Here is a 57671-nt window from a genome sequence, read left to right on the forward strand (position 1 = left end):
TCAGATTCTTACCAACAGACTCGATGATCGCGGGCACCTTCGTTAACCCGTCGAAGCTCTGCAGCTTACGCATCATTTCATGAAGAACTTCACTTTGTCTGCGGTTTCTGTCGAAGTCGCTCGAACCTTTCGTCGGGTTCTTCGTGTTGGATTTCCGGTAACGAACAAAATCCAGCGCATCCTCGCCATTCAAGGTCTGGAAGCCCTTTTTTAAATTAATATTCGTATTATCCGCCGTATCAATATAACGCATGTCCATGTCGACATTGACATCGACACCGCCAAGCGCATCCACCACATCACTGAAGCCCTTGAAATTAATCATCGCGACATAGTCGATCGGGATATCCAGATATTTACTGACCATTTCTTTGATCTCGTCATTGGCTGCGTCTTTGTTCTTCGAACGGAAAGTAGCATAGTAACTATTGATCTTATGGGATTTATACCCTCGAAGCTCTACCTTTGTATCCCGAGGAATCGAGACGACTGTCGCGCTCTTCCTCTCTGGATTTAGCGTCGCAACCATAAAGACATCCGTATTGAGACCACCAGATTCCTCACGTGTATCCACCCCAAGGAGCAAGATCGATACCGGCTTCACTTTGGCGGAATCTTCCGGAGGAAGAGGCTTCTCATCGACCACCGTCGAAATATTATCCAATTCCTTATCCGCTTTGTGGACGACATAACCAACATATGTACAAGCCGCTAGAATGCCGACGATTAGCAGAATTCCCAACATCTTAAAGACTTTCCGCACGGGACTCTTGGGCTTCTTCGGCTTCTGAGCGCTACGTTTCCGTTTTGGACCCTCCCTCGGCGGGAGGCCAGTAGCTGGACTCATTTGCAACAACACCTTTTCAAATGCTAAATCAGTAATTATTCGTTGTATTTCGGGTTCGAGTTTATGTCATGAAGCAACTGTTCAGCGTTTTCGCGTGGAACCATTTGTTTCTTCGCTTTTCCATCGATTACATACTTGATATGTACCATCGTATCGTCAACCATGACGATATCAAATTCAGTCATCCCATGATCCTCTTGAAGAATCGTGGCGAAGAACTGAACCGTATCTACTGCTGCGCGATCATCTGGTCTTGCATCTGCAACCATTCGAATTTGAAGCCAATTAAACAAGGCATCCTGCAGCTTCATTCCTTATTCCCCTTTCAACCTTTGACTATAGCCTACTTGCCATCCGCAGAGGGTTGTCCAGCGCTTTTACGCTTCTGGCGCGCTTCGACAAAATATCGAATGCGCACCATTAGCATCAAGGCGACAGCCACCGTTAGACAAGGAATAATGGGTAATTTATCAATTTGAAACACGAGCAGCACAAACGCTCCAACTGCGATCACCAAATAGATCACAACGTCTTTGAGGATCGGCAATTTACGAACACGAAACACTTTATTAAAGATATACACCAAGAAACAATATATGATTAGAAACGATATAATCGGATGCGCAGCAAACCAGTCATGAAACATGCTGTTCACTCCTCTTTCTTGATTAGATGTAACTTCGATTCATGCTGCCCGTGTGAATTTCAAATCCACGCTCACACTTAGACGTTAGCTTCTGCCGTTTTACGGTGTTTCTCCGCACGTTCACGCTCGTTCTTGTTCAGAATTTTCTTGCGGAGACGAATGGATTTCGGCGTAATTTCGCAATACTCATCGTCATTCAAGTACTCTAATGCTTGCTCAAGCGTATATAAACGAGGTGTTTTCATTTTGACGGTATCATCTTTACCTGCTGAACGAATGTTGTTCAATTGTTTTTCTTTACAGATATTCACGATAATATCGTTATCCCGTGTGTGTTCACCCACGATCATACCTTCATATACTTCTGAACCCGGCTGCAGGAATAGAATCCCACGATCCTCGATCGAAAGAATACCATACAATGTCGACGTACCGTTCTCACTGGATACCAACACGCCTTGGTGACGTCCGCCAACTTGACCTGTAACAAGCGGTCCATAGCTATCGAATGCATGGTTCATAATGCCGTAACCGCGTGTTAGTGTTAGGAAGTTCGTACGATATCCGATCAATCCACGAGCTGGGATGAGGAACTCAAGGCGTACTTGGCCATTGCCATGGTTAATCATGTTGACCATTTCCGCTTTACGTGATCCAAGGCTCTCCATAACGGAACCCATGCTCTCCTCTGGAATATCAATCAACAAACGTTCGATTGGCTCCATTTTCACACCGTTTTCAACACGGATGATTACTTCAGGTTTGGATACTTGAAGCTCGAAACCTTCACGACGCATATTTTCAATTAGAATCCCAAGGTGAAGCTCACCACGACCCGATACGATGAATGCATCTGGACTGTCTGTCTCATCGACACGCAAACTTACGTCTGTCTCAAGTTCTTTGAATAGACGCTCACGAAGCTTACGGGATGTTACCCATTTCCCTTCACGACCAGCGAATGGACTGTTATTTACGATAAATGTCATTTGAAGTGTTGGCTCATCGATTTTGAGGACTGGCAATGCTTCAGGGTTCGTAGGATCTGCAATGGTCTCACCAATGTTGATTTCCTTGATACCAGCAATCGCGATAATGTCGCCCGCTCCCGCTTCTTCAACTTCAATACGCTTTAAGCCTTGGAAGCCGAACAATTTCTCGATACGCGCTTGCTTCATCTGACCTTCACGTGTCATAACAGCGACCGATTGACCTTGACGAATCGTTCCACGGTTCACGCGACCAATCGCAATACGACCCAAATATTCGTTGTAATCCATTAATGTTACGAGGAACTGAAGTGGTAATGTTACATCTTCAGTTGGAGAAGGAATGTGGCTTGTAATCGTATCATAGAGCGCAAGCATGTTCTCATCTTGTTGCTCTGGATCCAAGCTGGATGTACCGTTCAATGCTGATGCATAAACGACAGGGAAGTCCAACTGATCATCATTTGCACCTAGCTCGATAAAGAGCTCCAATACTTCGTCAATAACTTCTGCAGGACGAGCATTAGGACGGTCAATTTTGTTCACGACAACGATCGGTGTTAATTGGCTCTCAAGCGCTTTACGAAGTACAAACTTCGTCTGAGGCATACATCCTTCGAATGCATCGACAACGAGCAATACACCATCGACCATTTTCATGATCCGTTCAACTTCACCACCGAAGTCCGCATGGCCTGGTGTATCCATAATGTTAATTAAGAACTCTTTATACGTAATGGCTGTATTCTTCGCCAAAATCGTAATTCCGCGTTCACGTTCAATATCACCGGAGTCCATCGCGCGCTCTGTTACTTGTTCATTTTCACGGAATGTTCCGGATTGCTGTAGCAACTTATCGACAAGTGTCGTTTTCCCGTGGTCAACGTGTGCGATAATTGCGATATTACGAATGTTTTCTCTTGAATGCATAAGAAATGTTCAAATCCTTTCAATATCTTAAATTTAATTGTAAATCCAAAGGGTATGCTTTACACAAAATAAGCGCCAGGCAAGATGCCGACGCTTGACATATCCCTTTAATTATACGGAATTGTATTAAAAATGCAAACTGAATTTTGCGTTATGCAAGGATTACCATTTGCTTTTCCGTTTCCAGAAGACAAGTACAAGCCCAACGACAATAAGACCAATAGCTATGAAATAAATCCCAATCGTCCACAGCAACGTCGCTGCCAAGAAGACGACGGTAATGATCGTTAAGATCAAGGAGGCGATATAAGCGCCATGCGGTCGGTCCTGACTAAACACATAATATTCATACAAGCCTACAGCGACGCCAAAAATAAAGAATGGCCATAGATATTGAAGCGATTCCCAACCTGCCAGGTTGCAGATGAGAAATATTAGACCATACGTCGTAAGTATTCCAGCGGGTATGAGTATTCCTGCAGGCAGCACTCTCGAGAAGTATAGGAACTGCAATAGAATGCCGGGTATCAATATAAATAACGGCCAGAACACTTCACCGATAAAGTTAAATACACCCAGTTTGCCCAGCAAGATTACGATACCTACAAATAAGATACCGATCCCTAGTCCCTGCTGTTTATTCGTCATCCCCTTACCCCCAGTCAATATCTTCATTTGGACAAGACAAAAAGCGACAGATTCTACCTTTAGTTTATCTGAACTTCTTCAAAAAAACCACCGCCACAAAAAAAAAATTCTGCAGGCACTTCCTGCAGAATGAAAAATTAATGCGAGTAGGATTGTCTACGTTTGAATGCAAGCCCAATGGAAATTACAATAAAAGCAAGCAGCACGGGAACTATCGTATATAGAGCAGGTACCCAGTCATGAAATAGCCATTCTTGCATTTTCGGGTCTTCCATGAGCATTTGGCCTGCCGTGAATCCTAGGATGCCAGAACCGAGGTAGATCAGTACCGGATATCGATGAAGTAAGTTCATGATCATCGTACTGCCCCAGACGATAATCGGAATACTCAGTGCAATCCCGACAATAATAAGAGGAAAATCTCCTTTAGCTACAGCTGCAATCGCAAGCACATTATCTAAACTCATGACGAAGTCAGCGATGAGAATCGTCTGGACCGCCAGCCACAAGCTCGAAGCAGACTTTACGCGTCCCAAAGTCTCTTCATCGATAAGCAGCTTGACGGCAATATAGAGCAGTAGACATGCACCGATCGCCTGAATTAAGGGAATATCAAGTAGGAACATAGCTGCAACGGTCAGTATGCAACGAAGAATCACCGCGCCGAAAGCCCCCCACCACACCGCTTGTCTACGCTGTGACACGGGCAGGTTCTTACTCGCCATGGCAATCACAACCGCATTATCACCGCTCAGAACCATGTTAATAATCAATATTTCGAGAAGTAAAAATATATTTTCCAACAGCTCACCCCCTTTTACACTTGTATGTAGGAGATAGTCAAGCTATGCTTAAATATGGACCCTTAATAGGACTTGAATTTCAATACCATAAATTCTATCCAACAAAAAGTGCCAGAAGGGTAGACAGAGGAGTGATAGACGTGGAATTATTTAGCTTAGATTTTTTTATCGCACTAGCCAACATCGTATTCGTAGACTTGCTCCTCGCAGGTGATAATGCGATCGTCATCGGAATGGCCGCACGCAACCTCGATGTAAAACAGCAAAAGAAAGCGATTGTTCTCGGAACTTTAGGCGCCGTGCTGATCCGAATATTCGCTACAATTATAGTCGTGAAGCTGCTGCAAATCCCTTGGTTATTGCTGGTTGGAGGACTCTTGCTGCTATGGATCTCCGTCAAACTATTAGCCGATCATACGGAAGAAGAAAATATCAAGCCCGGAACCTCACTCATGGCAGCGGTGTGGACAATCATCGTCGCCGATGCCGCGATGGGTCTTGATAATGTGATCGCCGTAGCTGGAGCAGCTCAAGGGCATACGTTGCTCGTCGCAATTGGTCTCTTCATCAGTGTACCGATTGTTGTATGGGGAAGCACCGTATTCATTCGATTAATCGACCGATTCCCATGGATCATCTACTTCGGTTCGGCTGTGCTCGCATATAATGCCGCGAAGATGATTACGGAGGAGAAAAAGATACATCCTTTCTTTGAAGAATCTCCTGGTCTCAAGTGGACTTTCATTTTGATTATAGTTGCTGTCGTTCTTCTCGTCGGCAGATTGCTCAAGAACGCCCAACACCGACGTGAACAGCAAAATGCATAACACGCAATGAATCAAAACACAAAGGGCATCCCATCGGGATGCCCTTTTGATATTCACATAACATTTCTAAAACCAACTATCCTCAATCAGCTTCGTTGTCGGCTCGTTACTACCTTTAAAGTCCGCAGTCACTGTTTCTTTCTCCGCACTGCTCTCCTCATCGATATCATCACGAAGAACGATCGTCTCCGTATTTTTAACCGCTTCATCGATGAGCGCATCGAGACCTTCAATATGCGCTTCGATCTGCTCAACAATTCGCAAATTCGGATTTGTAGCTGGTGATTTCGGCACGAACAAGGTACAACAATCCTCAAATGGCAGGATAGACAGATCATACGTTCCGATTTTTACAGAAATATCGATGATCTCATTCTTATCCATCATCACGAGCGGTCTGAGCAGCGGAATATCCGTCGCCTTGCCAATGACATTCATACTGCCTAGCGTCTGACTTGCCACTTGTCCCAGACTATCGCCGGTCACGAGTGCCATCGCGCGATGCTGCTCCGCAAGTTTCGTCGCAATCCGAAGCATCGAACGCCGCATCAATGTAATGATGAGGTTGTCATGACCTACCTGTGTGAACCGCGTCTGAATTTCTGTGAAAGGTACCATATGCACTTTGATCTTGCCCGCGAATCCAGCGAGAACCTTCGCCAGATCAAGCACTTTCTGTTGTGCTCGCTCACTCGTGAACGGATAGCTGTGGAAATGCACACATTCAATTTCAAGCCCTCTGCGAAGTGCCGACCACCCTGCGACTGGACTGTCGATCCCTCCGGATAACAAAAGCATCGCTTTTCCGTTTGACCCTAGTGGGAACCCACCGACTGCCTGAACCACTTCATGATAAATATACGTACCATCTTGACGAATCTCAATCCGCAGATCCACAACAGGCTGATTTACATTTACTTTCAATGCCGGGAACGTACGCAAAACCGGTGTTCCGATTAGATGATTCATTTCCTGAGATCCATGCGGGAATCCTTTCCACACGCGTCGAGCACTGACCTTAAATGGAATAATCGCATCTTCTCCGTAGCGTTCCATCACTTCATGCATGAACTCGAGTGCAATTGCTTGAATATGCTCTAGCTCAGATTCGGCCCGCTTCACAAGACAAATCGAATTGATGCCAAAGACATTCTGCAGACGCGGCACCACTTGATCGGAGTCTACACCGTGCAGTTCAACATAGATGCGCCCGTATTCTTTACGTACCTCAACTTCTGGGAACGCCGCCACTAGACGACGCACATGGCTCAATGCTGTATTTTCAAATCTCGTCCTATTCTTGCCTTTCAGCGTAACTTCGCCGAAACGAAGAATTAACATATCGTATTTCATGAAACGTATTATCCCCTCTCAAGCGGCTTCAACTTCGTCACAATGATACGGAGCGCCGCTTCTAATGTTGCAATATCCTGTTCACTTTGTTCCGCGGCTAGACTGATTCGGATCCCACCTGCAGCACGCGCTTCATTGCACCCCATCGCTAGGAGTACTCGACTTGGCTTCAAATCCTTCGAAGAACAAGCCGATTGGGTGGACGCCATAATGTCTGATTCTTCAAGCATATGGATAATCACTTCCGGCTTCATGCCCGGATAGGAGAAATGCACAATATGTGGTGCTGCGCGTTCTGTATCTCTCCCTGAGTTCAACACCAGCTCAGGAATCGAATCAACGACCTGAATCAGCTGATTTCTTAATTGCAGCATTTTCTCTACGGCTTCAGGTTGACGTTCGATCGTCATCCGAATGGCCTTTGCCATGGCTACGATACCAGGCACGTTCAAGGTGCCTGGTCGCAAGCCCCGCTCTTGTTCGCCACCTGCATATAAGGATTGGAGCTGCACGCCTTCTCGGCAATATAACAAGCCAACACCTTTAGGCCCTCTTACTTTGTGTGCAGAAATACTGTAGAGGTCTACGCCCCATTCCTTCAACTGAACAGGAAGTTTGCCAAGTCCTTGAACCCCATCCACATGGAAAATGATTCGAGGATAATCGCTTAATAATTTTCCAATCTCGGCGATGGGTTGAATGCTGCCCATCTCATTATTTACATGCATGATACTCACGAGAATGGTCTGTTCGGTGATGGCTGCCTGTAAATCTTCAAGGCGAATGCATCCCGATGCATCAACCGGTAAATACGTAACGTCGAACCCTTGACGCTGCATGAGTCGACAGCATTCATAGACAGAGGAATGCTCGATGCCCGTTGTAATAATATGATTTCCGCGGCTCTTCTTCTTGAGCGCTGCACCCTGAATTGCGATATTGTTGCTCTCGGTCGCTCCAGATGTGAATAGGATTTCATTCGGACTTACTTTTAATGCCGCTGCAATGACTTCACGGGATCTCGTTACGAGCTTCTCCGCTGCAAGTCCAGCTTGATGAATTGAAGATGGATTGCTATATTGCATTCGCATCACTTCACTTAACGTTTGAACGACCTCATCATAGGGTGGTGTTGAAGCACAATGATCAAAGTATAGCATGAATGTTCTTCCTCTCTTGCGGGCACATAAACCATCCCAATGTGATATACAAAGAAAAGGATCAAAGAATGAAGCTCTGCCTCATTTTGATCCGTCATTGAATCCTTATCCTGTTATAGAGCTAGCCTCACACCGTAACAGCACGGAGTGCGTTATCTATTTTATGCAAATAGTTCTGTGTTTCCTTCGGCAGCAAATGAAGCTTCGCCATCAAATCTTCCTCGGTCTGAATACCAAGTCGTGCTAGACGATTCGGCCCACCATTGTAAGCTGCAAGCGCTAGCTTCTCTTGTCCATCAAATCGACGCAGTTGATAACTGAGATACCGTGTACCTCCATCAATGTTTTGCGCAGGATCAAATGAATTGCTAACCCCAAGACCACGAGCTGTTGCATCCATTAATTGCATGAGCCCCTTCGCTCCAGCGGAAGACACCGTATCTGGATTAAAAGAAGACTCAACCTTAATAACCGCCTTAATCAAGGCTTCACTAATGCCATACTTCTGGCTGGCCTGATGGACAAGATCATCATATTCCGTTGTGATCGTAGGCTGGTGCGATTTCCAATCACTCATTCCGCTCATTCCATCCGCAGAAATCGATGATGCCTGATCCCATGACGGACTTAAATTAGCTAATGTGTTCAAACTCAGGTTCGAAGTCGAGGAAGTCGCGGGAATACCCTCAGAATTCATCAACAGCTGCTCCAGCATTGCACCGAAGTCATTACTTGAACCCTGCGGTACCGTAGTACTCTCTAATGCCGTACCTGTCAAATCAATATTGTTCATCACTTGCATCTGAATCATTTGCTTCATCAAGCGCGGATCGATTTGCATCATTTCTCCCCATTCTTATTGATATGAGTTCAATAAAGACAACTTTGTTATTATTGTACACTTTTTCGATGGCTAGAACCACTATTTTTCGACATAAAATAACCCACAACGTGGAGATTTGACCTTCAAGCACAACTAAGTACATTGCGGGGGACCCCAGACATAAAAATGATATGCTCATAAAAAAACAACGAGGCGATTGATTAAGTCGCCTCGTTGCTCTTATTACCGTATAAAGAATGCAAATACAAAAAATGCAACCCCACCAAGAATCATCGACCAACTACCTAAGCCACGCTGACCTTGCTGATAAGCATAAAAGCCAAGGATACCAGCCGTTGGTCCCATAATGACAGGCCAGAAAAATAATGAAGCGATCGCAAACACAAGAGCAATCCAGCCCAAGCTCACCCCTGCGCCTGCATCTGCATCTTCACGAGCAGTACGGCCCATATCATCCTTCTCGACCCAAGCGCCTGGTGCAACTTCCGCACTGTATTCTTCCCTGTCTTCTACGCTTCCGCGATGTTCTTCCTTCACATGGTGAGATCCGTTACGTTTCTTCTTCACTTGGATCCACCCTCTTTGTGCTTGAACGTGTGGCAGCATGTGACGGAAGAGGTAGGCGCTTTCTCAGGCGCTTTCGAACCGAAGTCCGCAGCGAATTCGGCATCATATTGAGCTTGTGCATTCGCATCAATGTCAATGATGATGGATTGTGCATGACATTTGTTCCCTGCAGCCCAGTAACTGCAGTTCGCAACACTACAATTTACAATTGGTTTGGTTGTTGTCATCATTTATCACCCCAATTACAAGTTACCCTGCATTGCGGTGCACTAAACAAGTAAATATTAGAGGTCTTTCAAAAAATCGACTGAACGATTTTAGACGTTCACATTAAACTTTCTGGTTCTGCATCCGACGTTGTGTCAAATAATCACTCTCATAATAAGTAAGGTCTTCGCGTAACTCCTCGTACACCTTGCTAAGCTCCAAAATAATCTCCCGAGCCAATCGAATAGGCTTCTTGCTGAATCGAATAGCATCTTGTCCTGTATAAGCATACCGTCCGTCTTCCGAATAACATTCATTCTTCGGATAATAAAAGCTATTCACGCAGCGATGATAAACGTCATATAAAGCTTTCTCGCCAAAATCGACATCAAATGTCGCACGTCTAAGCGCTACACCGAGCGCTTCATAAGATACTTCGGAGAATACAAGCAAATGCCGCATGTCAGACAAATATCCTTGGTAGAATTCGGTCATTTCTTGGTCTTCTTCCGCTAATTTCGCAAGTGAATACTCATTCAAGAAGCTCTCCATCTGCTTAATCACAAGCTTTAATTTATCTCTTGTTGATTCACAAAGTTGCTTCACATTGGCTGCTGACATATATGGCTCCCCCTTAGCAAATGTTCCAACTAAATCCTACCATAAATCATTTCGAAACGGTACTCTTTTCCTGTCGAATAAAATGACCTCCAGAGTCTCAATCTAAGACGAGAGTTTATTATTCAGGACAACGGAGGGATTACTTATGCGGCGAGGCCTTATCGCCTTCTTATTCGTGATCGGAATCGGGGTGCTACTATACCCCATCATAACATCTAATAACTCGACACCCAAAGGGCCGCAGCCGACTCCACAAGCTGCACCAGCTGCACCTCGAGCTACTGCCCTGCAAGAGAAGAACATAAAGCAGATGGTAGTACAAAATGACGTACAGTTAACCGAAAAGATGTGCAAAATCGATTGCAACCATCATCTTCATCAAATGCTTCAAGACCTGGAACAAGCCTCACCCGCACAAATAAAATCCTATGCTGCGAAATTGCAGAAAGACCATCAGCATATGGCTTACCTCGTCTGGGTGAACAACGAAGAGCATCGTGAGTATGGACAATTGTCAGAAACTCTGCAACCGGAAGCTAAGGCTCAACTGGAACAGGAAATCCAGAAGGCCAAACAAAAAGTCAAGCAGCGTGAATCTTATGAAGCGTCGCCAACCCTGAAAGGGGGGCATAAATACCTCGTTCTCGGTGTTCCTTCCAAAACCAATGAGAGCCACGGTATTGTCGCTGCCATCAATCAAGAAATATTAAACACAGTTAATAAGCATCAGCGCCGTAATCTTCGTCTGATCCCTTATCCGCATGATCAAAAGTACCGGGTGAAGACAGTCGATACGGATGATGGGAAAAGAAAACGGGTCACCCAAGGCGAGCAAAACGGCGATACGAGCCACTACTATACGAATGAGATCGTCGTTCGCTTCAGACACCAGCCAACAGAAAAGCAGCTGGCGCAAATGAAAAAAGATATCCATAGCAGCTATGTTCGGCAGGCAGGCTACGCATTCATTTTCCGCTCCAAGTATATGTCTGCGGAGGAATTAGAGAATTACTTCAAGAAATGGGATCCCGTTTATATCGAGCCGCATTTCCTCTACATGACCAATGATGTCGCTGTAACACCAACAAACGGAGGCGAAGAGCAGCCGAATGATTCGCTCTACAAAGAGTACCAATGGAACTTGCCTATCATTGATACGAACAAGGGCTGGGGGTTATCAAAGGGTAATAACCAAGTTATTGTCGCAGTGGTGGATACAGGGGTAGATATTAACCATCCTGACCTGAAAGGCCAACTGCTCAAAGGCTATAACGCCATTGATCCTGGCTCTGACCCTATGGATGATGTTGGTCATGGCACTCATGTTGCCGGGATTATCGCCGCCAAAGTCAATAACCGTGAAGGGATCGCCGGTATGTCTTGGTATAACAAGATTCTGCCGGTCAAAGTACTCGATAATTCTGGTGCTGGAACAACCTATTCTGTAGCGCAAGGCATCATTTGGGCAACCGATCATGGAGCAAAAGTCATTAACCTCAGCCTTGGCAACTATGCTCAAGCCAATTTCTTGCATGATGCAATTAAATATGCTTATGACAAAGATGTCGTCGTCATCGCCGCTACAGGGAATGATAATACAGATCAACCTGGTTATCCAGCTGCTTATCCCGAGGTTTTCGCCGTCTCTGCGACGAATAAATCGAAGCATCGCGCTTCCTTCTCGAATTATGGTGATTATGTCGATGTCGTTGCTCCAGGTGAAAATATTGCGAGTACATTCCCGAATAACCAGTATGCAGCGCTTTCCGGTACATCAATGGCCTGCCCGCATGTCTCGGCACTCGCAGCGCTCATTCGTTCTGCGAACCCGACGCTTAAAAATACAGAAGTCATGGATCTGATGCGGAAGAGCGTTATCGATCTGGGACCTGCTGGTAAAGATATTGATTTTGGTTATGGTCAAATTGATGTGGTCAAAGCATTACAAGCCGCTGATCAACAAAGCCATACACTCAATTTCTTCCCTTATTCCGTCAAAAAATCAATGGATTCGGCGGAGGCAAAATATATTCATAAATAAAGCCGTAAATGAAATAAAACCCGCAAAACACGATAGCCGTGTCTTGCGGGTTTTATTTAGCGTGGAAAGCTCGCCATAAGCCGGGTTCTGTACTCACCGTGGTACAACGGGAGCTACCCTCCCACTTGTGAGTGACAATCATCTATCTAGACCGTACATTACTGCACGGTTCCAGCGACCAACCCAGACGCGCCTCGGGCTAAGGCTGCAGCCTCGAAAGCTGCCAGCGTCTCATTAGGTCTTGCTCCAGATGGGGTTTACCAGGAACGAAGTCACCAGCGTTCCTCGTGGTCTCTTACACCACGGTTCCACCCTTGCCTGATCCGCTTGCGCGGCCATCGGCGGTCCATTTCTGTGGCACTATCCTTCAACTCGCGTTGACTGGACGTTATCCAGCATCCTGCCCTATGGAGCCCGGACTTTCCTCTCGTGAATAAATCACCAGCGATTGTCTGTCAAACTTTCCGACAACATACGTTAGTATACTCGCATTTCCGTCAAAGCACAACCTCAAACTCCTTACAATCCTTGCTTATTATGGAACGCGTGGCAATCTTCGTTTATACGAACTGAAATGGCTCTGTATTCAGCTCTGATGCGAATACGCGCGTCGCATATTTATTCTCATCCATTTTCTTCTGTAGCATAGCAGCCACAGCAGGCTTGACAATTTTCTCGACGTTATGGCCAGGATCAATAATCGCAATTCCTGCAGCAATTGCATCATGCGCCGTGTGATAATCGATATCGCCTGTTACGAGTACATCAGCACCGCGGAACAGCGCATGCTTCACATAACGGGAACCCGAACCGCCTAAGACAGCAACCTTCTTAATTTCTCGATTGAGATCGCCCACCACACGTACTTGCGGAACATCGAAACGCTCTTTCACCCGAGCCACTAATGCATCAAGTGTTATAGCTTGATCCAGCTTCCCTACGCGACCTAACCCAAAGCTGCGACCTTTCAGATCCATCCGATAGAGATCGTAAGCGACTTCTTCATATGGATGCGCCTTAAGCATCGCTTGAATCACTTTACGCTGAATACTTTGCGGTACAATCGTCTCAATCCGCATCTCAGGTACTCGCTCCATTACACCTTCACTACCGATATAGGGATTCGTACCTGCGAGCGGTACGAATGTGCCTGTCCCTTGGCTATTGAAGCTGCAATGGCTGTAATTCCCGATATGACCGGCCCCTGCATCCAGTACTGCACGAAGCACTTTTTCATAGTCCGTCTCTGGCACGAACACAACAAGTTTGAACAACTGATCATTATGAATTTCCTCTAGACAAGTGCAATGCTGGAGCTCCAACGCATCTGCCATCAAGTCATTCACGCCGCCTTCCGCGGTATCCAAATTCGTATGTGCAATATACACCGCAATGTCGTGTTTGATGAGCTTCTCATACAGCTTGCCAATCGGTGAATCCGTAGTCAGCTGCGCAATGGGACGATAGATAATGGCATGATGTGCAATAATCAAATCTACCCCTTTAGCAATCGCCTCATCTACCACTTCCTCCGTAACATCCAGCGCGACGAGAATGTTACGGATTTCCTTGTTCAAGGTACCGAGTTGAAGACCAATTTTATCGCCTTCCACCGCATAATGCTTAGGTGCGAATTGCTCCATATATTGAATTACGGTCTGTCCTTTTGCATACATTGCAGTACCTCCTCAATCTGCTTCACAAGCGCTCCAAAGGCCTGTTCCTTCTCTTTTGCTTCCGGTGCCTGCGATTGCTGCATGGTCTGAATGATCCGCTCGAATTTGTTCTTCTCCGATGACCATTTGCTTGCGAATGCGTCGTTCCGCTGCGCCAGCAAGTATGGGCCCATCCAAATCAATTGTTCCCGAGATACAGCAATACCGAATGACTCCAACGGATTATTCGTATAGAGGGCCTCATTCTCTTCCTCCGCCTCTTCATGACGAATCGCTACAAGGACTTCATAGAATTTGCCGTCCTCTTCAAGGAGATGTTCGTCGATTAACAACCAATTTTCTTGCAAGAGCCATGATCGTACGGTATCTTCACCAACATTCGGTTGAAGTACAAGCCGCTGAACGCCTTGCAGTTTGGAAGGATCCGCTGATAAGATTTTTACGATCAGGCTGCCGCCCATTCCAGCGATTGTAATGACATCGACCTCGCCTGGCTGGATTACCGCAAGACCATCTCCACCCCGCACATCAATGAATGCTTCCAACTTCTCTTCACGCACTTGTTTCCTTGCAGCTTCCAGTGGACCATCATTCACTTCGCCAGCAATCGCATGTACCGCTTGTCCATTCTGGACCAAATAGCAAGGCAGCAATGCATGATCCGAACCGATATCCGCAACACGTGATCCTTTGGGTACTTGTCTTGCTATCATCGTTAATCGTTCTGATAATTTAATAAGTTTCGTCATCTTATACAACCCACACAATCCATTTTTTTCGTAATGTGAACAACAGTGCTGCTCCAACCAAAATTTTGACGAATAACGCAAACTGAGTTAATCCTAATAACGCTTGATCATATAGCATCTGGTGCAATTCTGGAACGAACCACAATAATGCGCCAACCAGGAAAAGAACCGCTGATCCCGCCTTGTTCTTATGGTGTACGTACCAACTTAACCAGAGCATCACGCCTGAAATTGGGAGCCAGAATAGCTCCATTTCATACCAGGTTGGGTCCGGCATTGAGCGTGTAAGGAATGCACCATAAATCAATAAAAGTCCTGCCCATCCGCAAAAATGAAGCAGAGGAACCCGCAAAAATATTCCAATCAACAGCCAGGTTATACTGCAGCCAATGACAAGCGACACAACACTTAATTCAGTATCCAACTGGTGCCAGCGGAGCAATAGCATCCCCACCGTAATCATTGTAATGCTTCCGATTCCTATCAACATAAGCCCAATTGTCTGATTCTTACGCTTAATCTTCGCTCCAATTCCATAACAACAGGTGATAAAAAGGATCCCCGTGAAAATTTGCATTGCCGGATGAAATCCTTTAAAATGAAGTACAACAAAACAAATCAAGGAAAAAATAGCAATTCCAAGCAAACATTGTTTCCAGCTCCATTGCAGAACGCGTTCGGCTCGGAACCAGGAGGACTTCGAAACACTTCCATTTGATTGCTCATCGGGATGATCTTGATATAGATTCAATAGAAAATCGCAATATTGGTCAGGCAATAATCGGCTTTCACGCCAATGATGAATTTCACGTACAATGATTTTGCGTTTATCCAGTTTTTCTGCTGTCATGGCTCTTTAACCTCTCCCTTATGTGAGAACCGCAGTCGATTGGAGATCCATAATTGCTTCCTTTTTAACAAAAAGACCTACTGCAAACCGCAGAAGGTCCGAACAATGCGCTTTATTCAAGAAAATCTTTAAGACGTTTACTGCGGCTTGGATGACGCAGTTTACGGAGTGCCTTCGCTTCAATCTGACGAATCCGCTCACGTGTTACGCCGAATACTTTACCAACCTCTTCTAACGTTCTTGTCCGACCGTCATCTAATCCGAAACGTAAACGTAGAACGTTCTCCTCACGCTCGGTTAACGTATCAAGAACATCTTCCAATTGTTCCTTAAGCAATTCATAAGCTGCAGCATCTGCCGGAGCTAATGCCTCTTGGTCCTCAATGAAATCACCTAAATGTGAATCATCTTCTTCTCCGATTGGTGTCTCGAGTGAGACAGGCTCTTGAGCAATCTTCATAATCTCACGAACTTTATCGGTACTGAGTTCCATCTCAGCTGCAATTTCTTCTGGTGTCGGTTCACGTCCTAACTCTTGGAGTAATTGACGGGAAACCCGAATCAATTTGTTAATGGTCTCAACCATATGGACAGGAATACGAATCGTTCTGGCTTGGTCTGCAATCGCACGTGTAATCGCTTGACGAATCCACCAAGTTGCATACGTACTGAACTTAAATCCTTTGCCATGGTCGAACTTCTCAACGGCTTTAATTAGACCCATATTGCCCTCTTGAATCAAATCTAGGAACAACATGCCGCGGCCCACATAACGCTTCGCAATACTTACAACGAGACGTAAGTTCGCTTCAGCCAATCTCCGCTTCGCCTCTTCGTCACCATTCTCAATTCGAATCGCGAGTTCAACTTCATCGTCTGCGGATAAGAGTGGTACACGACCTATCTCTTTCAAGTACATCCGAACAGGATCGTTGATCTTAATACCCGGTGGGAGTGTTAAATCATCATCGAAATTAAATTCATCATGTTCTTGATCACGTTCCCGATCATCGGATCCTCGCATGCTCATATCTTCGTCGTTCTCATTGTTAACCTCAATACCATGGTCAGCAAGCTGCTCGAAAAATTCATCCATTTGCTCCGGATCTTGGTCAAACGGTGAGAGCTTCTCCATAATATCTTTGTAACTAAGGGTGGATCTCTTCTTACCAATTTCAATGAGTTGTTCTTTCACTTGGTCTAATGTCAATTCTGTTTCTAGTTCAGTATGTTGATCATTCGCCATAATTCGACTCCCTCCTCCCTAGAAACTGCGTTGGTGCATCATTTCAGGTCTCTCTCTAGGGTTATAATCTCAATTCCAAGCTGTGCAGCACGCGAAGAATCACCAGCACGCACCGCCTCTAACACTTCTTCCTTCTTCCGTTTAATTTCAAGCTGCTTGGGTACCTTATGAATTTCCCGAATATAATCATCAAGCACTTGAGTATTAAAGTCCATCGGGACTTCCATCATGGAGATCGATATTGCAATCTTCTCCAATCGGTCATCTGACAAAGAAGCAATAAAGCGGCTAATGTCTGGTTCTTTACCTTGCGCATAGTATGCATATAGATAAGCAGCAAGCGCTGCATGATCCTCTACGTTAAATTCATATCCGAGACGTTCTTCTACATAACGAGTCACATCCAAATCCTGCAGCATCATTGCGAGCATTGTACGCTCTGCATTATGGTAAGCTGGCAGTAAGTTTGGTGGTTCTGTTACTCGTTTTTCATTCATAACATTATTCCACCAATTGTCGTTATTATCCCCAACTGGTTTCTTTTTTTGCAAGGCAATTCGAAATTCATTACATTCCTGCTTGAGTGTCTCATAATCAAAGATTGGAAACTGTATTGCAAGATCTTTCAAATACACTTCACGTTCCGTCGGCGATTGCAACTCCGCGATCAATTTGGTCGCTTCACGCACATACCGCTGTTTTCCACCGTCTTCTAGCAGTATATGGCTTTTTTTCAGATATATAAGCTTAAATTTCGTTGGAGCAACAGCTGATTCAATAATTTGTTGACGGAACCGTTCTTTCCCATGTGTTTTTATGTATTCATCAGGATCCATTCGATCAGGAAGAATACCGACTGATACGCGAAAATCCGCTTGTTCGAGCATCGGAATGGCTTTCATTGCCGCTGCTTGTCCAGCATCATCGCCGTCATAACAGATGACGATTTCTTCCGCCTGCGTCTTCAACTGATTTAAATGTTCGGTTGTTAATGCCGTCCCCATGGTAGCTATTCCGTTCGTTACGCCAGCATCCCAGGATTGAATAACATCCGCATATCCTTCGAATAGCACAATTTGATTCTGTTTGCGGATCGAAGATTTCGCTTGATTCAAATTGTACAACACACGGCTTTTGTTAAAAAGCATTGTTTCTGGTGAATTCAAATATTTAGGCTGACCATCATTCATGATCCTTCCAGCGAAAGCAATTACCTTGCCATTGCGGTCCCAAATCGGAAACATGATGCGGTCTCGGAACCGGTCCACATACCCGGAGCCATCGGATCGAAGCGACAATAGGCCGCCCTTCTCCATCTCCGAGAGGTCAAATTCTCTCTTCGTCAGGAATTGAGACAATGTATCCCAACGATTCGGAGCGTAGCCAATTTGAAATTGATCAATCAGTTTATCCGTAAATCCACGGCCTCGCAGATACTCCATTGCGGGCTGACCATGATCCGAATTCTTAAGCAGAAAATGATATAACATTGCAGTCAAATCATGGGCCTTGAGCAAATCGTCGCGACGCTGATTGCGCGGAAAGTGTTCCATCTGCGCGTTCCATTGAACGGGAATATTCGCATCTTCAGCGAGCATTCGAACTGCTTCAGGAAATGAATATCCTTCAATTTCCATGATGAACTTGATTGCATTCCCACCCTTACCGCAACCATAACAATGGAAAATCTGTTTCTCCGGTGTAACGGTAAATGACGGGGTTTTCTCGGAATGAAAAGGACAGAGTCCTTTCATATACTTCCCTTGCTTCGATAGATGAACATATTTGCCGACGGTATCGACGATATCATGATGCCGCAGCACCGTCTCAATAACGTCCTCCGGAATGTTGCCATTACCGGTACTCATCACAACCACCTTCATCCGTACGTAGTATTTATTCGCTATTCCTACAAATTCTCCTGCAAGTTCTTTAAAACTTTTGTCAGTTTGTGTTGAAAAGTTTGTCGATCCTCATCTGTAAAAGGTTTGGGACCTTTGCTATGCTTGCCGCTTCGACGTTGTTTGGCTTGCGTATGCCTGCGGTCTAGCAGGAAATCAATCGTCTCATCCGTATATTGCTGACCGCGTGTTGACAGAACGATCGCTCGTTTGGCAAGACCGATGGTCGCCAGACCAAAATCCTGTGTAACGAGAATATCCTGCGCTTGAATCCGATTGGCAATATAGAGATCAACAGATTGATCGGATCGATCCACTTGCACAATTTCAACACCTTCTGAAGGCTGTAGTCGATGATCAAATGAGGCAACCATCAAGACGGGAACCGAGAATTGTCTGGATGCTTGAATAATTTCCTGCTTCACAGGGCATGCATCTGCATCCACTACGATTCGATACGATGTCATTACGATGTAAGACCACCCGATTCATTTTGAATAATATGAAGAAAGAGAACTTATATTCTCCTCCCCCATATTATATACGATAGAGAATTAAAAAATCCTGCTCGCTCGCTTAACTTAACTTTAAGCCCACACAATTTTGGAGAAATCTGCAAACAATTTCAGATCTTCCGCAATGGCATGGAGCTGTGCCAATCGATTCGCACGAACATCAGCATCCTCAGCCATCACCATTACTTTATCGAAATAAGCTGTAATGGCATCCTGCAATCCGCTAAGTTGTTCAAGTGCAGCCGCCATATCTCCAGCTTGCAACGCTTCATGATATTTGGCATGAACCGCTTGATGTTGATTGAACAAGTCATGCTCAACCGATTCTACAAATTTAGATGCATTAATCTCGATAGAGTCTGCCTTGGACGCCAAATTGGATACGCGATTGAAGGATTCAATCGTTACTTTAAAGTCAGATTGCTCCGATACGACCTTCATCAATTGCGTTCCACGCGCAACAACAGATACGAGATGATCGAATCCACTTGCCATGACCGCGTCTACGACATCGTAACGTACTTTGTCTGTGAACACATTCTTCACGCGAAGCGCAAAGAAATCACATAGATCTATACGTATTTCATCACGGTTTCGTTTCAACAATTGTGCAGAACCATGAATATCCATCGCCATGTCGAATAATTCCGTAAGATTGATCGGCAGCTTGTGATCAAGAATGATCTGTACAATACCTGCAGCTTGACGACGGAGTGCGTATGGGTCCGCTGATCCTGTAGGAATAATACCAATGGAGAAGCAGCCAACGATCGTATCCATTTTATCCGCGATACTCACGATAGCCCCAATTAGTGAAGCCGGAGAATGATCTCCCGAGAAACGTGGTTGATAATGTTCGTTAATGGCAGCTGCAACTTGTACAGGCTCTCCCGCTTTACGTGCATAATCTTCACCCATTACGCCTTGCAGTTCAGGGAATTCATAGACCATTTGCGTCACAAGATCGAACTTGCAAATATCTGCTGTGCGGCTAACAAGCTTCGAAGTATCCGCATCTGCTTGCATACGTGCAGCAAGTTTATCCGAAATCGCACGAATCCGACGAACCTTATCACCAACAGTACCTAGTTCCTCATGGAATACGATGGTTTCCAATTTCGCAAGTGCATCTGCAATCGGGAAGTTCTGATCTTCATCATAGAAGAATTTCGCGTCAGACAGTCGTGCACGCAATACCTTCTCATTCCCTTTTGCTACCGTATCAATCGCATGGCGATTCCCGTTACGAACAGTAACAAAGAACGGCAGCAATTGTCCGGATGCATCAAGCACTGGGAAATAACGTTGATGTTCACGCATCGATGTAATTAGCACCTCTTGCGGAATTTCCAGGAAGGAAGGATCGAACGTACCGAACAAGACATTCGGATATTCAACGAGGAACAAGACTTCCTCTAGCAGATCTTCCTTGATCGCAATCTTCCATTGCTTCTCGTCAGCGAGTGCATTGATTTGAGCCAAGATTAATTGCTCGCGTTCTTCAAGATCTGCAACGACGAACTGCTCACGCAATTTCGCTACATATTCCGTTGGTTCCGACACGACCGTTTCTTGACCTAAGAAGCGATGTCCTCGCGTTACATTGCTCGCAGTAACACCACAAATCTCTAACGGGATAATGTCTGTTCCGAACAATGCAACCATCCAACGAATTGGACGAACGAATTTAAAATCATAAGCGCCCCAGCGCATATTTTTCGGGAAGTTCATGGATGAAATGCAGTGCATGAGCCCTTCCGATAGAACCGAAGCCGTCTCTACACCCGCGCTGCTTTTATTTGCATAAATATATTCAACGCCGCTAAGCTCTTTGAAGTAAAATTGCTCAGGATCAACGCCTTGACTGCGCGCAAACCCTAATGCCGCTTTACTCCAATTGCCGCTATCGTCCAGTGCAATTTTACGCGAAGGGCCTTTCACTTCTTCGTTAATGTCCTGTTGTTTCTCAGCCACTTGATGGATGAGTACCGCAATACGTCTTGGTGTCGCATAAGCCTCAACTTCACCGAATTCGATCCGAGCTTCACTTAGCCATTTCATGACACGATCTTTCAATTGATCCATACTACTCCGAAGGAAACGAGCCGGAACTTCTTCCATACCGATTTCGAGTAATAAATCTCTAGTCATTCTACACATCTCCTTTCTTAAGCATTGGGAAGCCTAGCTTCTCACGCTCTGCCAGATACGTCGCAGCAATTTGACGAGATAGGTTACGAACACGTGTAATGTAGCCGGTACGTTCCGTTACGCTGATCGCCCCACGCGCATCAAGTAAGTTGAATGTATGGGAACATTTCAATACATAATCATAAGCCGGGAACACGAGATTCTGATCCATCGTCTTACGCGCTTCTTCCTCATAGGTATTGAACAATTGGAACAGCATTGGAACATCGGAAGTCTCGAAAGTATATTTGGAATGCTCGTATTCAGGCTGCAAGAATACATCTCCATATGTAATCCCGTCAACCCATTCCAATTCGAACACATTCTCTTTCGCTTGAATATAAGACGCAAGACGTTCTAGACCATACGTAATCTCAACGGCAACCGGATTCGTCTCGATACCGCCAACTTGTTGGAAGTATGTGAATTGGGTTACTTCCATCCCATCGAGCCATACTTCCCAGCCCAATCCCCAAGCGCCAAGACCTGGATGCTCCCAATTATCTTCGACGAACCGAATGTCATGTTCAAGTGGATCTACACCAAGACGTTTCAAGCTCTCAAGATATAGCTCTTGAATATTGTCCGGTGAAGGCTTCATAATGACCTGGAATTGATGATGCTGATAGAGACGGTTCGGGTTCTCTCCATAACGTCCGTCTGCTGGACGGCGAGAAGGTTCAACATAAGCAACGTTCCACGGTTCAGGACCAATGCTGCGCAAGAATGTCATTGGATTCAGCGTTCCGGCACCTTTCTCTACATCGTAAGGCTGAACTACGACACATTTTTGTTCGGCCCAGAAATTTTGCAGGGTCAGAATAATCTGTTGAAAATTCATTTTCCATACTCCTTTTCTTCTCTTTAATGGTTTCTGTACAACAAAAAACTCTCATCTCTATGCCTGTTGTACAGACATAGGGACGAGAGTATATTTTCCCGCGGTTCCACCCTACTTGATCAAGAAACTTGATCCGCTTTTCCTAACATGTGGTTTCGCTCGGAGTGCCCTTCATTCGCATCATTGGACCGGGCTCCCACCACCCCCGACTCGCTTAACTCAACCTTAACGAACTACTCTTTCCGACCACTTATACTTAAAAATACATAACTTGATTTATTATAGCGCTAAATATTGTATTTGTCCATCTGATCCAGAAAGTTCTGTGATTTGAGATGAAGTCCCATATGAATATCCATAAACGTGCGCATACATTGCTTCATCTGTGCCTTCGTCTCGGGCTTGACCGCAATATTGCCGAGCCTCCGCATATCCATCCGATCGAATAATCGAAGCAATTTAAGGGTACCTTCCGATATTATGATCGCTGCGGGGTCACGATTCTTGCAATGAATACATAATGTTCCCCCTAGCCGACTACTGAATAGCATGGGAGCATCATCACGCCCACACGAGACACAAGTCTGGAGCTCGGGATGGTACCCTGCTGCCTGCAGCATCTTCATCTCGAATAAGTGCGTCGTAATTTGCGGATCTTTGCCTTGTTCAAGCGCAGTTAGACAAGCGTTCAATTGTTCGAATAAAAATGCTCCGATTTCCCCTGCCTCGAGCCCACGGTCCAGCAATTCGGCGACGTACGACGCATATGCAGTCAAATGAAGCTGCTCACGCAGAACATGGTGAGATTCTAGAATCTCACCTTGATTCAAAGTCCCGAGCTGCCCGGTCTTAAAATACACGAATTCCCCGTAAGTGAACAACTGCGTTATTGCGGCATGCCGGCTTTTCACTTTCTTCGCACCGCGCACAAGAATGCCGACTTTGCCATTTGTCTTCGTACAGAGTGTGATGATTTTGTTCCCCTCACCGTAGTCCATGCTGCGGATGACAATGCCCTCCACCCTGTATAGCATGTAATAGCCCCCATGATCGCTCAATTCACCACCTAGAGGAGCACGTTATTCAACGACTTCATCTAGATTGATTTCTTCTAATTCCTCTTGTTCTGCTTCGATGTGTTGATTATTTACTTGGTTATACAGCAAATACGCATCGACATCCCCCGTCATTGCAAAATACTTCCACGAAAAATCTCGCATTCGTATTCATCCTTTCTGTTCGGAAGTGACTATGCTCTCCTTCATAGGATGTACGAAACACGGGGAACTATCCTGCAAAAAGACGGGAGATATGACTCCTAATCTTGGAATATTATCGATTCATTATGCGTCGTGACGGAAGCCCAGATCCTTCAGGATTCGCTCCTGATTCCGCCAGTCTTTTTTCACTTTAACCCATAATTCCAAGAAAATCCGTGATCCAAGCAAATTCTCAATGTCTTTACGCGCTTGTTTGCCAACTTCTTTGAGGAGCGCCCCTTGCTTCCCGATGACAATCCCCTTCTGCGAATCGCGCTCAACGTAAATAACTGCCATAATATTCACCACACCATTTTCCTGCACCTTCATATCCTCAATGGCTACAGCGATGGAATGTGGAATTTCTTCGCGTGTCAAATGCAGAATCTTCTCGCGAATCAATTCTGCGCAGACGAATTGCTCCGGGTGATCTGTGATTTGATCATCTGGGTAATACTGCGGCCCTTCCGGCAAATATTTTGTTACCTGTTCAAGTAATGTATTCACGTTATTCCCGTTCTTCGCAGAGATCGGCACGATTTCTGCAAATGGATATAAATCCTTATAAGCAACAATAATCGGCAGCAGCGCTTCCGGTTGGACTTGGTCGATTTTATTCATCACAAGGAATACCGGTGTCTTAATGCGCTTCAGTTGCTCGATAATATAGCGGTCCCCACCACCAAGACCTTCTGCAACATCAACCAAGAACAGAACGGCTTCAACTTCATTCAGCGTGTTCAACGCAACGGTGTTCATATAGTCGCCAAGCTTGGATTGACGTTTGTGAATACCCGGTGTATCCAAGAAGACGATTTGATTATCGCTCGATGTATAGACCCCGTGAATTTTGTTCCGAGTTGTCTGAGGTTTATCGGACATAATCGCAATTTTCTGTCCAATCACTTGGTTCATTAAGGTTGATTTACCAACGTTCGGCCGTCCGATAATCGCGACGAAACCGGATTTAAATTGTTTTGACTTTTGCATGGATGTACTCCAATCCGTATTTTAAATTATGAATGATCTAAGCTTCGTGAATCGAACGCTCCCGGTAATAAATCGCCTACGGTCGTCTGCGTCCAATCCCCTTTAATATTCCCCATAAATACGGGCATCTCACGACCGCACAGTTCTACTAATACTTGGCGGCATACACCGCATGGCGTAATCGGAGTGTCCGTATCGCCAATCACTGCAATCGCTTGAAAGCTGCCAGGCTGATGCCCATCCGCAATCGCTCTGAACAGAGCTGTCCGTTCCGCACAGTTCGTAGGTCCGTAAGCTGCATTTTCTACATTACAGCCTAGATGTATTTTCCCTTGACTATCGAGCAGTGCGGCCCCCACTTGAAACTTCGAATAGGGTGCATAGGCTTGCAATCGCGCGAAAGCCGCTTGTTCCAATAATTTTGACCCATCTACATGCATCATTTATCGCTCCTTAGAATAGTGTCTGAATCCAATTCATTACTGGAGAATAGAAGATGATAATCCCTATAATGACGGCAAAAACCGCAGTGACAAGTACAGCACCTGCGGCTATGTCTTTGGCGGCTTTGGCAAGCGGATGGATTTCTTCAGTCGCTAGATCGACCGCATACTCAATCGCCGTATTTATAAGCTCTGCCCCAATCACGAGGGTAATCGTAATTAGCAGCACTAACCACTCCATCTTCGAGATGGAGAATAGGAACCCCGCCGCGATAACGAATACGGAAGCCGTCAAATGAAATGGCATATGACGTTCCGTACGAACCGCACGCATAATACCTGACAACGCCGCAACGAACGGATGGACCGCATACCGCCGCTTCTTCATTATCTCGTCAGACCCGCTTGGCGAAGTACGGCTTCCTGCTTACTCATCATTTCTTGCTCGCTTGCCTCATCTTGGTGATCGTAGCCAAGCAAGTGCAGGAATCCATGTACGAACAGAAATCCTAGCTCTCGTTCTAAAGAATGCCCATACTCTTCACTCTGCGCACGAGCACGTGTCACAGAAATAATAATATCGCCGAATGTATCTGTAATGGCTGACATCAAATCCTCTGAATCCACTTCATAGATGATATCCAGCTCTTCATCCTTTTCTTCATGCATGGCAAAGGAAAGCACATCTGTTGGTCGATCAATCCCGCGATAGTCACGGTTCAATTGATGAATCTGCTCGTCGTCTACAAAGGTTAATTCCACTTCCCCCTCTGTAACGCCTTCCATTTCAGCAGCAAGCTGTAATAACTGATTCAATTGCTCAATCAATGATTCGGGGATTTGCAGCTCTTCTTGTTCATTATTCCACTCTAAATGCAAACTCATGAACGACACCTCTATGATTTTGTTTTGGCTTTTACATCTTCTAGGTATTCGATCCGGGAATGGAATATGCCCATCACCGTCTCTTTCAAAGAGTGCGCCACAGTGTCCAACTCTTTCATCGTTAGATCACACTCGTTGTATTGCTGATCATCCAGACGGTCTTTGACGATTTTGGAGATCAGGGTCTCAATTTGATCAACCGTTGGATTACGCAAGGAACGTACCGCGGCTTCAACACAATCGGAAATCCCAACAATAGCAGATTCCTTCGACTGCGCTTTGGGCCCAGGATAACGGAAATCATCCTCCGTAAAATCCGGTTCTTTCCCTTGTTCTTCGGCTTGCTTTAACGCTTTATAATAGAAAAACTTCAGGAACGTCGTTCCATGATGCTGTTCCGCAATATCACGGATCGGCTTTGGAATTTTATAATCCTTGAGCATTTCGACACCGTCGCGCGGATGCGCAGTAATAATCGATTTACTAAGCTTCGGATCAATGGAATCATGCGGATTCTCAATATTCGTCTGATTCTCAATGAAATAGCTTGGACGCTTCGTCTTCCCGATATCATGATAGAAAGATCCTACACGACACAGCAATCCATTCGCACCAATCGATTCCGCCGCTGCCTCCGATAAGTTACCCACCATTACACTGTGATGATACGTACCTGGTGTCTCTGTCAATAGTTTGCGCAGTAATGGATGGTTCGGATTCGACAATTCCACAAGCTTCAGTGCCGATAGAATACCAAAAGTCACTTCGAAGAATGGCATTAATCCAATAACCAGCACGGCCGTGAGCAACCCGCTCGCAAAAGCGAATCCAATCGCATAGAGCACATCTTTTTGCGCAAAAGAATCACCGTTCAACATTGTCAACATCGCAACGGTCAACGCGCCGAACAGACAGATCATGATCCCTGCCTTTAAGATCGTCGATCGTTGGCTTGCACGATGAATCGCGAATACAGAGGCAAAAGATACAACAGCAGTAACGAAACCGAACTGGAAGTCAAAGATTTGGCCTTGTCCTACATTAAAAATAACGCTCGACATGACGCTAAAGATAAACGCGCATATAAAGGCAAGCGATAAATCAAGCAGCAATGTCACTAGCATGACGCCCATCGCTACCGGTGCGATAAAACCGATATAAGGTACTTCTTTGGTCTGCGCAAGACTTACAATTTGCATCGCAATAATATTTAAGAAGAAGATCAGGACGAGCATGAGCAGCTGTGCATTATGGAATTTGAAATTACCGCCGCCAGATTGTCTGATGAACATGAAGAGAACGAGCGACAGCAATATCGAGAGAATTAGCACACCGAATTGCGGCCAGTAATTCACTTCATTTTTAAGCAATTCCAACTCGTCCAGCAGCTGATACGTCTCTTGGGTAATTATTTCCCCTTTATGAACAACGATATCTCCCTGCTTGATAAAAATAGTCTGTGTATTCTCACGAGCTTGAACCTTCGCGTCTCTCGTCTTATCTTCATCGAAAAATTTGTTCGGAGTCAGCGAGAATCTTGCAAGCTCTTGCACCACTTCACGTTGCGCACGCTTGTTCAGGGAGCTCGTGTTCACGAGCTCGGCAACTTTAGCACGAACCGTCTCCGCATCCGTAATCTGATCATTCATCAATTTGGCTACAATGTCTCTCGCCACAGGTTTGATCTGAGCAATATCATCCGCCGTTAATCTCGCGACTTTGATATACGTTTCTTCAGGAATGCGGTATTCTTGCTCACTTACTTTCGATCGCATCTCTTCCAGCAGCTTGCTCGTGAAGTTCGAGCGGTTATTGTTCATGAACTCTGTTATATACTGATGATGAATATCCGGAATCGCTGTGCGGTAAATCCCAACCTTCTCGGTGAACGAAATTGCATCATCTTGATTCAAATTCTCGATCCGATTGATCATCTGCTCCGTAATATCTTGATTGCGCAGCGGAATAATCGTAAAGATCGGTTGTACCCGCTCCGCGGCTTGCTCTTGCGCCTTAAGTGTCGCTTTGTTGTTCGCGACCTGAGCCGGTGCGAGAATTTGCTTATCACTTGGCAAACCAACCTGTATGTTATATTTCTCCGGTACCAAGTGTGAAGCCAAGCTGAAATAAAAAAGAAGCGTTAAAAACAAAAACAGAAGAAAGCGTACGCCGACGCTGTACTTCCATCCTGTCATTTTATATTGAAATGTAGTCCCCAATACAGAGGATAGCTTTTTTTGGAACATAGAGACAGTCCTCTCTATTCATGTTTTTCGGAATCCTTCTGATATGCGACGATAATTTTCTGTACTAAGGAATGACGAACAACATCTTGCTCCGCAAAATGTACAAATCCGATTTCTTCGATATCCCGAAGTATTGTAGCCGCTTCGATGAGTCCCGATTTTTTGCCCCGCGGCAAATCAATTTGTGTGACATCACCCGTGATTACCATCTTCGAGCCAAACCCGAGCCGCGTCAAGAACATTTTCATCTGTTCTGGCGTCGTGTTCTGAGCCTCGTCCAAAATAATAAAAGAATCATCCAATGTCCGTCCACGCATATAGGCGAGCGGTGCAATTTCAATCAATCCGCGTTCCAGTGCCTTCGCCGTCTGTTCAGGTCCCATGACATCGTACAACGCATCATAGAGCGGACGCAAGTAAGGATCTACCTTCTCTTGCAAGTCACCCGGCAGAAACCCTAAATTCTCGCCTGCTTCGACCGCCGGACGCGTAAGCACGATACGTTTAACGGATCCTTCCTTAAGGGCAGCAACCGCGAGCACGACAGCGAGATAAGTCTTCCCTGTACCTGCAGGACCAACGCCGAAGACTACATCTCTCTTCTTAATGGTCGTCACATAATGCTTCTGTCCGATCGTCTTCACGCGAATTGGCTTCCCGCGGAATGTCGTCATGATCTCACCTTTGTACAAATCAAGCAATTGATCGGCACGCATATCCTTCGCAAGATCACAGGCATAGAGCACGTCACGATCCGTTAAGATATAGCCATTACGAACCAGTTGCAACAAGACCTGAAAAAGCTGCTCTAAGGAATCCACCTCGCGGCGTCCCCCACTGATGACAATTTCTGCTTCACGAGAACCAATTTGAGCATCAATCTGCCCTTCAATAATTTTCAAGAATTTATCCTGCGGACCAAATAACGACAGCCCTTCAGAAGGATTATGTAACGGTATTTTCACGGTGTATAAGTGTTGTTCAGGCAATAATCCCAGTCTCCTTATTGATGGATAATCGGTAATTCCTCCGCAATCCACTGCTCCACTTCAAAATGTATGTTCAAATAAACTTTACCATTCTTGACCTCTTGATGCAAAATATTTTCGTCTCGGATTTTTGCGTCTGGCCCATTTTTGACAAGTGCGTCAGATTTTGCATGTTCCATGGCGATTTTTCTGGCCTCATCTTCCGTAATGTGGCGTTCGATATAATGAACCTCCATCAATTTCTCCGTCATCCACCCAACAGGCAGTTTATAGGGACCGATTTGAGCATCGCTACGTTCTGTGATTGTCTCGTATTTATCATAAGGAACTTTTCCATATCCGCTTACTTGCAGGGCCCGATTCCCCGTAATGATATAATTCCGTTCTTCAAATGCCCCTGTATACGTACGTTCCTTCTGCAGCAGAGGTACAGAGACTTGATATTCATGCCAGACGAGTCCTTTGACCTTGCCTTTCGCGACAACGGCTTGCGGATTCTGATCCGACCCAATAATACCTGATATAAGAATAGACCCTTTTTTGACTCGTGAGTTTTTCCGCACTTTCGCTCGGCCTTGTTCTGTGAAGATCTCCGTAACGACCGCATCTGCCTTCGCAACCAAATGCCTTGGATTCATGAGCTGCTTCGCTTCCGGCTTGGTGGATTCAGCCACATTGATCGTAATATTCGCACCGCGTTTCTCCACACCAACCCAAGAGACACCTGGGAGCCGATGCGTGAGCTGCCTAGAGAGCTCTTCTTGACTTTTCAACCGGAAAGACCATTGGAACACATAAATCCCTTCAGCACGAGCTGCTTTGAGGATGTCATCTTCTGCAATATTCATATTCCCTTGAACATCAACTTTCCAGACTAGTGAAGATAACAAGTACAATCCGACGAAAAATAGAAAAAAGCCTGTAATAAACGCTTTACGTCGACCCATTTTCTGCAATGCAAAAGGCAGACCATACCGCGCTTCCACATGGACACGACAGCTTGTCTGCCGTAAAAGTGGACGAATGCGAAAAAAATCTGCAAGCATTATCTTCATGCGCATACCCTGTCCTGCCATATAACGCATGTCCCAAATCTCGACATTCTTACCCGCAGCGAGATTGACGAACTGCTCGCACCGCTCACCGCGAATCATAATTTTGACGTATCCCCGAATAAATGAAGTAGGTCCGTTCAATTAGATCCCTCCGTTCGCATATATTGAATCTTCGATATTTTCCCTTCAACGATCACTTCATCAGGCCAGATCGCTCGGATCACAAGGTCACTTCCTGTCAATTCAAGCTCTCCGATGCTAATCGATAGGTTCAGTCGTTCATTCGAAAAATGAAGCACACCACGATGATTTTCAATATGCACCTGAGCATTCCCAATCATCGTCACCCGAGGCAGGTCAAACAAGACGTCTTGTGGTAGATCCAATAATTCGGCGGTCATCTTTCGAATTTTGCGAGCAAAACGACGCATCCTTGGTGTGCCCCCCTTGCGTTTATTGCATTGTGATGCAGCTCCATAATTCACAAGCCATCCATGAATATGATGTACTTTACAAAATATGCAAGGGGCGAGGCATTTATGAGGGAAGCGCAAAAAACCGTTCTCTGTGAGAACGGTTGGGCTTGGAAGCGCGAAGCCAGATAAAATACGGGTGGGTTGAGGGGTATCACTTTCCGGCCGATTCTTGTCCGCCATTTCCTTTGATTAGACTGGTGGTTGCAAATGGCTCCCAAAGATCGGACGCATGCTCCTCCAAATGATACCCCTCTTCCCTGTTTATTTTATCTGGCTGGGCTTACATGCAGCACTCAACCGCCCTCAAGGAGAACGGTTTGGTGTTTAGGAAGAGGGTAGGAGTATAGCCAGATAAAATACGGTGGGTTGAGGGGTATCACTTTCCGGCCGATTCTTGTCCGCCATTTCCTTTGATTAGACTGGTGGTGCAAATGGCTTCCAAAGATCGGTCGCAAGCTCCTCCAAGTGATACCCCTCTTCCCTGTTTATTTTATCTGGCAACCAAATAAAATACACCCCACCGCTCAATGAGAACGATGGGGTGTATAAGTGACGGCACATTACTACCGTCTACCATATGGGCGTTTGGCACGCGGAGGGCCTAAAATTTCGGCCCACACGAGGCCTTTAACTAGTTCCTCACGAGATACACTTGGCTCGATTGCATCAGCCTTGTGAAGGGCATAGGAGGGCTCTGAAACATACTGCATCGGAGCCCTCTCAGTCCGAACCATTTGATTGGGTCTCGCAGGCTCGACCTGCACCGCTACGGGAGCACTAAACGGAGAGACAGATGGATGCGCCATAGGGGCAGGCGTATGGGTCTCAACCTCTTCGTAGATATGACGCGATGGCTCATCACGCCGCTCAGCCTCACTCGTCTGTGACGGCGCATCCGGGTTGCCGAATGGTTTATCTCCGCCGAAGGAAGGCATCCGGTTCTTCCCCGATTTAGCATTCGAGATGATCTTGCCCACAATACCAATCAGAATGACCGCAAGGATTGGAGAATGCACGAAAAATTGAACGATCTTCTCAATCATTTCGGATATATTCATAGGCTATTTTCCGTCTTTCATGTCGCCCGTGCCCGGCTCACCGGATTTTCCGATTGTTCCGCGCATTTGCGTATCGGCTTCGATATTTTTCAAGTTCATGTAATCCATTACGCCTAAATGTCCGGTGCGAAGGGCATCAGCAAGTGCAAGCGGCACCTGGGACTCGGATTCCACAACGCGTGCTCTCATCTCAACGACAAGCGCCTTCATCTCTTGCTCCTGCGCAACCGCCATCGCACGACGTTCTTCCGCCTTCGCTTGTGCAATGCGTTTATCCGCTTCAGCTTGCTCCGTCTGCAAGTGCGCACCGATGTTCTTGCCTACATCAACGTCCGCAATATCAATGGACAAGATTTCGAATGCTGTACCAGCATCCAGACCTTTACCCAATACGGTACGGGAGATCATATCCGGATTCTCAAGAACGTCCTTATGTGATCCACTAGAACCTACGGTAGTAACAATACCTTCACCAACACGAGCAATGATCGTCTCTTCACCCGCACCACCGACAAGGCGATCAAGGTTCGTACGAACCGTAACTCGAGCTTTTACTTTCACTTCAATACCGTCTTTCGCCACGGCTGCAACGGTCGGCGTCTCAATAACGCGAGGGTTAACGCTCATTTGCACAGCTTGCAATACATCACGACCAGCCAAGTCAATCGCAGCTGCACGCTCGAACTCTAGTGGAATATTCGCACGTTGCGCTGCAATTAGCGCGTTAACGACACGATCAACATTACCCCCAGCTAGATAGTGACTTTCCAATTGATTAATGTTAAGTCCAAGACCCGCTTTCGTTGCCTTAATTAACGGATTTACGATTCGGCTCGGAGTAACCCGGCGCAACCGCATCGCGACGAGTGTAATGATCCCGACGCGCACACCTGATGCGAGTGCCGAAATCCACAACATAATCGGGAAGAAACTTAAGAACACAGAGAGTACAATAATAACAACAACAGCAATTAACAAGAAACTAACCAATGTCGGATCCATTTAAAGCGTTACCTCCAGAAAAAAATTTATTTGTCTAACTCACGAACAATGATTCGTGTACCATCGATTCGTGTAACAACCACTTTACGATTCGCATCTATAAAGCTACCGTCCGTGACAACATCCACTCGTTCTTCCCCAATCTGGACCGCGCCAGACGGACGAAGAGGCGTTAGACTTACACCCTCACGATGCAGCAAATCCGATTTGGACGTCGAAGAGACGTAACCTTCCTCGGTCGTTAATCGATCTTTCAATATGAACCGATTCCAAATCCCTCGATGCTTGAAGATTCTTGCTACAATAATGACAACGATCACGGCTGCAACAAATGCAATACCAAGCGATACGAGTGCACTGGATGTGTCGAATGCAGCCATCACGACGCTTGCAATCAGTGAACCTGAACCCAGTATACCCAATATTCCAAAGCTTGGTACGAATAACTCTAGAACAAGCAAAATGATCCCTAATACGAACAAGACAAGCGACTCTTGTTCCGCAAATCCAGCCACATAGTTACCGAAGAAATAGAGACCAAAACCAAGAAGCCCCACGATCCCAGGAATACCAAAGCCAGGAACGATAAGCTCGATAGCCACCCCTGCGATCCCAAGGAATAACAGCAGCGTAGAGACGACAGGACTTGTGATCCATCCAGCCAACTTCTCCATCCACGACTGCTCCACTTGAACAAGCTGATAATCCGATATGCCAGCGAATTGAACCGCTTCATCCATTGATTTTACAATACGGTCCGCATAACCAACCGCGAGTGCATCTTGCGCAGATAACGAGATAATCTCACCTTGTTTTTTCACACGTGAAATGGCCTTCATCTCAACAACAATATTCTTATCAACCATCCCCGCGGCAATATCTGCATTTCGCTTATTCGCTTGAGCAGCTGCAACCATCACACTAGACCACGCTGCCGTATACTTCGGGTTATCAACCGATCTGCCTAATGAATCGACAATTGACGCAGCGCCAATCATACTGCCGTCAGCCATTACAATCTGGTCTGCACAGAGCGAAATGTAACTTCCAGCTGAAGCCGCTTCACCCTTTACATAAGCAAGCGTCGGGATTTTCGATTCCAATATCAACTTTCCAATCTCCATCGCATTCCCTAGAATACCACCTGGTGTATTGACCTCCAGGACGATGAGAGAAGCTTGCGCTTCTTCCGCCTTTTCAAAAGATCGTTCCAAAAACCGCTGCAGTCCCGACTCAATCTCATGTGCAACAGGTATAACATAGACGAGCTTTTTACCTGCTGCCGCTGCTTGAGCTTTGTCTGGGATCCCCCCCAACACTGCGCCCGAAATGCCCGCAATCAACATCACTGTAAGTAATCCAAAAGATATAAAACGTTTCCAAAAATGACGCAATACGTTTCCTCCTTTCTCTGTCAAATATCGTCAAAGTGCGATACTAGTAATACGTCCATGAAAATTTTTCGTTTCAAGAAAATAAATACCAACCCTAAAACCCGCATGGTATCAGGGATTTTGCTCATATAAAAAAGACTGCCGACAACATTGTTGCCGGCAGTCTAAAACATTCCATATTCATGGAGTGTTTATCTTTATTGCAGAAACTGTGAAACCGCTTGGTTCACTATTTTACCGTCAGCGCGCCCTTTTACCTTAGGCATTAGAGCACTCATCACCTTACCCATATCGGCTTTAGAAGAAGCACCGGTTTCCTGGATGGTCTGCTGTACAATCACTTTAATTTCTTCTTCAGTAAGCTGGACAGGAAGGTACTGACCAATTATTTCTATTTCTGCTTTTAAGTTGACGGCGAGGTCATCACGACCTGCCTTAATAAATTCTTGGAGGGAATCTTTTCGCTGTTTGATTTCACGACTTAGAATTTCAAGCACTTCATCGTCATTCAAAGTTCTTTTCAAATCTATTTCAAGATTCTTAATCGCCGAGCGAACCATTCGAATGGTGGAGAGTTTGAACTTGTCTTGACTTTTCATCGCTTGTTTCATATCTTCGTTCAATCGTTCGCTTAAATTCATTGGTAGTTAGATCCTCCTAAAACTTTCTCTTACGAGCAGCCTCGGACTTTTTCTTGCGCTTAACACTTGGCTTTTCATAGTGCTTACGTTTCTTCACTTCAGCCAATACACCATCCTTAGCAATGGAGCGCTTAAAGCGACGAAGTGCAGCATCAATTGTTTCGTTTTTGCGAACTTTAGTTTCAGACACCAGTTTTCCCTCCCTCCGACCAGACCGTCCAAGACGGATAACACGGTTCATCAAATTTCATTATATGTGAAAAGGAAATATGGTGTCAACTATGACTCCATTTCCTTTTTCTACTGAGCCCAAAAATTAATCTCTTGTCCCTACAAGGGCGCCTAATTTCTCTCCCCCGAGCAGATGGTAATGAATATGGAAGACCACTTGGCCGCTGTCTGGACCACAATTGTTAATCAAGCGGTATCCGGATTCTGCGATTCCTAAATCTTTGGCGATCTGTTGTGCCGTCTGATGAATTTCACCGATCAATGGAAGATCTTCCGTTGCCACATCATTCATCGTCGCAATATGTTTTTTCGGAATGATTAACACGTGCTGAGCAGCTGAGGGCTGTATATCGTAAAACGCAACAATGCTGTCGTTCTCGAAAACTTTCTTCGAAGGAATCGTTCCCTCAACAATTTTACAAAAAATGCAATCCATCTAGGCTACCCCCATGCATAGTATCAGTTCAGTAAATTTTATAATACCATCATACAGAAAAAATGGCCCAGAGTCCAATACACATGAAAAAAAAGAGCACATGTTAGAGATATACGCCGAGAATCTGGCTGACGATTCAAGGTTGCTTCCTTCCGTGGTAAGGATCAGCGTATATTTCTAACAAGTGCTCATCAAGATGTCGGTTAATTGTATTATAACAGCGGGGTCGATTATACTCTGTGAAGTGTATCACAGAGTATAACAGTTTTCTCTATATCGATTCTAAGGCAATGACGGAACCTTCGCCAGACTGCTGAGCCGGTGTAATGACCAGTTTTCTTGGAAGTCTCGCTCTTAGCTCTGGGACATGACTGATTATCCCTACTGTCAAGCGATCCATATGAAGCTTCTCCAATGCCGTAATAACTGTATCCAACAACTCCGGATCAAGCGTACCAAAGCCTTCGTCCAAGAAGAAGAATTGTAATGGATACTTCCCTTGCAGTTGAATCTGTGCCGATAACGCGAGCGCCAGGGCGAGTGATGTCAAGAACGTCTCTCCCCCCGATAGTGTCGAGACAGGGCGCCGAACGCCCCCGTTCGCATCATCGCGAATGACGAATCCCCCAGTGGAGTCCACTTCTAATGCGTATCGCTGCTTGGTCAAGAAACGTAACCGCTCAGATGCGGATCGGCTTACTTGCATCAACTGCTCTTCCGCAATAAATTCGACGAAGGCATTCCCGCGGAATACCGTCTGCAACTGCGACAAGCGTTCGAACAACTCCTGTTTGGCGCCTCGCTGCTGTTCTAATACAGTCCAACGTTCTGCTTTGCGCGTCAGTTCTTCGAGATCACGTTCTGCTTTGGCCTTCGCCCGAACCGCCTCTTCATCCTGTGCAAGCTGCTGCTGTAAGGATTGATTCGATTGCTCCCAAGCCTCTTCCGTCACCCGCTCACCTTGCAGCATTTCTTCCAGTCGTTGAATCTGGGATGCAAGTCTATGCTGAAGCTGTCGATGTGCAGTAATCGTCTCCTGATGACTCACGATCTGATCCGACGTCAGTATAGCTTGTCGAACATCCTCTGCCATCGCGAAAATTGATTCCGACCTTTGCTCGTCCCAAATCCGTTCCGCCTGTGCTGCGCGTTCTTCGGCAGACAATGCAGACTGCTTCGCATGTAAGGCTTCCTCCGATAAGGCATTGAGCAGATCAAGCACATGATCTCTGGCTGATTTCGCGGATTGTGTGTCTACACGAAGCGTAGACAACTTGGCTTCTGCCTCTTGAATCAATGCTTCAACCGTCCGATCTCCTGCATCAAGACCAAGAAGCTGAAGAAGTCTGGCCTCTTTTTCGTGGAATAGATGCATCTTTCCTTCAAGTTGAGCGGCAATCAGGACTGCGTCTTTTTCAAGAACTGTAAGCTCCTGACCTCTCTCTAATAGCTGCGCATTCATCTCTTCGATAAAAGGAACACTGCGTTCGAGTCGACCTTGAATATCTTGCAGCTGTTCATCCTTGTTCTTCAGCTCTAGCAGGATGTCGTCCATGGATTCCCGGACAATAGAAGCCGGAATATGAGTCTTCCACTGTTCTAGCAACACTGCCCGCTCATGCGTAATGGATTGAACCATCCGCTGCTGGCTTTGATGGAGCTGCTCCAACGCTTGACGATCCGCCCGAAGTTGTGAGGACTGCCGCTGAAGATCTGCAATACGAGCGCGATGCTTCTTCCCCTGTTGTTCTAATTGTTCTACCTCTGAGCGATGCCTACTCTGATCTATACGAAGGCCTGCAATAGCTGCCTGAATTTCCTCCCATGTTGTAAACGAGAACGGCGAAGCTGCAATTGCTACGGAATGATCTTGATGTTCCTGCACGGCCACAGCCGCTTCTTGCTGCCACGGAATATCAACACCCTCGATTTCAAGGGTTGTCGGAAGGGCAATCAATCTGGACATGAGCTGTAAATTTATCGCTTTTAACTCATGTAGTTCTAAGACGTATGGCTCTATCGCAGTGATCTGTTCTTGAATATCTGAAGGATTACTGTCTCGTAATTCCTTACCCATCACACCTTGCGAATGATGCGGGTGCGTCGTTGAACCACAAACCGGACAAGGCTCACCTTGGACCAATTGTTCCGCCAGTTTTGCGGACAATCTCTCGATTTCCTGCTCCCGCTCGACACGCCGCACTCGTGCGATCTCATCTGCCAGAGCGTTTTGAAGTGCTGTGTGCTTCTCCTCTTCGCGACGCAAGTACCCGTTAAGTGAATGAATTCGGTCCATCGTCTGAAGATTCTCAGAATAAATCTCCCGCTCTAAGGCTTCATGGGCTTGATAAGCAAGATCGGCTTGCTTCATTCGCTCAGAAATGGTACCAAGCTCCGATGCCGCACCCTGTAATTGACGTTCTAGCGCTTCGATCGATTGATGAAGACGATCCGCTCTTTGGACTTGTTCACGCCATTCTGGGCGTGTTTCATTTGCTTTCTGCGCTTCATTGAGCTCTGCTTGACGTTTGAGCGCCTTTTCCCTCTGTTGACTTAATTTGGCGATCTGTTCAATTACTACTGCCTGTTGTTCTACACTTTGCGTGCTTCGCTTCGTGAGCTCCGTTGTCTCGAGGTTCAACTGCTTGCATTCTTGCTCGAGCGAGCGTGCTTGTTCCAAATGATCGAGGCGAAGCAGCAGCTTTGGCTCCAAATCAGATAGCTTCTGTTGTTTTTCATCAAATACAGCAGCAGCTCGTTCGGCAGCTTCACGTGCACTTTGCTCCTTGTGAGTAACCGTCGCTAATACAGCCTTACGTTCCGTCAATTGAAGAGCTGACTGCTCATATTCATTTAGAAAAGGAAGCAACCGTCTAGCCGCGTCCACACGTGTCAACACCTGCTCCAACCCGGCGATTTGTTGCTCCTGTGTTGTCAATTCAGCTTGCTTCAGCAATAGCCCCGATAATTCTATGCCCTGATCTCGCGTTGCCTTCATACGTTCCACCACAGCCTCAAGGGCTTTACGTTTCGCACGTTGTTCCTCTGCAAATGTTCTTGCACTCTCGAGCGTCTCCGAGGCTTGTCTTACCGTGTCTTCGGAGGCATCACCCAGCCCCTGCTGCTCTGCTGCGACTTCTTTGAGACGTACATCGGTCTCCTTCAGTCGACGACTTAACTGAATCATCAACTCGTCGCCGTATTTCTCCAAATGGAACAGACGTTGAAGCATCTGCCGACGTTCGCTCCCCTTTAGCGAGAGGAACTCGGCGAATTTCCCTTGCGGAAGTACAACGGCTCGTGTGAAATCGGTGATCGTAAGACCGATAATTTCTTCTACGCAACGTGTCACATCGGCCAGTTTATCGGCGAGGACAACTTCACCTTCATCAGTAATTTCAATGAAACGGCTAACCGTGTTGCTAATCGAAATCTCATTCATCCGTTTAAACCGGCGTTCCACGCGGTAACGCTTCGGTCCAGTTGCAGAGAGCAATTCGAAGGTGAACGATACTGCAAGCTGATTCTCGTTCAGGTTCATAATACCCTGCGTCCCATTGGCTGCGCGTTCGACTTTCCCATACATCGCGAGCGTAATCGCATCAAGTACCGTCGATTTTCCGCTGCCCGTTGGGCCGAAGATCCCGAACAACCCCGTCTCACAGAGCGCGTTAAAATCAATCTCCTGCGCTTCGCGATAGCTCTGAAGTCCGGCTAATTTCAAATGGATTGGCTTCATGCCGTCTCCCCTCCATTCTCTACCGGATGCGAGTGATGAATAAGCTCTAAGAACAATTGCACTAGCTCCGAGTTCGGCTCCGCGCCTCCTGTCTGCCGCTCATAGAAGCGACGGAACAATTCATCGATTGGCATCTCCGATCTGTTCGACAAGAGCAGATCTGAAGACTCCATCTCCGGATAAATGGGACGAATATTCACAATGCCCTCATGAGCCTTACGAAGGTGTTGAATTTGCTCCATCGTCATCGCTTCCGTCAGACGGATTTCGAGATCGATCCATGCCCGAGCATCTCGTCCTTCATCCAGCCAACGGTAGACCTCCTCCATGCCGCCTCGGGCTTGCCATCTGACAAGCGGCCGACCGCTGCTCAAGAATATTTCTTGCGGCGAGGCCGCTTGTCCCGGTGCGATATCCAATATCGTTATTGACTTCGCTTGTCCAGCTTCCGAGAAGCTATAGGCCAGCGGTGATCCACTATATCGGATCACGCCATCCCCCTTCACCGTCTGCGGGCGGTGAAGATGACCAAGCGCCGTGTACTGGGCGCCAATTGCAAGAGCGGCGGTGTCTACCGTGTAGGCACCGCCCACCTGAATCGGACGTTCCGAGTCCGATTCCACGCCCCCCAGCACGTAAATGTGGCTCATCGCCACATTGACCGTGTCCTTGGCGAACTGCTGCGCTTGCTGGCGCAGCAGACGCCCGACGCGCGCGCTGTACGCGCTGCGGATGCCGGATTCGTCGGCATCCTCCCCCGTCAGGAGCTCGGCCAGCCGAGCTTCTGACGGGTAGGGCAGCGCGGCTACGACCGCGCGCTCGCCCGTGCGCGGCGCCGCGAAGCGCATCACATCGCCGGTCGGAAGACCGGCGATCGTGATGCCTGCTCGCGCGACGAGCGGGCTTGATGCCGCGAGCCGCTCGGGCTGATCGTGATTGCCCGCGATGACGGCAATCGGTCTGCTTCCCCCCGCGGATAAGCGCGCCATCGCTTCATAGAAGAGCTGCTCAGCACCCGCAGGTGGATTGACGGAGTCATAGATATCTCCCGCAAGCAGAATCAGATCGATCTGCTGCTCCTCCGTGATCTGTACCAATTCATCCACGAATGCCGCCTGCTCTTCTAAGCGACTTCGGCCTTCGAGCGTTCGGCCAAAATGCCAATCCGCCGTATGCAGTATACGCATCCTGTGTTCCCCCTCTTCCATCCTTCTCCCAATGCCATCATCAAACTGTATCAGTAACAGCTAAAAATCTATAAACTATAAATCTATAAATCTACAAATCTACAAATGCACAACATGACAGCCATCAAAGAAATACAACACTTTCTCGTCAACAGGGCGTCTCCAGATCCGCTCAATCGCCGTAGCATAGAGCTCCAATTGGAACCGGTAACGGTCCGACACTTCCTTCAAGCTGTCTTCCCCTGGCGCAACGCGGTCCGTCTTATAATCGAGCAGCACCAAGGTACCATCCGCACGTTCATACAGACAATCGATAACCCCTTGAATCAGAACCGTCTCCCCATCGAGCGACGTTGGATCTGTTGTCATATCTCCCAGCAACCCCGTATCTGCGTGCATTGCAGCTTCATCTTGCATCTTGCGCAGATGAGGAATCGCCTCAACCGCTGGCAGGCCGAAGCTGTATGGTACTTCTCGCTTCACCCACTTGGCAGCCTTTAACTGCGCTCCCGTCTCACTCGAATAAAAGGCCGCTACACTTGCAGCATCAACGGCCTTCCGTTGTTCTTCTGAGATCAAGCGAGTATCGACCATTCGCTGCAGCAAAGCGCTCACCGCTTCTGCATCGATGTCTAGCTCCGGCGTGATCGGAACATGCTGCATTACCAAGTGATAGACTGTTCCGCGCTCCGTAGGCGTCAGCTTCTTCTTCTCCATGAACTTCGGACGGCGGAGATGCAGCGACAAGATCGATTCATCGCCAGAAGGCTGCCTCATTTCTAATTGTCCCTCATCTATAGCATCGTGCTCCAGCACCTCTGGGAACAGTTCCATCGCAGGGTCCTCTTCCTGCATCTGAAGCATTCGCTTCATTTCAGTCACGGTCGTCTTCGCAGCAACACCGCTTGCCACAAGGTGCGGGTAACGCCATTCAAGCCTTTCGGAAATCAGACTGCCTGCAGCATGATCTGTCTGTGACTCTGCATGCACATTCACAATCATGCTCTCTTCTGATATGGTCTGCGGTTGTTGCACGGACTCCGGATCATCATCAATCGGCTCATCAAACCACAATTCGAGCTGCCCATCATCCATCCCCGCGGCAGCTGCTTCTTCATGCACATATTCGTCAGAGACCGCCACCTGCATCCCCGCGACCTGTCCGTGCGCCATCTGCATCACGAGGTTCAGCTTCGCCATGTAAGCTTCATCCTGATCTACGGTTTCAAGGCCTACTGCTGCCCACTGCTGTACTTCCTCGGCTGGAACGACAGAGATGTACCACTTCGACGGATCATCCGACAGACAATCACCTGCACGATTTGGCAGACCGCCTAAGCGACGAAGTTCAGAGCCATCGCGATGCCGCATCAGTGACGGCGCAATCCAATCCAAATAACTGCGGCCTCGTGCCAACATATAATCCGGCAATAGTAAATCTGGTTGATCTACCGCTTGTCCCCAAGTCTGCAGCTGTTTCTCGACATTGCGGACTGAGCCAATGAGATAGAGCTTCTCTTTCGGTCTCGTCAATGCGACATACAATACCCGCATCTCTTCCGCGAGCAATTCCATCTTGATCTGCCGCTTGATGGCGAGACTAGGAAGCGTCGGATAGGCCACACGCAGGTCCTGATCCACAAAACGCGGTCCAAAGCCAAGCTGCTTGTGCATCAAGAATGAAGCACTCAAATCCTGTTGATTAAACATTTTGGATAACCCTGCAACGAACACAACAGGGAACTCGAGTCCTTTACTCTTATGAATGGTCATGATTCGAACGACGTCCTCTTGCTCACCAAGTGCCCTTGCTGTACCGAGATCCCCGCCATTATCCTGCATTCGTTCAATGAACCGTAGAAAGCGGAACAATCCGCGTAAAGAAGTCGATTCATATTGACGTGCCCGATCATATAAGGCTCGTAAATTCGCTTGACGCTGTGTGCCACCTGGCAGACCGCCAACCCAATCGTAATAACCCGTCTCGCGATAAATTCGCCACAGCAGTTCGGACAACGATCCCTGCCGCGCTTCATCCCGCCAATGGGCAAGTCGTGCCATGAAGCGCTGCAGCTTCGTAAGCAATCCTTCATCCACGATCGGACTCGTCCCCTCGGCCTCTTCCTCCGCCGTTAACTTCATCATCGCATCATAGAACGACAACCCTTTGCCATGCAGACGAATTTGCGCCAGCTCTTCCGCCGTCAGATTCACAACGGGAGAACGAAGAACACCCGCGAGGGGAATATCCTGTACCGGATTGTCAATGACCTTCAATAAGGAGATCATCACTTCGACTTCCGTCGCCTCAAAATACCCTGTATTCAATTCCGCATATGCCGGAATCCCTTCCATTCTAAGCTGCTCAATCATAAGCGGCGCCCATTGCTGCGTCGCGCGAAGCAGAATAACCATGTCGCGATACGTAACGCTGCGCATCCCCTTCAAATGCTTGTCATAGACTTGGAACGGCGTACCGTATTCGCCCATCAACTGGCGGATTTGCGTCGCGATCAGCCGCGCCTCAAGCTGAGCCGTCATGAGCTCTTCTGCATCCATCTGCGCAGCTCGGCGCATCGATGCTCCGCCCTCATCGGCCCCATCTGACGCCTCTGCATCCGCTGCATCATCATCGAGCGGTTCCACGCCTTGCGCGCCCGCTCCGCTTCCGCGATCAATTAGCCACAGCTCAGCTGGATATTCCTGTCCGAATGCCTCTTCACCCACAGGATATTTCGCACCACATACAAGTTCTGCTCGTTCGTCATAGTCGATCTCTGCGACCGATGCATTCATAATTTGACGAAAAATCGTATTCACCGCATCCACAATCTCCTGGCGACTGCGGAAATTCCGTGCAAGATCGATACGAAGTCCCTGCCCCGTACTAATGGAAGGGTAGGATTTATATTTGTTCAAGAATAATCCCGGTTCCGCAAGACGGAATCGATAGATACTCTGCTTCACGTCACCAACCATGAACCGGTTACCCGCTCCAGGCCGAGAAATCAAGGAGACAATCGCTTCTTGTACCATATTCGTATCCTGGTATTCATCGAGCAGCACTTCCTCGAATTGCGTCTGATACTCCATCGCCGCACCTGAAGGGTATGTTTCTTCTAGCGTAGAAGCTGGATGACGTAGAATTTGCAAGCAATAATGCTCCAAATCCGAGAAATCCACGAGCCCCTTCGCACGTTTCGCCTGCTCATATTTCTCACCGAAATCCAGTACGAACGCCGCTAGTGTTCGCATCAACGGCGCAAGCGTCTGCATCTCTCCTAAGAAGAGCTCCGGCGGCCGACGGAATAATTCTTCCTGCATAGCCGTCAGTATTTTCTTCACATGGTCCCGAAGACCTTTCACTTGATCCTGAAGCTCCTTATTATAATGATCCCCGCGACAAGCCTTCAGCTTCCCGAATGCAATCGCCGCAAAATGCTCATAGAGCGTCTCCCAAGGCGCTTCCTCTGCCGTTTCGCGAAGCGACAACACCATACTCATGTCTTCCATCAACGTGTCCCGATAAGGCTCAGGCCCCCCTGGCTGTTCAATGAGCATCATAGCCTGCCGAATAATACCTACAACACCGTTCAACTGTAACCGCACATCCGCTACAACGCTCTGCGCCCAAGCACTCTGACCGAGCATCGCCACATCCTCGACGGCGAACGCATCTGCCATCGTATAGAGCCATTCGCGAGGCCATGGATGACTTCGAGAGAAATCATACAGCGACTGTACTAACCGTACCATCGCCTCATCACTGCGCTCTCCGCTGAACCAATCCACGAGCTTGCGGAAATCGCTATCCTCGGCATCATTCGCATAATGCGCTTCGAATAGATCTTCCAGCACTTCCTGACGGATGAAATCCGCCTCGGTCTCATTTGCAATCCGAAAAGCCGGATCAAGCGGAATCAATTGGAAATATCGTTGAATGACTTCCAAGCAAAAGGAGTGCAGTGTCGTAATGGAGGCACGATTCATAAGTGCAAGTTGACGCCGCAGATGCTCTGAATCCGGATTTTTATCGAGTTCCTTCTCTAGCGCCTCCCGAATTCGCTCGCGCATTTCCGCCGCCGCTGCCTTCGTAAAGGTCGCAACAAGCAGCTGATCGACATTAAGCGGCTCTTCTTCCGAAGCAATCTTCCGAATAATCCGTTCGACCAATACCGCGGTCTTCCCTGATCCTGCAGCCGCAGCGACAAGGATATTCTCACCGCCCCGCACAATGGCACTCCATTGATCATCGGTCCACTGACTGCCTTCCGGCTTGGGAACGTTATTTAACATCGTCATCGCTAGCGTCTCCTTTCATCTCAAGCAAATTCCATACATCATTCTTCTTCGGCTTCGCAAGCTTCTTGAAGTGATTCCCTTCGACTAACTCATCGAATTGACAGACCGGCTTGTAAGAGCAGTGGTCGCATGCCGTCGTCTGTGCTATTTTATAAGGCTCAATCGCTACGTCACCGTTCGTAATATCCGTTCCAATGCTGCGAATTGTAGATCGTACCGCCGTCCGTAATGTATCCCATTGATCCATCGTCGCAACCGACGCGTTACTGTAGAAGCCACCGTCCGCTTTTACAGCAACAGGAAGCACTTGGGAATAGCCCTTATCGAGCGAGGCATCCATCAAGGACACCGCTTCCCGATCCGCGAGCACGAGCCCCTTCATCTTGAACCGTTTGAGTGTCTGTTCATGCGCTTGGTCACGCGTTAGTCCGTTCGAAGCCTGAAGCAATGGATTGTGTACGTGAAAATATAACGTCCCTGCCGGCATAGCCTTCTCGCCGAGCCATACTTCCGCATTCGTGAGCAGCACGTCCAGATACGTGAGCATTTGGAGGGACAAGCCATAATACACTTCGTGCAGCTTCAGATCCGTCTGACTAGACTTATAGTCAATGACGCGCAGCATCACACCCTTGTCGCCTTCCGCTTTATCCACGCGGTCGATCCGTCCGACGATCTCCATCGTACAACCATTATCCAGCGTAAACTGCAAGGATGGGAGCGGCTTGTCCGGCCCGAAATCAAGCTCGAGTCCAATCGGCTCGAACGACCCTCTCCTTGCATGTTCACCCAAAATCGCTGCAGCACGACCTACGATCTCTTTTAATTTGCGTGCTATATATCCGAACCGCTTGGAACTTAGCAGAATTTCACCTTGTAGACGCGGCGTCAGCGCATCCACGATTTTCTCTGCTTCAAATCGGCATTCTTCCGGCGTTAGATCACCCCATTGGCGATTCTCTTCCTTAAATTGCACGGCCATCTGACTTAATGCGGCATGGAATAACTGCCCGATATCCGGCGCTTCCAGTCGGAACAACTGCCGTTCCTTGAGCTTAAGTCCATGCGATGCGAAATGGGCGAAAGGACATGAGACATACTTCTCCATTCGCGATACGCTCGATTTCAGATGGGTCCCATACAACTTCCGGCTTGTCTCCGCTCCGAGGGAAGCAACATCATTGCGATAGAATAGCGATTGCAGCAGCATTTGCAGCTTCGGCTGCCATGCCTCTTGATTCGCGAACCAATCGAACACTTGCCACCAGAAATCCGCAATATCAAGTCCGCGACGCCACTGACGAAGCTGAACAATGAGATAGGACAATGTCCGTTCCGGATGTGCAATATAACGCAGCTGTTCTTCCGTTGGTTGTAGCGGATGCGGTTCTCCTGTTAGTAAGCGCTCCTGAATCCCCGGAAAAATCGTACGTAAATGCCGCATCAATTCCGATGGGAGCAGCGTTCTGCCTTCATCATCCGCAAGTGGATAGCTCACCCATAGATGTTCACTAGGCGTCGTCAATGCTTGATAGATAATAAATCGCTCATCCAGCAATTTACGACGAATCCCTGGCGCGAGCCGAAGCCCGATCTCTTCTAGGCGTTCCCGCTCTTGTTCCGTTAAGACTCCGTCTTCAATGGCACGTGCTGGAATAACACCGTCATTCACCCCTAGCATGAAGCAATATTTGATCTGGCCTGACCGTGTTCGATCCATGCTTCCGATCAATACCTGATCCAGTGCCGCTGGAACGAGGGCGAGCTTCATGCTCTCGAGTCCCGTCTCGACAACCCCTGCGAACAATTCGATGTTCAGTTCCTCATCGCCCATCATTTCCACGATCTGATCCAACAAGTCGATCACATTGCCCCATAACTGGCGATGTTCCTTGGCCCGTTGCGGCTGCCCCGCGATCACTTGCTCGTGACTCATCCGATCCAGCCGATCCGCAGCCTCTACGCGAACAAGCAAGCTGTATACCGCTTCACACATGCCGCGTACGTTACGCGCATTTTTCAATGCCTTCTCAAACGCATGTAATGGCTGCACAATTCGCTCACGGCATCGTTCGAGCACGTCATCATGGCCCATCTCGAGCTCTAAGTTCGCAGCACTAGCATCTTCGTTCGGATCCAGTGAGACCGCATGCATTCTCCGCCACGGTCGTCCATCTGTCCAACGCGAGCCTTGAATTCCCGTTGCAAGGACATAATTTTCGAGCACATCCATCTCATGCCGTCCGATTTCTCCATCTGCTGGCAGGAGGAAATCCGTCTTAATACACCGAAACACCGCGTCATAACGCCAATGGTACGATACGATTTCAAGGGATGACCGAATAAATTCAACAAGCGGATGATGGAGCACTTTTCTTTTCTGATCGAGGAAATAGGGGATCTCATGATCTGTAAAAATGGTTGTTACCAGTTCCTCATAATCCGCAATATTGCGCACCATAATCGCCATCTCGCGCCAGCGGACTTTACGTTCCCTGGACAGTCGCAGCATCTCGCGTACGACACCTTCAACCTCTGCCCGACGATTCACGGCACCGTAGAGTGTGATTCCACATGACGGATGATCCGGCTGTACGATCGTTTTATCTGCCATACGCATCGGACTGCGACGGTCATAAGCACGTTCTAGGTGGGAGAGCATCGGACTTCTCCGATATCGCGGAAGCGGTGAATCCTCCAAGACGATTGTAGGCTCTACAGGAACGTTTAACTGCTCCGCAAGTGCGCGAATTTGCATATACGTCGTCGCAGCAGGATGGAACAATTCCAGCTCATGAGGAGGTATCCCCTCGTCATACGGCTTATCTACACAACAGGTAATTGTCACTTGTGCCGCATGCTGAACTAATTGTTCAAGCACCTGATACTCTTGCGGCGTAAACCCGTGAAAACCATCAATCCAAATCTCCGTATTAACAATCGTTGCCGACTGTGGCAATCCTTCTGCAAGCAGCGCAAGGTAGTGCTCCGAATCCACATAATGATTCGCGAGTGTATGTTCAAATTCCCGATAGATCATCGTAATGTCATGCAGCTTGTCCTGCACGAGCGTCTGATTGCCCATATGCTGCGCAGCAAATTGCGCATGCTCTTCGAGCTGCGTTACATCGAGACAATACCGTTTAAATTCGTTATAGAGTTCATTTAATTTATCGACAAAACCGAGCTGATCGGCCGATTTCCCGAACAAACGCAGCTCTTTTTGATGCCTGTGGATTATTTTATAGAGCAGCATCTTCTTACCTTCATCATTAATGGGAAGAAGGGCTGTCCCCCCGATTTCTTGCATCACCCGAAAGGCGAGACGACGGAAGCTGAGTACTTGTCCGCGAATCATCCCCTGTACATCGGGTGAGTTCACGAGCGCATGCTCGACTTGAAACGTTCCTTGTTCTGGCACCAAGATCATAAGCGGCGCACCGTCTGGCTGCAGCCGCAACTTTTCCTTGACCTGGTTAAGTATGAAATGCGTCTTGCCGCTCCCCGAGCGACCGATCACAAATTGAATAGACATGCAGCTCCCCCTTAGTTACAAACGTCCGTTCTGCTTTATCTATCTATCTTAACATATTTGGACGAACTGTTGTGCTGTGGAAGAAGATGTCGATTGGAGTGGAAAACCGTGGGTTAGAGCGTAGGGGCAAATCCTTGTTCACTGACTAGAATGTGATCTTCATCAAAATAGGGCTTGAGCGTCGCAATTACGCGGAGATAGGCCTCTGGATCGTACCATCCGAGTTGATCCTCGCTATACAGCTTGGAAATCCCTAAGGCTTTGGTCCGCTTTCCTTGATTGCCGTCGCCCATGAAATAATCGTCGACACACACACGATCTGCGGCCTTGGACAACCATGCACCAAACGCCTCCGAGCTCGGCAGCACAGGTGCCACTGTCGCTTGCGTCGGTAATCCTGCTTCGGTTAACTGATGCAGTGCACGGTAACGAGCCGCTATCGGTGGTGCTGATGGGGTAAACTGCTTGCGTACCGCTTCTAAATCCGTCTCTATCGTCACGCTAATGCGAATGCGATCCTGCAGTTGTAGGAAGAGATCCATGTCGCGTGTTACAAGCGGACTGCGCGTTTGAATAAACAGAAAATCCGGCTTTTCCTCCGTCATCACCTCGAGCAGTGAACGTGTGATCCGCGCCTCATATTCTACGGGTTGATAAGGATCTGTACTCGAAGACATAAAGATGGTTACCGGACCTTTCTTCTTCGCACGAATCAATTCTTTACGGAGTAGCTCTGCCGCGCCCTGCTTCATATCCACCCAAGTCCCCCAAGGTTGACTTCGGAAAATAGATACAGGCAATTTGCGTACATAGCAATAAGAGCAAGCGAAGGCGCAACCCGTGTATGGGTTCAGGGAGTGTGAATATCCTTTCAAAAAACCGCCCGTCGCCGTGAGAATACTTTTCGGATGTGTGGCTTTGATATCGAGCTGCACCAACGCTCCCCCTCCTATCGATCAATTGATTACTTACTGCGCACTTCGAACACGGCGAATTTCAAATAATGACCTTCCTGTACGCCTAGAATCTGCGGATGATCTTTACCCGCTGCACGCCATTCCACAAGTCTGAGGATTTTGCCTGCATCCTTCGCCGCTTCTTGAATCGTCTCCAAGAACAAATCTGGCCGCATATGGAACGAACAGCTCGCCGTCACCAAGTACCCGCCTTCGTTCACCAATTTCATCCCATGTAAGTTAATGTCTTTATATCCACGGCAGGCACCTGCAACTGCGCTCCTCGTCTTCGCAAAGGCTGGCGGATCCAGAATCACAACGTCCCATGTCCGTCCCGTCTGCGCATTCAGCTTAACGGAAGTATCCACCTTCGTATCTTGCTGTGACCGTACCGTACGTTCTTCTGCCCCTTTAACCTGTGAACGCAAGTAGTCAAATGCATCCGCGACGACAAACTCGACACGGTCTGTAAAACCATTCAGATCTACGTTTTTCCTCGCACTCTCAATGGCATGTTCCGAGATGTCTAGACAGGTTACTTTTTTCGCGCCGTATTTACAGGCATTTAGCGTGAAGCTGCCCGTATGCGAGAAGCATTCCAGGACTGTCGCGCCGTCCCAATATGGGAATGTAACGACTTTGCCATTCGCATTCACTGGTTTCCGTTCAATAACGCCATCTAATTCAACATCTTGCAGTTGAATCCCGCTGCGTCGGCCCCAACCTTTCATAAGCGGCTCAATGGAAGCACGGTTCTCACGTTGATCGAAGAAATATCCCGTCTTCTGCCCATGCTCAATATCTACCTCGATGAGCAGATCATTTTCACGAACCAGTACATGTCTTGGACATTCGCCATATAACAGCCCCGTGGTCTGCTCCAAGCCTTCCAATTCACGAATCGGCACATCGCTGCGCTCATAGATGCCTTGCGGCTGCATCACTTCGACCAAGGCTGAGACAATCGCTTCGCGATGCACATCCATCCCTAGCGTTAGAATCTGCACGACAAGTACGTCTGCAAATCGATCCACGATCAAGCCCGGCAAGAAATCGGCTTCCCCATAGACAAGACGATAGGCATTCGCTTCGCCAAGGAAACGTTCCCGATGCGCTAGACATTGTGTGAATTGCTTCACGAAAAACGCATGGTCCATCGCTTCCAAGGGCTGATAGGACACCACACGCACGGTGATCGTCGATGCTGGGTTATAATAGCCAACTGCGAGGAACTTGCCTTTTTCGCTGACAACTTGTACGAGATCGCCTGGCTTCGGTTCCCCCTCCACCCGATCAATTTCATTATTAAAAATCCAAGGATGACCTTGTTCTACTCTTTTCTTGCGATTCTTCTGTAATATGACTGATGCCATTCGTTTGTTTTCTCCTCTCCCAGACAAAGAACTTGTCATGGTCGTCCTATTCTGTTCATACCTTTATAGAGTGGGTTATTCCTATCCTTCTTTAAAGGAGTATTCTTATGTTCATATCGATTATTTTTCCGCTCTGTTACGGGTTTGCCTTGTTCCTCTTCGGCATGAAGCTGATGGAACTGGCGCTTCATCTCTGGGCTGGGCCTTATCTCACCAAAGCCATCGCCGTCTCGACCAAAACGCCGCTTCGCGGCTTATTATTTAGCACAGGTGTAACCGCACTCCTGCAGAGCAGTACAGCGATTACCGTCATTACAATTGGTCTTGTGAATGCCGGACTCTTGCCATTTGCAAGTTCACTCGGCATCATTCTCGGCAGCAATATTGGAACTTGTCTAACGACCGAACTTATCGGTCTCAATCTGAACCAATACGCGCTACCGCTTCTGCTCGTCTCTCTTGGTATATGGGCTTTAGCTGTAACAATAGCCGAATACAAACCACGTGCTCTTGATTCGATTGCATCCTGGATCCGAACCGCACAATACTTGTCCCTCGCCGTGGCCGGATTCTCCCTCATTCTCATCGGCATTGAGGAGATGAAATCGATCGCGCCTGCCTTACAAGCACGTGGACTATTCAACTGGTTCCTTGAACAGTCGGCGCAAAGTTTACTATGGGGACTTGCTGCAGGCGCCTGCATCACAGCCTTGATTCATAGCAGCGCAGCCATGATCGGATTAACGATGGGGCTCGCTACGATGAATGCCATTCCTGTAGAGCTCGGCATCGCCATCGTCATCGGTTCCAACATTGGGACCTGTGTAACAGCCCTTATCGCATCGCTTGGGGGCAGTCGATCTGGTCGGAACGTCGCTTGGACACATGTGGTATTAAATGTTGGCGGTGCGATTCTCTTCTACCCTTTTCTCGCACAGCTTCATACCGTATCGAGTTGGATGACGCCTGACCCAGCGGCTCAAATTGCACACGCCCAGACCATTTTCAATGTCGTGAGCTCGGTTGTCGCCCTCCCGCTATGCTACTTGCCCGTATGGCGTCGCATGCGAACAGAATTTTAATCGCAGGGTGTTTAGTAGCTTCCACCTTCAGCAGGCTTGTCCCCCATGACAATCTGTATTCCTGCACTCGCGCCAATCCGCGTTGCTCCGGCTTCAATCATACGCAACGCGGTTTCTTGGTCCCGAACGCCCCCAGACGCCTTCACGCCAATATGCGGTGATACATGCGCGCGCATTAAGCGAATATCTTCAACTGTAGCACCGCCCTTGCCAAAACCTGTCGAGGTCTTCACAAAATGTGCTCCAGCCTGCTCCGAGCATCTGCAAGCAGATATTTTCTCATCATCGGTTAGCATGCCTGTCTCGAAAATCACTTTGACAATCGCTTTGCCTTGCACCATACGAACGACGTGGGCAATATCCTCTTGAACGGCATCGAGCTTGCCAGCTTTGAGCAGACCAATCTGCAAGACCATATCAATCTCAGTTGCGCCGTCTTCCACCGCTTTCGCTGCTTCAAAAGCCTTCACGATACTCGAGTTCGCGCCAAGCGGGAATCCGACAACCGCTGCGATATGAACGTTCGATCCTTCGAGCAATTCACGGCATTTCGCAACCCATCGGCCATTGACACAAACGCTATAAAATTGATATTTCTTCGCTTCTTCACACAGCTGGATGATCTCTGTCTCATTGGCATCAGATTTTAATAGCGTATGATCGATATATTGCGCTAATTGTTCCGCATTTGTCATGAGAAATCCACCTCTGCCTGTATGTACTCCAACGCTTTTCGCAAAATGCTATCGTTATTATCGTATCCTTGCTGTTTCTGTTGTAACCATGCCTCTTGCGGGGCGAACCAGGATACGCCGTTGATCTCTTCGACTTGCGCTTGAAGATCACCCTCTAACGCCTCCACAACATAGTAATGTACGATTTTCTCCGTCTCCCCATGAACAGAGTGTGTATACGTATAGGAAATTTGATCGATAGGCGCCACAATACGCCCGATCATGCCTGTCTCTTCTTGGATTTCTCGTAGAGCCGTCTCTTCCACCGTCTCACCTGGCTCCATCTTACCCTTAGCCAGCGAAATCTTGCCGAACCGATCTCGAATTAATTGAATTTCTAATCCTTCGGGGCTTTTGCGGTAGACGACACCGCCTGCGCTAATCTCTTGCATCTCAATCATCCTTTCTAGTTTCTTTAAAATAAACTTTGGCCTCCCCCTAAATCCCCCTCCAGTGGAGGGGGACCCCAAGGGCTACGCCCTCTGGACTCCCAAAAGGGGCGAAGGAGGTACTACTATATGTATCTACATCCTTTTAACGAATGAGCGCTTTCGTCCCATACCTATTTGACTCTGCGGGCAAACAGGTACGGGACACGCTGTACTGTACACGGACCTTGCTACTAATATTCTTCTTTGTTGATGCGGACCGTGAAGCCGCTATTTAGGCCAAAACACGTGATTCACGCGATAATACGGACACTGGAGACGCTATTCACAAGATAAACAGGCCAATACAGTTATTTCCTAGGCAATAAGCGCACCTGAGTCCATAAAATGATCATAACTTACCTGTTACGAACAAATAACGGATTCTGTGTCCATCATCGATCTTTATTCTCTGCTCTACTAGTTATTTTACCCTGAATTAAGCGTACACGCCATAAAGCGTGTTTAGCCGAGGTTCCCGGTGGGAATCTCGGCTAAACGAAAGCGATCCTTGCACATATTGACTCACAACCACAACCCTAAATCCCACGCTCAAGTGCTAGCCTTCTGGGGTCCCCTGAGAGCTTTCCGAAGGAAAGCTGGCATCGTAAGCATAAGGGGGATTTAGGGGGTGGTAAAAAATTTACCCTACTTGTTGCTCCTCGATGACACGCAGGAGCGTACCCATGCACTCATTCACTCCCGCTTCTGTGACCTTCACGCGGCACAGCTTGCCGATCAAGGACTCGTCACCCTCGAAGATCACTTGCAGGTAGTTATCGGAGTAACCCATGACTTTACCTGTTCCTGGAGCACCCTTATAGTCACGCTCAGGGATAATATCAAGAACTTGGCCGACGAATTGCTCGGCATATGCTAATTGCATTTTCTCCGACAAGTCGATCAATTCATGCACCCGTGCATGCTTCACTTCGTCATCCACTTGATCTTCCATTCGCGCAGCAGGTGTACCTGTACGCTTGGAGTAAGGGAAGACGTGCATCTCGGAGAATTTAATCTTCTCCATGAACTCGTACCCTTTACGGAACTGCTCGTCCGTCTCGCCAGGGAAACCAACAATTACGTCCGTCGTAATCGCAACATCCGGCATGGCTTCTTGAATGCGCTCGATTTTCGTCGCGAACTCTTCAACCGTATATTTACGGCGCATGCGTTTCAGCACATCGTTTTCGCCTGCTTGAAGCGGAATATGCAAGTGACGACACATTTTCGAAGATTTCTTAAGTACTTCCAGCACTTCGTCCGTGATCTGGCTTGCCTCGATCGAACTGATACGGATCCGTTCCAGTCCTTCGACTTTATCCAGATCCCATAGCAGATTTGCCAGACGGTAGTTCTCTAAGTCATCCCCATATCCGCCCGTATGAATCCCCGTGAGGACGATTTCTTTGTAACCTGCAGCGACCAATTGCTTCGCTTGTTCAACGACGCTCTCCGGCGCACGGCTGCGAGATAATCCGCGGGACCATGGAATGATACAGAAGGTACAGAAGTTGTTGCAGCCCTCTTGAATTTTGAGGAACGCACGTGTACGCTCCGCGAAATCCGGCACATCCAATTCTTCGAACTCGCGTGTCTTCATAATATTGCGAACCGCATTAATCGGCTGACGCTCTTGTTGAAGCTGCTCGATATACGGCATAATTTTATCACGATCTTGCGTACCGATCACGAGATCCACACCCGGAATATCCAGGATTTCTGCAGGTGAAGTCTGCGCATAGCAGCCTGTTACCGCAATGATGGCATCCGGATTCCGGCGTACCGCACGGCGAATAATTTGACGACTCTTCTTATCGCCTGTATTCGTTACGGTACATGTATTAATGAGGTATACGTCAGCAGTCTGTGTCTCGAAATCGACTTGTTCATAGCCTTCATTCTTGAACAACTGCCAGATTGCTTCCGTATCATAGAAGTTAACTTTACAGCCCAGGGTGTAAAATGCTACAGATGGCATTCTCTACACGCCTCCCATCTCTCCAGATTCATACAAAAGGCACGTGAGACCGACCATCGCGGCCGTCTCCGTGCGTAATATACGTCTTCCAAGCCCAACAGACTTCGCACCGGCCGCTTCCGCAGCCTCCATCTCTTGAACGGTAAAACCGCCTTCGGGACCGACCATCACCAGCACCTGTGCAGCAAGGTTCCGGTCCATACCAGCAATGAACGGCTGTACGACATCACGTAGTTGAAGTCCTTCTTCCTTCTCATAGCAGAACAACACCAAATCGTACGAAGCTATCCGTGCAAGCATCTGCTTCCATGTGCTCGTCGATTCGACTTCAGGCACACGATTGCGATGCGCTTGCTCTGCAGCTTCCTTCGCAATTTTGCCCCAGCGTTCAATCCGTTTCGCTTCTTTCTTCGCATCGTATTGAACGATCGTACGCTCTGAAATGTACGGAATGAAACGCACCGCGCCAATCTCTGTACACTTCTGAATGACCGTCTCCATCTTGTCGCCCTTTGGTAGACTTTGAGCAACCGTCACTTGCAGCCACGGCTCTTGCGTTAGCGCGATTCGCTCAACGATCACCGCTGTTACACCGCTCGCTTCAATATCTGTAATTTCCACCAAGGCTTCTTGACTGGCACCGTCACTTACAATAAACTTCTCGCCAACGCGAGCACGCATAACTTTACTAATATGATGGGCATCATCGCCTGTAATCATAACCGAATGTTCGCCAAATTGCTCCGGCGCTATAAAATATCTCTGCATATTTCATCGTTCCTAATTTCATATTTCGAAATGAACCAAAACATATCATACCTCTTTTAAGCCTTAAAATCTACATCTGATCGAATTTACCAAGGATTAACCGAGTCCGATGACTTTGGCCCAAAATTTAATAAAACTTAAATACATCGGGCTGATTAGATCGAACAACGGCTTAATCGTAACCGCACGAACCGGCGGAAGAAATACGATGAGCATGAAAATAAATATCGACCACTTCTCAAACTGCTGAAGCTTGATCCGAAGGCCTCTCGGCGCAAGATCCTCGATAATCCGGTACCCGTCTAGCGGCGGAAGAGGAATCAAGTTGAAGAGGAATAACAGAATATTATAATTGATCAAATATTCGAAGAAGATATTGATGGCTTCGCCGACTCGCTCATTTGCAAAAGCGCCCTGCACATGGTATTTCAGCAATATGATATACACAAGCGCACCGATAAAGGCGACTAAAAGATTGCTCAGCGGACCTACAGCCGAGACAACAATCCCCATCGCACGCGGTTTACTAAAATTCTCCCGGTTCACCGGCACAGGACGAGCCCAACCAAATCCAGCAATCAAGAACAATAACGTTCCGAATACATCCAGATGCCTACTCGGATTCAGTGTGACGCGACCAAGAAGCTTCGCTGTCGGATCACCGAATACATTCGCAAAATAAGCATGCGCAAACTCATGTACTGTAAAAGAAATTAATAATACGAGCAAGACAAAGGGTAAATGTTCAACCGGAAAAACGATCAGTTTATCCAAAAAATCCATCCGTCACCTACAACTTTCTCGCTACGAAGGCTACCCAGTCATCTTCGCGATAGCGATCTACGATTGTGAATTTGGCCGCAAGCAGCGCCTGCTCCACCACTTCTTCTTTATTCTTATAAATGCCAGAAGTAATATAAATGCCGCCTTCCGCCAGCGCATTGTATACATCATCAATGAACAACAGGATAACTTCTGCAAGAATATTCGCTACCACAATCTGTACCGGAAGGGTAACACCAAGTGGTGTAGATTCATTGTCTTCTTGATTCCGATTAATCACTTGAAGCAAATCACTAAGGTGGACGGTTATCTCATTCTCCAACTGATTCAATTGCGTATTCTCTTCAGCAATCGTGACCGCTACAGGATCAAGATCCAGTGCAAGGACATGCTTCGCACCTAACTTCACCGCACCGATGGCGAGGATCCCAGATCCCGTTCCAACATCGATAATTTCTTCTCCGCCCTGAATGACGGACTCTAGCGCACGCAGACATAATGATGTCGTCGGATGTGTACCCGTACCGAAAGCCATCCCTGGGTCAATTTCAATAATATGTTCGCCCTGTCCTGCTTCATAAGGCTCCCAGGTCGGCTTGATCGTTAATTTCTCCGATACACGAATCGGTTTGAAGTATTGTTTCCAGGCATTTGCCCACTCTTCTTCGTTGACGACCCGTGTGTCCATGGTGTAAGACCCTGGATCAATGTCAAAGGTACGAAGCTCCTCAATACGCGGCGTAATCTCTGCTACCAGATCGCCTGGATTCGATACATCTGCGAAATATCCCTTGATCACCGCTTCTCCCTCAGGAATGTCATTGAACGGCTTATCGTATAACTGCCCGTAGGTCGTATCTCTTTCTCTATTCAAGGAACCCGTTTCTTCGATGGAGACCCCGTCCGCTCCCATCTCATGCAAAAAGTTCGAAATCATTTCTACCGCTTCTTCTGTTGTATGTATCGTTAATTCATGCCATAACATTAATCGTACGTCCTCCCAAAAAATCATTTACGATCTATTGTACTATAAGGAGACTTTTTTCACAAAAAAAGAAATGACGTACAAGCTTCATCCGCCTGTACGCCCTATTCCACCTTTCATTCTCCTATTTGGATCCCGCAAGCTTCATAGCATCAATCAGAGACATCTTCTTATCCGATTCTTCATGAATGAGATAACTATCTTGGACATGGTCGATGAATAACACACCGTTCAAATGGTCGATCTCATGCTGGATACAACG

The 57671-nt window shown here is 47.3% G+C and carries 53 protein-coding genes and 1 other RNA gene (2 of these 54 running past the window's edge); 3 read left to right on the forward strand and 51 right to left on the reverse strand.

The window, feature by feature from the left end:
• The 6 genes from C558_RS0112950 to C558_RS0112975 all read right to left on the reverse strand — a co-directional run.
• Window positions 1–763 carry the 5' portion of an LCP family protein gene (locus C558_RS0112950; RefSeq protein ID WP_245583790.1) on the reverse strand. 179 nt of this gene lie to the left of the window's left edge, so 763 of the gene's 942 nt are visible here — the first part of the coding sequence; it begins with the start codon at window positions 761–763; its stop codon lies off the left edge, out of view.
• A gap of 119 nt (window positions 764–882) precedes the next feature.
• On the reverse strand, window positions 883–1158 hold the full coding sequence (locus tag C558_RS0112955) for a hypothetical protein (protein ID WP_018756707.1): 276 nt from the start codon (window positions 1156–1158) through the stop codon (window positions 883–885).
• 32 nt (window positions 1159–1190) lie between these two features.
• On the reverse strand, window positions 1191–1493 hold the full coding sequence (locus tag C558_RS0112960; protein WP_018756708.1) for a YlaH-like family protein: 303 nt from the start codon (window positions 1491–1493) through the stop codon (window positions 1191–1193).
• A 77-nt stretch (window positions 1494–1570) separates the two neighbouring features.
• Entirely contained in the window at window positions 1571–3412 is a 1842-nt protein-coding gene (gene typA / locus C558_RS0112965; protein ID WP_018756709.1) for a translational GTPase TypA, read from the reverse strand.
• Window positions 3413–3574: 162 nt separating this feature from the next.
• Window positions 3575–4060 carry a hypothetical protein gene (locus C558_RS0112970; protein WP_018756710.1) on the reverse strand — a complete coding sequence of 162 codons (486 nt, stop codon included), beginning with the start codon at window positions 4058–4060 and terminating at the stop codon, window positions 3575–3577.
• 137 nt (window positions 4061–4197) lie between these two features.
• Window positions 4198–4863 (reverse strand): TerC family protein, encoded by a 666-nt coding sequence (locus tag C558_RS0112975; protein ID WP_018756711.1) that lies wholly within the window; start codon window positions 4861–4863, stop codon window positions 4198–4200.
• 140 nt (window positions 4864–5003) lie between these two features.
• Here C558_RS0112975 and C558_RS0112980 point away from each other — a divergent pair, with 140 nt between their 5' ends.
• Window positions 5004–5690, forward strand: a complete 687-nt coding sequence (locus tag C558_RS0112980; protein ID WP_018756712.1) for a TerC family protein — start codon at window positions 5004–5006, stop codon at window positions 5688–5690.
• A gap of 66 nt (window positions 5691–5756) precedes the next feature.
• Here the strand turns inward: C558_RS0112980 and thiI are convergent, their stop codons facing one another.
• From thiI to C558_RS0113010, 7 genes are all read right to left on the reverse strand, one after another.
• Window positions 5757–7043, reverse strand: coding sequence for a tRNA uracil 4-sulfurtransferase ThiI (gene thiI, locus C558_RS0112985; protein ID WP_018756713.1), 1287 nt, complete (start codon window positions 7041–7043; stop codon window positions 5757–5759).
• Between the two features lie 8 nt (window positions 7044–7051).
• Window positions 7052–8203 carry a cysteine desulfurase family protein gene (locus tag C558_RS0112990; RefSeq protein ID WP_018756714.1) on the reverse strand — a complete coding sequence of 384 codons (1152 nt, stop codon included), beginning with the start codon at window positions 8201–8203 and terminating at the stop codon, window positions 7052–7054.
• Between the two features lie 127 nt (window positions 8204–8330).
• Window positions 8331–9044 carry a lytic transglycosylase domain-containing protein gene (locus C558_RS0112995; protein ID WP_018756715.1) on the reverse strand — a complete coding sequence of 238 codons (714 nt, stop codon included), beginning with the start codon at window positions 9042–9044 and terminating at the stop codon, window positions 8331–8333.
• Window positions 8983–9189, reverse strand: coding sequence for a hypothetical protein (locus C558_RS34265; RefSeq protein WP_169445362.1), 207 nt, complete (start codon window positions 9187–9189; stop codon window positions 8983–8985). The genes C558_RS0112995 and C558_RS34265 overlap by 62 nt, the downstream gene beginning before the upstream one ends.
• Window positions 9190–9269: 80 nt before the next feature.
• Window positions 9270–9614, reverse strand: coding sequence for a hypothetical protein (locus tag C558_RS30960; RefSeq protein WP_018756716.1), 345 nt, complete (start codon window positions 9612–9614; stop codon window positions 9270–9272).
• On the reverse strand, window positions 9611–9844 hold the full coding sequence (locus C558_RS0113005; RefSeq protein ID WP_040674920.1) for a DUF1540 domain-containing protein: 234 nt from the start codon (window positions 9842–9844) through the stop codon (window positions 9611–9613). Before C558_RS0113005 ends, C558_RS30960 begins: the two co-directional genes overlap by 4 nt.
• A 100-nt stretch (window positions 9845–9944) precedes the next feature.
• Complete coding sequence (locus C558_RS0113010) at window positions 9945–10442, reverse strand: YpuI family protein (RefSeq protein ID WP_018756718.1); 498 nt, start codon at window positions 10440–10442, stop codon at window positions 9945–9947.
• A gap of 145 nt (window positions 10443–10587) precedes the next feature.
• On the opposite strand from C558_RS0113010, the gene C558_RS0113015 reads away from it, so the two are divergent.
• Window positions 10588–12483 (forward strand): S8 family peptidase, encoded by a 1896-nt coding sequence (locus tag C558_RS0113015; RefSeq protein ID WP_018756719.1) that lies wholly within the window; start codon window positions 10588–10590, stop codon window positions 12481–12483.
• 61 nt (window positions 12484–12544) lie between these two features.
• Here C558_RS0113015 and rnpB read toward each other — a convergent pair.
• The 31 genes from rnpB to C558_RS0113170 all read right to left on the reverse strand — a co-directional run bounded on the left by rnpB (window position 12545) and on the right by C558_RS0113170 (window position 50648).
• Window positions 12545–12947: RNase P RNA component class A (gene rnpB / locus C558_RS32570), an RNA gene on the reverse strand.
• A gap of 96 nt (window positions 12948–13043) precedes the next feature.
• Complete coding sequence (locus tag C558_RS0113020; RefSeq protein ID WP_018756720.1) at window positions 13044–14159, reverse strand: Nif3-like dinuclear metal center hexameric protein; 1116 nt, start codon at window positions 14157–14159, stop codon at window positions 13044–13046.
• The gene (locus tag C558_RS0113025; protein WP_040674923.1) at window positions 14135–14908 is read right to left on the reverse strand and encodes a tRNA (adenine(22)-N(1))-methyltransferase; all 774 of its coding nucleotides are present in this window, start codon (window positions 14906–14908) and stop codon (window positions 14135–14137) included. Before C558_RS0113025 ends, C558_RS0113020 begins: the two co-directional genes overlap by 25 nt.
• A 1-nt stretch (window position 14909) precedes the next feature.
• Window positions 14910–15758 carry a hypothetical protein gene (locus tag C558_RS0113030; protein ID WP_018756722.1) on the reverse strand — a complete coding sequence of 283 codons (849 nt, stop codon included), beginning with the start codon at window positions 15756–15758 and terminating at the stop codon, window positions 14910–14912.
• A 112-nt stretch (window positions 15759–15870) separates the two neighbouring features.
• Complete coding sequence (gene rpoD, locus C558_RS0113035) at window positions 15871–17004, reverse strand: RNA polymerase sigma factor RpoD (RefSeq protein WP_018756723.1); 1134 nt, start codon at window positions 17002–17004, stop codon at window positions 15871–15873.
• Between the two features lie 38 nt (window positions 17005–17042).
• Window positions 17043–18872: a DNA primase gene (gene dnaG, locus C558_RS0113040; RefSeq protein WP_040675000.1), complete on the reverse strand. Its 1830-nt coding sequence runs from the start codon at window positions 18870–18872 to the stop codon at window positions 17043–17045.
• Window positions 18873–18913: 41 nt separating this feature from the next.
• Complete coding sequence (locus C558_RS0113045) at window positions 18914–19372, reverse strand: YaiI/YqxD family protein (RefSeq protein ID WP_018756725.1); 459 nt, start codon at window positions 19370–19372, stop codon at window positions 18914–18916.
• Between the two features lie 120 nt (window positions 19373–19492).
• A complete protein-coding gene (gene glyS / locus C558_RS0113050) occupies window positions 19493–21571 on the reverse strand; it encodes a glycine--tRNA ligase subunit beta (protein ID WP_018756726.1) in 2079 nt (692 codons plus the stop codon).
• Window position 21572: 1 nt separating this feature from the next.
• Entirely contained in the window at window positions 21573–22451 is an 879-nt protein-coding gene (glyQ, locus tag C558_RS0113055; protein WP_018756727.1) for a glycine--tRNA ligase subunit alpha, read from the reverse strand.
• Window positions 22452–22738: 287 nt separating this feature from the next.
• Window positions 22739–23485, reverse strand: coding sequence for a DNA repair protein RecO (gene recO / locus C558_RS0113060; protein ID WP_018756728.1), 747 nt, complete (start codon window positions 23483–23485; stop codon window positions 22739–22741).
• Between the two features lie 45 nt (window positions 23486–23530).
• Window positions 23531–23671 carry a YqzL family protein gene (locus tag C558_RS33155; protein WP_018756729.1) on the reverse strand — a complete coding sequence of 47 codons (141 nt, stop codon included), beginning with the start codon at window positions 23669–23671 and terminating at the stop codon, window positions 23531–23533.
• Between the two features lie 123 nt (window positions 23672–23794).
• Entirely contained in the window at window positions 23795–24700 is a 906-nt protein-coding gene (gene era / locus C558_RS0113070) for a GTPase Era (protein ID WP_018756730.1), read from the reverse strand.
• Between the two features lie 26 nt (window positions 24701–24726).
• Window positions 24727–25140 (reverse strand): cytidine deaminase, encoded by a 414-nt coding sequence (gene cdd / locus C558_RS0113075; RefSeq protein ID WP_018756731.1) that lies wholly within the window; start codon window positions 25138–25140, stop codon window positions 24727–24729.
• A gap of 13 nt (window positions 25141–25153) precedes the next feature.
• Complete coding sequence (locus tag C558_RS0113080) at window positions 25154–25531, reverse strand: diacylglycerol kinase family protein (RefSeq protein ID WP_018756732.1); 378 nt, start codon at window positions 25529–25531, stop codon at window positions 25154–25156.
• Window positions 25531–26028 carry an rRNA maturation RNase YbeY gene (ybeY, locus tag C558_RS0113085; RefSeq protein ID WP_018756733.1) on the reverse strand — a complete coding sequence of 166 codons (498 nt, stop codon included), beginning with the start codon at window positions 26026–26028 and terminating at the stop codon, window positions 25531–25533. The genes C558_RS0113080 and ybeY overlap by 1 nt, the downstream gene beginning before the upstream one ends.
• Window positions 26029–26039: 11 nt before the next feature.
• Window positions 26040–28274 carry an HD family phosphohydrolase gene (locus tag C558_RS0113090; protein ID WP_018756734.1) on the reverse strand — a complete coding sequence of 745 codons (2235 nt, stop codon included), beginning with the start codon at window positions 28272–28274 and terminating at the stop codon, window positions 26040–26042.
• A gap of 14 nt (window positions 28275–28288) precedes the next feature.
• A complete protein-coding gene (locus C558_RS0113095; RefSeq protein ID WP_018756735.1) occupies window positions 28289–29263 on the reverse strand; it encodes a PhoH family protein in 975 nt (324 codons plus the stop codon).
• 14 nt (window positions 29264–29277) lie between these two features.
• Window positions 29278–30459, reverse strand: coding sequence for a sporulation protein YqfD (gene yqfD, locus C558_RS0113100; RefSeq protein WP_018756736.1), 1182 nt, complete (start codon window positions 30457–30459; stop codon window positions 29278–29280).
• Window positions 30456–30749 (reverse strand): sporulation protein YqfC, encoded by a 294-nt coding sequence (yqfC, locus tag C558_RS0113105; protein WP_018756737.1) that lies wholly within the window; start codon window positions 30747–30749, stop codon window positions 30456–30458. The genes yqfD and yqfC overlap by 4 nt, the downstream gene beginning before the upstream one ends.
• A 608-nt stretch (window positions 30750–31357) precedes the next feature.
• On the reverse strand, window positions 31358–31852 hold the full coding sequence (locus C558_RS30965; RefSeq protein ID WP_018756739.1) for a hypothetical protein: 495 nt from the start codon (window positions 31850–31852) through the stop codon (window positions 31358–31360).
• Window positions 31853–31855: 3 nt separating this feature from the next.
• On the reverse strand, window positions 31856–32854 hold the full coding sequence (floA, locus tag C558_RS0113120) for a flotillin-like protein FloA (RefSeq protein WP_018756740.1): 999 nt from the start codon (window positions 32852–32854) through the stop codon (window positions 31856–31858).
• Window positions 32855–32880: 26 nt separating this feature from the next.
• On the reverse strand, window positions 32881–34248 hold the full coding sequence (locus C558_RS0113125) for an NfeD family protein (protein ID WP_018756741.1): 1368 nt from the start codon (window positions 34246–34248) through the stop codon (window positions 32881–32883).
• A 197-nt stretch (window positions 34249–34445) separates the two neighbouring features.
• Window positions 34446–34889 (reverse strand): GatB/YqeY domain-containing protein, encoded by a 444-nt coding sequence (locus C558_RS0113130; RefSeq protein WP_018756742.1) that lies wholly within the window; start codon window positions 34887–34889, stop codon window positions 34446–34448.
• A gap of 16 nt (window positions 34890–34905) precedes the next feature.
• On the reverse strand, window positions 34906–35079 hold the full coding sequence (gene rpsU / locus C558_RS0113135; protein WP_005547957.1) for a 30S ribosomal protein S21: 174 nt from the start codon (window positions 35077–35079) through the stop codon (window positions 34906–34908).
• 126 nt (window positions 35080–35205) lie between these two features.
• The gene (locus C558_RS0113140) at window positions 35206–35556 is read right to left on the reverse strand and encodes a histidine triad nucleotide-binding protein (protein ID WP_018756743.1); all 351 of its coding nucleotides are present in this window, start codon (window positions 35554–35556) and stop codon (window positions 35206–35208) included.
• Between the two features lie 271 nt (window positions 35557–35827).
• Window positions 35828–39295: an AAA family ATPase gene (locus C558_RS0113145; protein ID WP_018756744.1), complete on the reverse strand. Its 3468-nt coding sequence runs from the start codon at window positions 39293–39295 to the stop codon at window positions 35828–35830.
• A complete protein-coding gene (locus tag C558_RS0113150) occupies window positions 39292–40482 on the reverse strand; it encodes an exonuclease SbcCD subunit D (protein WP_018756745.1) in 1191 nt (396 codons plus the stop codon). The genes C558_RS0113145 and C558_RS0113150 overlap by 4 nt, the downstream gene beginning before the upstream one ends.
• Window positions 40483–40581: 99 nt before the next feature.
• Window positions 40582–44784, reverse strand: coding sequence for a helicase-exonuclease AddAB subunit AddA (addA, locus tag C558_RS0113155; RefSeq protein ID WP_018756746.1), 4203 nt, complete (start codon window positions 44782–44784; stop codon window positions 40582–40584).
• A complete protein-coding gene (gene addB, locus C558_RS0113160) occupies window positions 44768–48319 on the reverse strand; it encodes a helicase-exonuclease AddAB subunit AddB (protein WP_018756747.1) in 3552 nt (1183 codons plus the stop codon). Before addB ends, addA begins: the two co-directional genes overlap by 17 nt.
• A 113-nt stretch (window positions 48320–48432) precedes the next feature.
• A complete protein-coding gene (locus tag C558_RS0113165; protein ID WP_026263897.1) occupies window positions 48433–49254 on the reverse strand; it encodes an SPL family radical SAM protein in 822 nt (273 codons plus the stop codon).
• Window positions 49255–49283: 29 nt separating this feature from the next.
• Complete coding sequence (locus tag C558_RS0113170; protein WP_018756749.1) at window positions 49284–50648, reverse strand: class I SAM-dependent rRNA methyltransferase; 1365 nt, start codon at window positions 50646–50648, stop codon at window positions 49284–49286.
• 107 nt (window positions 50649–50755) lie between these two features.
• Here C558_RS0113170 and C558_RS0113175 point away from each other — a divergent pair, with 107 nt between their 5' ends.
• A complete protein-coding gene (locus tag C558_RS0113175) occupies window positions 50756–51730 on the forward strand; it encodes a Na/Pi cotransporter family protein (RefSeq protein WP_018756750.1) in 975 nt (324 codons plus the stop codon).
• 11 nt (window positions 51731–51741) lie between these two features.
• On the opposite strand, the gene deoC is transcribed toward C558_RS0113175, so the two are convergent.
• From deoC to def, 7 genes are all read right to left on the reverse strand, one after another.
• Entirely contained in the window at window positions 51742–52425 is a 684-nt protein-coding gene (gene deoC, locus C558_RS0113180; RefSeq protein ID WP_018756751.1) for a deoxyribose-phosphate aldolase, read from the reverse strand.
• Complete coding sequence (locus C558_RS0113185; protein ID WP_018756752.1) at window positions 52422–52865, reverse strand: NUDIX hydrolase; 444 nt, start codon at window positions 52863–52865, stop codon at window positions 52422–52424. The genes deoC and C558_RS0113185 overlap by 4 nt, the downstream gene beginning before the upstream one ends.
• A gap of 670 nt (window positions 52866–53535) precedes the next feature.
• Entirely contained in the window at window positions 53536–54873 is a 1338-nt protein-coding gene (mtaB, locus tag C558_RS0113195; protein WP_018756753.1) for a tRNA (N(6)-L-threonylcarbamoyladenosine(37)-C(2))-methylthiotransferase MtaB, read from the reverse strand.
• Window positions 54874–54876: 3 nt separating this feature from the next.
• Window positions 54877–55641 carry an RsmE family RNA methyltransferase gene (locus C558_RS0113200; RefSeq protein ID WP_018756754.1) on the reverse strand — a complete coding sequence of 255 codons (765 nt, stop codon included), beginning with the start codon at window positions 55639–55641 and terminating at the stop codon, window positions 54877–54879.
• A 96-nt stretch (window positions 55642–55737) separates the two neighbouring features.
• Complete coding sequence (locus C558_RS0113205) at window positions 55738–56424, reverse strand: site-2 protease family protein (RefSeq protein ID WP_018756755.1); 687 nt, start codon at window positions 56422–56424, stop codon at window positions 55738–55740.
• Between the two features lie 7 nt (window positions 56425–56431).
• Window positions 56432–57409, reverse strand: coding sequence for a 50S ribosomal protein L11 methyltransferase (gene prmA / locus C558_RS0113210; RefSeq protein WP_018756756.1), 978 nt, complete (start codon window positions 57407–57409; stop codon window positions 56432–56434).
• Window positions 57410–57533: 124 nt separating this feature from the next.
• Window positions 57534–57671: the 3' portion of a peptide deformylase gene (gene def, locus C558_RS0113215; RefSeq protein WP_018756757.1), read on the reverse strand. It continues 378 nt past the right edge of the window; 138 of the gene's 516 nt are visible here — the last part of the coding sequence; its start codon lies off the right edge, out of view; its stop codon occupies window positions 57534–57536.

This window comes from Paenibacillus terrigena DSM 21567, assembly GCF_000374845.1.
GTDB lineage: Bacteria > Bacillota > Bacilli > Paenibacillales > Paenibacillaceae > Paenibacillus_K > Paenibacillus_K terrigena.

Bases quoted from the DNA above. Each gene is read 5' to 3' on its own strand.
- C558_RS0113010 (WP_018756718.1), bottom strand. From the start codon at position 10,442: ATGTCAGCAGCCAATGTGAAGCAACTTTGTGAATCAACAAGAGATAAA.
- dnaG (WP_040675000.1), bottom strand. From the start codon at position 18,872: ATGAGTACCGGTAATGGCAACATTCCGGAGGACGTTATTGAGACGGTG.
- C558_RS33155 (WP_018756729.1), bottom strand. From the start codon at position 23,671: ATGCGAGATTTTTCGTGGAAGTATTTTGCAATGACGGGGGATGTCGAT.
- thiI (WP_018756713.1), bottom strand. From the start codon at position 7,043: ATGAAATACGATATGTTAATTCTTCGTTTCGGCGAAGTTACGCTGAAA.
- C558_RS0113030 (WP_018756722.1), bottom strand. From the start codon at position 15,758: ATGACAGCAGAAAAACTGGATAAACGCAAAATCATTGTACGTGAAATT.
- C558_RS0113020 (WP_018756720.1), bottom strand. From the start codon at position 14,159: ATGTATGCAAAAGGACAGACCGTAATTCAATATATGGAGCAATTCGCA.
- C558_RS0113005 (WP_040674920.1), bottom strand. From the start codon at position 9,844: ATGATGACAACAACCAAACCAATTGTAAATTGTAGTGTTGCGAACTGC.
- C558_RS0113080 (WP_018756732.1), bottom strand. From the start codon at position 25,531: ATGAAGAAGCGGCGGTATGCGGTCCATCCGTTCGTTGCGGCGTTGTCA.
- C558_RS0113205 (WP_018756755.1), bottom strand. From the start codon at position 56,424: ATGGATTTTTTGGATAAACTGATCGTTTTTCCGGTTGAACATTTACCC.
- ybeY (WP_018756733.1), bottom strand. From the start codon at position 26,028: ATGAGTTTGCATTTAGAGTGGAATAATGAACAAGAAGAGCTGCAAATC.
- prmA (WP_018756756.1), bottom strand. From the start codon at position 57,409: ATGTTATGGCATGAATTAACGATACATACAACAGAAGAAGCGGTAGAA.
- C558_RS0113145 (WP_018756744.1), bottom strand. From the start codon at position 39,295: ATGAAGCCAATCCATTTGAAATTAGCCGGACTTCAGAGCTATCGCGAA.
- mtaB (WP_018756753.1), bottom strand. From the start codon at position 54,873: ATGCCATCTGTAGCATTTTACACCCTGGGCTGTAAAGTTAACTTCTAT.
- rpoD (WP_018756723.1), bottom strand. From the start codon at position 17,004: ATGGCGAATGATCAACATACTGAACTAGAAACAGAATTGACATTAGAC.
- C558_RS0112995 (WP_018756715.1), bottom strand. From the start codon at position 9,044: ATGCAAATCGATCCGCGCTTGATGAAGCAAATGATTCAGATGCAAGTG.
- C558_RS0113150 (WP_018756745.1), bottom strand. From the start codon at position 40,482: ATGCGTATACTGCATACGGCGGATTGGCATTTTGGCCGAACGCTCGAA.
- C558_RS0112970 (WP_018756710.1), bottom strand. From the start codon at position 4,060: ATGACGAATAAACAGCAGGGACTAGGGATCGGTATCTTATTTGTAGGT.
- cdd (WP_018756731.1), bottom strand. From the start codon at position 25,140: ATGCATGTAGATGGGTCAAAATTATTGGAACAAGCGGCTTTCGCGCGA.
- C558_RS0113170 (WP_018756749.1), bottom strand. From the start codon at position 50,648: ATGGCATCAGTCATATTACAGAAGAATCGCAAGAAAAGAGTAGAACAA.
- C558_RS0113090 (WP_018756734.1), bottom strand. From the start codon at position 28,274: ATGTTCCAAAAAAAGCTATCCTCTGTATTGGGGACTACATTTCAATAT.
- C558_RS0112990 (WP_018756714.1), bottom strand. From the start codon at position 8,203: ATGCTATACTTTGATCATTGTGCTTCAACACCACCCTATGATGAGGTC.
- C558_RS0113175 (WP_018756750.1), top strand. From the start codon at position 50,756: ATGTTCATATCGATTATTTTTCCGCTCTGTTACGGGTTTGCCTTGTTC.
- addB (WP_018756747.1), bottom strand. From the start codon at position 48,319: ATGTCTATTCAATTTGTGATCGGTCGCTCGGGGAGCGGCAAGACGCAT.
- addA (WP_018756746.1), bottom strand. From the start codon at position 44,784: ATGACGATGTTAAATAACGTTCCCAAGCCGGAAGGCAGTCAGTGGACC.
- floA (WP_018756740.1), bottom strand. From the start codon at position 32,854: ATGGATCCGACATTGGTTAGTTTCTTGTTAATTGCTGTTGTTGTTATT.
- C558_RS30965 (WP_018756739.1), bottom strand. From the start codon at position 31,852: ATGAATATATCCGAAATGATTGAGAAGATCGTTCAATTTTTCGTGCAT.
- glyS (WP_018756726.1), bottom strand. From the start codon at position 21,571: ATGACTAGAGATTTATTACTCGAAATCGGTATGGAAGAAGTTCCGGCT.
- deoC (WP_018756751.1), bottom strand. From the start codon at position 52,425: ATGACAAATGCGGAACAATTAGCGCAATATATCGATCATACGCTATTA.
- yqfC (WP_018756737.1), bottom strand. From the start codon at position 30,749: ATGCGTCGTTTTGCTCGCAAAATTCGAAAGATGACCGCCGAATTATTG.
- C558_RS34265 (WP_169445362.1), bottom strand. From the start codon at position 9,189: ATGTACTTAGTTGTGCTTGAAGGTCAAATCTCCACGTTGTGGGTTATT.
- C558_RS0113200 (WP_018756754.1), bottom strand. From the start codon at position 55,641: ATGCAGAGATATTTTATAGCGCCGGAGCAATTTGGCGAACATTCGGTT.
- C558_RS0113130 (WP_018756742.1), bottom strand. From the start codon at position 34,889: ATGAATTTAAGCGAACGATTGAACGAAGATATGAAACAAGCGATGAAA.
- C558_RS0113025 (WP_040674923.1), bottom strand. From the start codon at position 14,908: ATGACGAAACTTATTAAATTATCAGAACGATTAACGATGATAGCAAGA.
- typA (WP_018756709.1), bottom strand. From the start codon at position 3,412: ATGCATTCAAGAGAAAACATTCGTAATATCGCAATTATCGCACACGTT.
- glyQ (WP_018756727.1), bottom strand. From the start codon at position 22,451: ATGAATTTTCAACAGATTATTCTGACCCTGCAAAATTTCTGGGCCGAA.
- C558_RS0112960 (WP_018756708.1), bottom strand. From the start codon at position 1,493: ATGTTTCATGACTGGTTTGCTGCGCATCCGATTATATCGTTTCTAATC.
- C558_RS0113045 (WP_018756725.1), bottom strand. From the start codon at position 19,372: ATGACATCGTATCGAATCGTAGTGGATGCAGATGCATGCCCTGTGAAG.
- C558_RS0113015 (WP_018756719.1), top strand. From the start codon at position 10,588: ATGCGGCGAGGCCTTATCGCCTTCTTATTCGTGATCGGAATCGGGGTG.
- C558_RS0113140 (WP_018756743.1), bottom strand. From the start codon at position 35,556: ATGGATTGCATTTTTTGTAAAATTGTTGAGGGAACGATTCCTTCGAAG.
- recO (WP_018756728.1), bottom strand. From the start codon at position 23,485: ATGCTATACAGGGTGGAGGGCATTGTCATCCGCAGCATGGACTACGGT.
- C558_RS0112955 (WP_018756707.1), bottom strand. From the start codon at position 1,158: ATGAAGCTGCAGGATGCCTTGTTTAATTGGCTTCAAATTCGAATGGTT.
- C558_RS0113185 (WP_018756752.1), bottom strand. From the start codon at position 52,865: ATGATTGAGATGCAAGAGATTAGCGCAGGCGGTGTCGTCTACCGCAAA.
- era (WP_018756730.1), bottom strand. From the start codon at position 24,700: ATGCAAAAGTCAAAACAATTTAAATCCGGTTTCGTCGCGATTATCGGA.